Annotated in this window: 48 protein-coding genes (2 of these 48 running past the window's edge); 34 read left to right on the forward strand and 14 right to left on the reverse strand. The window is 37.7% G+C overall.

Annotated features, from left to right (window positions below):
* A protein-coding gene (locus tag HNP38_RS01510) for a choice-of-anchor L domain-containing protein (RefSeq protein WP_228460902.1) crosses the window boundary here: on the forward strand, window positions 1-57 show its final stretch. Its footprint begins 3,516 nt before the window's first position; the window shows 57 of its 3,573 coding nt (coding positions 3,517-3,573); the start codon falls outside the window, past its left edge; the stop codon is at window positions 55-57.
* A gap of 110 nt (window positions 58-167) precedes the next feature.
* Complete coding sequence (locus tag HNP38_RS01515; protein WP_184183377.1) at window positions 168-2,534, forward strand: choice-of-anchor L domain-containing protein; 2,367 nt, start codon at window positions 168-170, stop codon at window positions 2,532-2,534.
* A gap of 68 nt (window positions 2,535-2,602) precedes the next feature.
* Here the strand turns inward: HNP38_RS01515 and rsmA are convergent, their stop codons facing one another.
* Window positions 2,603-3,373 carry a 16S rRNA (adenine(1518)-N(6)/adenine(1519)-N(6))-dimethyltransferase RsmA gene (rsmA, locus tag HNP38_RS01520; protein WP_184183380.1) on the reverse strand — a complete coding sequence of 257 codons (771 nt, stop codon included), beginning with the start codon at window positions 3,371-3,373 and terminating at the stop codon, window positions 2,603-2,605.
* 91 nt (window positions 3,374-3,464) lie between these two features.
* Between rsmA and HNP38_RS01525 the strand changes: the two genes are divergently transcribed.
* The 5 genes from HNP38_RS01525 (at window position 3,465) to rluF (ending at window position 7,140) form a co-directional block, all read left to right on the forward strand.
* A complete protein-coding gene (locus HNP38_RS01525; protein ID WP_184183383.1) occupies window positions 3,465-4,364 on the forward strand; it encodes a cell division protein FtsX in 900 nt (299 codons plus the stop codon).
* A gap of 2 nt (window positions 4,365-4,366) precedes the next feature.
* Window positions 4,367-4,663, forward strand: a complete 297-nt coding sequence (locus tag HNP38_RS01530) for a DUF3098 domain-containing protein (protein ID WP_184183386.1) — start codon at window positions 4,367-4,369, stop codon at window positions 4,661-4,663.
* Between the two features lie 177 nt (window positions 4,664-4,840).
* Entirely contained in the window at window positions 4,841-5,659 is an 819-nt protein-coding gene (locus HNP38_RS01535; protein ID WP_184183391.1) for an undecaprenyl-diphosphate phosphatase, read from the forward strand.
* A gap of 52 nt (window positions 5,660-5,711) precedes the next feature.
* Window positions 5,712-6,437 (forward strand): tRNA pseudouridine(55) synthase TruB, encoded by a 726-nt coding sequence (gene truB, locus HNP38_RS01540; protein ID WP_184183394.1) that lies wholly within the window; start codon window positions 5,712-5,714, stop codon window positions 6,435-6,437.
* Window positions 6,415-7,140, forward strand: a complete 726-nt coding sequence (gene rluF, locus HNP38_RS01545) for a 23S rRNA pseudouridine(2604) synthase RluF (protein WP_184183397.1) — start codon at window positions 6,415-6,417, stop codon at window positions 7,138-7,140. The genes truB and rluF overlap by 23 nt, the downstream gene beginning before the upstream one ends.
* A gap of 245 nt (window positions 7,141-7,385) precedes the next feature.
* Here the strand turns inward: rluF and HNP38_RS01550 are convergent, their stop codons facing one another.
* Entirely contained in the window at window positions 7,386-8,648 is a 1,263-nt protein-coding gene (locus HNP38_RS01550; RefSeq protein WP_184187494.1) for a helix-hairpin-helix domain-containing protein, read from the reverse strand.
* A gap of 136 nt (window positions 8,649-8,784) precedes the next feature.
* Window positions 8,785-9,138: a MerR family transcriptional regulator gene (locus tag HNP38_RS01555; RefSeq protein ID WP_184183400.1), complete on the reverse strand. Its 354-nt coding sequence runs from the start codon at window positions 9,136-9,138 to the stop codon at window positions 8,785-8,787.
* 487 nt (window positions 9,139-9,625) lie between these two features.
* Here HNP38_RS01555 and HNP38_RS01560 point away from each other — a divergent pair, with 487 nt between their 5' ends.
* Complete coding sequence (locus tag HNP38_RS01560) at window positions 9,626-12,295, forward strand: reprolysin-like metallopeptidase (RefSeq protein ID WP_184183403.1); 2,670 nt, start codon at window positions 9,626-9,628, stop codon at window positions 12,293-12,295.
* Window positions 12,296-12,385: 90 nt separating this feature from the next.
* Here HNP38_RS01560 and HNP38_RS01565 read toward each other — a convergent pair whose 3' ends face one another.
* Window positions 12,386-13,693 (reverse strand): DEAD/DEAH box helicase, encoded by a 1,308-nt coding sequence (locus tag HNP38_RS01565; RefSeq protein WP_184183404.1) that lies wholly within the window; start codon window positions 13,691-13,693, stop codon window positions 12,386-12,388.
* 285 nt (window positions 13,694-13,978) lie between these two features.
* Here HNP38_RS01565 and rpsA point away from each other — a divergent pair, with 285 nt between their 5' ends.
* A complete protein-coding gene (gene rpsA, locus HNP38_RS01570) occupies window positions 13,979-15,763 on the forward strand; it encodes a 30S ribosomal protein S1 (RefSeq protein ID WP_184183407.1) in 1,785 nt (594 codons plus the stop codon).
* Between the two features lie 148 nt (window positions 15,764-15,911).
* Window positions 15,912-16,892: an EamA family transporter gene (locus tag HNP38_RS01575; RefSeq protein WP_184183410.1), complete on the forward strand. Its 981-nt coding sequence runs from the start codon at window positions 15,912-15,914 to the stop codon at window positions 16,890-16,892.
* A gap of 202 nt (window positions 16,893-17,094) precedes the next feature.
* On the opposite strand, the gene rplS is transcribed toward HNP38_RS01575, so the two are convergent.
* Complete coding sequence (gene rplS, locus HNP38_RS01580; protein WP_089792393.1) at window positions 17,095-17,448, reverse strand: 50S ribosomal protein L19; 354 nt, start codon at window positions 17,446-17,448, stop codon at window positions 17,095-17,097.
* Between the two features lie 276 nt (window positions 17,449-17,724).
* On the opposite strand from rplS, the gene HNP38_RS01585 reads away from it, so the two are divergent.
* Window positions 17,725-20,472, forward strand: a complete 2,748-nt coding sequence (locus HNP38_RS01585) for a fibronectin type III domain-containing protein (protein ID WP_184183413.1) — start codon at window positions 17,725-17,727, stop codon at window positions 20,470-20,472.
* 141 nt (window positions 20,473-20,613) lie between these two features.
* Window positions 20,614-21,315 carry a CoA transferase subunit A gene (locus tag HNP38_RS01590; RefSeq protein ID WP_184183416.1) on the forward strand — a complete coding sequence of 234 codons (702 nt, stop codon included), beginning with the start codon at window positions 20,614-20,616 and terminating at the stop codon, window positions 21,313-21,315.
* A 70-nt stretch (window positions 21,316-21,385) separates the two neighbouring features.
* On the opposite strand, the gene HNP38_RS01595 is transcribed toward HNP38_RS01590, so the two are convergent.
* Window positions 21,386-23,191, reverse strand: a complete 1,806-nt coding sequence (locus HNP38_RS01595) for an ABC transporter ATP-binding protein (protein WP_184183418.1) — start codon at window positions 23,189-23,191, stop codon at window positions 21,386-21,388.
* 121 nt (window positions 23,192-23,312) lie between these two features.
* Here HNP38_RS01595 and HNP38_RS01600 point away from each other — a divergent pair, with 121 nt between their 5' ends.
* Window positions 23,313-23,966: a CoA transferase subunit B gene (locus HNP38_RS01600; RefSeq protein WP_184183420.1), complete on the forward strand. Its 654-nt coding sequence runs from the start codon at window positions 23,313-23,315 to the stop codon at window positions 23,964-23,966.
* A 143-nt stretch (window positions 23,967-24,109) separates the two neighbouring features.
* Here the strand turns inward: HNP38_RS01600 and HNP38_RS01605 are convergent, their stop codons facing one another.
* A complete protein-coding gene (locus HNP38_RS01605) occupies window positions 24,110-24,904 on the reverse strand; it encodes a DUF4197 domain-containing protein (RefSeq protein WP_184183422.1) in 795 nt (264 codons plus the stop codon).
* Window positions 24,905-25,008: 104 nt separating this feature from the next.
* Here HNP38_RS01605 and HNP38_RS01610 point away from each other — a divergent pair, with 104 nt between their 5' ends.
* From HNP38_RS01610 to gldG, 14 genes are all read left to right on the forward strand, one after another.
* The gene (locus HNP38_RS01610) at window positions 25,009-27,270 is read left to right on the forward strand and encodes a family 20 glycosylhydrolase (protein ID WP_184183424.1); all 2,262 of its coding nucleotides are present in this window, start codon (window positions 25,009-25,011) and stop codon (window positions 27,268-27,270) included.
* 21 nt (window positions 27,271-27,291) lie between these two features.
* Window positions 27,292-28,284, forward strand: a complete 993-nt coding sequence (locus tag HNP38_RS01615) for an isoaspartyl peptidase/L-asparaginase family protein (protein ID WP_184183427.1) — start codon at window positions 27,292-27,294, stop codon at window positions 28,282-28,284.
* Between the two features lie 43 nt (window positions 28,285-28,327).
* Entirely contained in the window at window positions 28,328-28,990 is a 663-nt protein-coding gene (locus HNP38_RS01620) for a copper homeostasis protein CutC (protein WP_184183429.1), read from the forward strand.
* Between the two features lie 165 nt (window positions 28,991-29,155).
* The gene (locus HNP38_RS01625; protein WP_184183432.1) at window positions 29,156-31,627 is read left to right on the forward strand and encodes a beta-mannosidase; all 2,472 of its coding nucleotides are present in this window, start codon (window positions 29,156-29,158) and stop codon (window positions 31,625-31,627) included.
* A 423-nt stretch (window positions 31,628-32,050) separates the two neighbouring features.
* Window positions 32,051-32,959 (forward strand): AEC family transporter, encoded by a 909-nt coding sequence (locus HNP38_RS01630; RefSeq protein WP_184183435.1) that lies wholly within the window; start codon window positions 32,051-32,053, stop codon window positions 32,957-32,959.
* Window positions 32,960-33,164: 205 nt separating this feature from the next.
* Window positions 33,165-35,612 carry a primosomal protein N' gene (gene priA / locus HNP38_RS01635; protein WP_184183438.1) on the forward strand — a complete coding sequence of 816 codons (2,448 nt, stop codon included), beginning with the start codon at window positions 33,165-33,167 and terminating at the stop codon, window positions 35,610-35,612.
* A gap of 163 nt (window positions 35,613-35,775) precedes the next feature.
* On the forward strand, window positions 35,776-37,248 hold the full coding sequence (gene dacB / locus HNP38_RS01640; RefSeq protein WP_184183442.1) for a D-alanyl-D-alanine carboxypeptidase/D-alanyl-D-alanine-endopeptidase: 1,473 nt from the start codon (window positions 35,776-35,778) through the stop codon (window positions 37,246-37,248).
* A gap of 83 nt (window positions 37,249-37,331) precedes the next feature.
* Window positions 37,332-39,260: a M1 family metallopeptidase gene (locus HNP38_RS01645; RefSeq protein WP_184183445.1), complete on the forward strand. Its 1,929-nt coding sequence runs from the start codon at window positions 37,332-37,334 to the stop codon at window positions 39,258-39,260.
* A 236-nt stretch (window positions 39,261-39,496) separates the two neighbouring features.
* On the forward strand, window positions 39,497-40,069 hold the full coding sequence (locus tag HNP38_RS01650; RefSeq protein ID WP_184183448.1) for a TlpA family protein disulfide reductase: 573 nt from the start codon (window positions 39,497-39,499) through the stop codon (window positions 40,067-40,069).
* A gap of 90 nt (window positions 40,070-40,159) precedes the next feature.
* The gene (gene kbl / locus HNP38_RS01655) at window positions 40,160-41,356 is read left to right on the forward strand and encodes a glycine C-acetyltransferase (RefSeq protein WP_184183451.1); all 1,197 of its coding nucleotides are present in this window, start codon (window positions 40,160-40,162) and stop codon (window positions 41,354-41,356) included.
* Window positions 41,356-41,793 carry a hypothetical protein gene (locus HNP38_RS01660; RefSeq protein ID WP_184183454.1) on the forward strand — a complete coding sequence of 146 codons (438 nt, stop codon included), beginning with the start codon at window positions 41,356-41,358 and terminating at the stop codon, window positions 41,791-41,793. Before kbl ends, HNP38_RS01660 begins: the two co-directional genes overlap by 1 nt.
* 237 nt (window positions 41,794-42,030) lie before the next feature.
* Window positions 42,031-42,579: a CopD family protein gene (locus tag HNP38_RS01665; protein ID WP_184183459.1), complete on the forward strand. Its 549-nt coding sequence runs from the start codon at window positions 42,031-42,033 to the stop codon at window positions 42,577-42,579.
* Window positions 42,580-42,681: 102 nt separating this feature from the next.
* Window positions 42,682-43,410, forward strand: coding sequence for an ABC transporter permease subunit (locus HNP38_RS01670; protein WP_184183462.1), 729 nt, complete (start codon window positions 42,682-42,684; stop codon window positions 43,408-43,410).
* A gap of 4 nt (window positions 43,411-43,414) precedes the next feature.
* Window positions 43,415-45,085 carry a gliding motility-associated ABC transporter substrate-binding protein GldG gene (gene gldG / locus HNP38_RS01675; protein ID WP_184183465.1) on the forward strand — a complete coding sequence of 557 codons (1,671 nt, stop codon included), beginning with the start codon at window positions 43,415-43,417 and terminating at the stop codon, window positions 45,083-45,085.
* 50 nt (window positions 45,086-45,135) lie between these two features.
* Here gldG and HNP38_RS01680 read toward each other — a convergent pair whose 3' ends face one another.
* From HNP38_RS01680 to HNP38_RS01705, 6 genes are all read right to left on the reverse strand, one after another.
* On the reverse strand, window positions 45,136-45,681 hold the full coding sequence (locus HNP38_RS01680; RefSeq protein ID WP_184183468.1) for a hypothetical protein: 546 nt from the start codon (window positions 45,679-45,681) through the stop codon (window positions 45,136-45,138).
* Window positions 45,682-45,691: 10 nt separating this feature from the next.
* Window positions 45,692-46,873 carry an ImmA/IrrE family metallo-endopeptidase gene (locus HNP38_RS01685; protein WP_184183471.1) on the reverse strand — a complete coding sequence of 394 codons (1,182 nt, stop codon included), beginning with the start codon at window positions 46,871-46,873 and terminating at the stop codon, window positions 45,692-45,694.
* A gap of 685 nt (window positions 46,874-47,558) precedes the next feature.
* The gene (locus HNP38_RS01690) at window positions 47,559-47,915 is read right to left on the reverse strand and encodes a helix-turn-helix domain-containing protein (protein WP_184183474.1); all 357 of its coding nucleotides are present in this window, start codon (window positions 47,913-47,915) and stop codon (window positions 47,559-47,561) included.
* Between the two features lie 488 nt (window positions 47,916-48,403).
* The gene (locus HNP38_RS01695; RefSeq protein WP_184183477.1) at window positions 48,404-48,829 is read right to left on the reverse strand and encodes a DUF1801 domain-containing protein; all 426 of its coding nucleotides are present in this window, start codon (window positions 48,827-48,829) and stop codon (window positions 48,404-48,406) included.
* 240 nt (window positions 48,830-49,069) lie between these two features.
* Window positions 49,070-49,717, reverse strand: coding sequence for a hypothetical protein (locus HNP38_RS01700; protein ID WP_184183480.1), 648 nt, complete (start codon window positions 49,715-49,717; stop codon window positions 49,070-49,072).
* A 38-nt stretch (window positions 49,718-49,755) separates the two neighbouring features.
* Window positions 49,756-50,184: a DUF4268 domain-containing protein gene (locus HNP38_RS01705; RefSeq protein WP_184183483.1), complete on the reverse strand. Its 429-nt coding sequence runs from the start codon at window positions 50,182-50,184 to the stop codon at window positions 49,756-49,758.
* Between the two features lie 546 nt (window positions 50,185-50,730).
* Between HNP38_RS01705 and HNP38_RS01710 the strand changes: the two genes are divergently transcribed.
* From HNP38_RS01710 to HNP38_RS01735, 6 genes are all read left to right on the forward strand, one after another.
* Window positions 50,731-51,138, forward strand: coding sequence for an RrF2 family transcriptional regulator (locus HNP38_RS01710; protein ID WP_184183486.1), 408 nt, complete (start codon window positions 50,731-50,733; stop codon window positions 51,136-51,138).
* Window positions 51,139-51,226: 88 nt separating this feature from the next.
* Complete coding sequence (locus HNP38_RS01715; protein ID WP_184183489.1) at window positions 51,227-51,916, forward strand: phosphoadenylyl-sulfate reductase; 690 nt, start codon at window positions 51,227-51,229, stop codon at window positions 51,914-51,916.
* Window positions 51,917-51,946: 30 nt separating this feature from the next.
* Window positions 51,947-52,855 carry a sulfate adenylyltransferase subunit CysD gene (gene cysD / locus HNP38_RS01720; RefSeq protein ID WP_184183492.1) on the forward strand — a complete coding sequence of 303 codons (909 nt, stop codon included), beginning with the start codon at window positions 51,947-51,949 and terminating at the stop codon, window positions 52,853-52,855.
* Window positions 52,856-52,965: 110 nt separating this feature from the next.
* Window positions 52,966-54,207 (forward strand): sulfate adenylyltransferase subunit 1, encoded by a 1,242-nt coding sequence (locus HNP38_RS01725; RefSeq protein ID WP_184183495.1) that lies wholly within the window; start codon window positions 52,966-52,968, stop codon window positions 54,205-54,207.
* 1 nt (window position 54,208) lies between these two features.
* Window positions 54,209-55,096, forward strand: coding sequence for a sulfite exporter TauE/SafE family protein (locus HNP38_RS01730; protein ID WP_184183498.1), 888 nt, complete (start codon window positions 54,209-54,211; stop codon window positions 55,094-55,096).
* 87 nt (window positions 55,097-55,183) lie between these two features.
* A complete protein-coding gene (locus HNP38_RS01735; RefSeq protein ID WP_184183501.1) occupies window positions 55,184-55,474 on the forward strand; it encodes a putative quinol monooxygenase in 291 nt (96 codons plus the stop codon).
* A 149-nt stretch (window positions 55,475-55,623) separates the two neighbouring features.
* Here HNP38_RS01735 and HNP38_RS01740 read toward each other — a convergent pair whose 3' ends face one another.
* Window positions 55,624-56,418, reverse strand: coding sequence for a T9SS type A sorting domain-containing protein (locus HNP38_RS01740; RefSeq protein WP_184183504.1), 795 nt, complete (start codon window positions 56,416-56,418; stop codon window positions 55,624-55,626).
* 97 nt (window positions 56,419-56,515) lie between these two features.
* On the opposite strand from HNP38_RS01740, the gene HNP38_RS01745 reads away from it, so the two are divergent.
* A protein-coding gene (locus tag HNP38_RS01745; RefSeq protein WP_184183506.1) for a TonB-dependent receptor plug domain-containing protein crosses the window boundary here: on the forward strand, window positions 56,516-57,671 show its 5' portion. The gene runs 974 nt beyond the window's last position; the window shows 1,156 of its 2,130 coding nt (coding positions 1-1,156); its start codon is at window positions 56,516-56,518; the stop codon falls past the right edge of the window.

Consider the following 57,671-nt stretch of genomic DNA (forward strand, 5'->3'; position numbering starts at 1 on the left):
GCCAGTAAGAAGCTTGAGCTCCGGTCAGGATGGATATTATTGAAAAACAGAAATTAAATATGAAAGCGCCTGTATATAGGCGCTTTTTGTTTGTTGTGCATTAAAAAAACTTAAATATATGTGTGATATATTCAAAAAAAAATTAAATTTGTTAAAACAAAAAGATTATGAATAGATATCTACTCCTTTTTCTCTTTTTACTTATTACACCCACCTTTTTACTTTCACAGAATGTCCAGTCAAGGAAGCCCCAGAAAGAAAATGCTTCTTCATTATCAATGAAGGCAGGGGCATTTATTGATGTAAATGCAGCCGGGTACAATGAAACCGGTTATACGATTACGCAACTTGTAAAAGATGTTTTAATCTCTTCAGGAACAAATTCTTGTGTTACCCCAAATGTTTCCAATGTTCAGGTAAATCCAAACCTGCCTGCAACAGATGTTAACAGATCGTGGGGATATTTTCATAAAGGGACCACCAACTTCCCTTTTAAAGATGGTATAGTCTTATCCACCGGTTTTGCTGTTAAAGCTGGAAACAGTTTTAATGGAACAACACTAAGTGATAATTTGCCAACAGGAAGTGATCCTGATTTGGTTGCTGCTACAAACCCGAGCGGAAGCTTAAACGATGCGGTAATACTGGAATTTGACTTTGTTCCTACGTCCAGTCAGGTAAAATTTAATTATCTGTTTGCTTCAGAAGAATACACAGGAGGTTTTCCGTGCAGCTTCTCAGATGCATTTGCATTATTATTAAGACCGGTTGCAGGAGGACCTTATATTAACATGGCTGTACTGCCAAGTGGTGCAGGGCCTGTAAGTGTGACCAATATACATCCTGCCAATCAGGACAATGGCTTGCCGCTTTCTTGTGGAGCTTCTAATCCGGCTTTTTTTGCAGGATATAATAATGCCAATATAGAAACTAATTTCAACGGGAGAACAATTCCTCTTACGGCTACTGCTACTGTAGTTCCGGGGCAGGCATATCATTTTAAAATGGTATTGGCTGATGCAATTGACAGCAGCTGGGATTCTGCCGTTTTCCTAGAAGGAGGGTCTTTTAATATTGGTGTGGAATTATTAGACAACAATGGAGCTACGCTTCCTTCAGATATTAATGTTTGTGATAGTGTTCCTCAGATATTAACTGCTTCTGTGAGTGACCCTATTATGACTTTCCAATGGTTCTTTAATGGAACAGCTATAACGGGTGCTACATCCAACACAATTACGGCGGTTCAGCCGGGAACTTACACCATTGAGGTAAGTGTTCCAGGAAATCCTTGTCCGGGGACGGCTTCAATCCAGATTCATGGAGGTACAACGCCTTTGGCACAAGATGCCACGTTGTTGCTCTGTACCACACCGGATATTACAACCTTTGACCTGAACCATGCCAAACCATTGATCAGCCCGACCACGGGAGCCGTATTCCGTTTTTATGAGAATCTGGCGGATGCACAAGCCCAGAATAACAATTTTATAGCCAATATATTAAGCTATAACGGTGCTGATGGCCAGATCTTATATGTAGTGGTTTCCAATGGAGGTTTCTGCAGCAAATTGATTGAATTGACACTACAGAAAGAAGTTACACCTACAGCACATCTTACTTCTTCCAGAATAAAGATATGTCCGGGAGAGACTGTGAATTTTACAGCATCCGGAGGAGCAACTTATTTATGGAGCAATTTCCCGGGGACGGGCAGTACCCAATCCGTTACGCTGCATAATACAACAACATTTACAGTGTACGCCATAGGGCCGAAAGGATGTAAATCTTTACAGCCGGCAACCGTAACGGTAGAAGTAACTCCTGAAATAACATCCCCATTAGCGGATGTTGAGATTTGTATTGGTGACAGAGTTACGCTGGATGCAGGTGCAGGGCCTAACTATAAATATCTATGGAGTACCGGAGCTACTACTCAGACTATTAATGTGGATCAATTAGGAGTCTATACGGTAGCTATTGATAACGGATACTGTATCAAAACTTTCACAGCTAAAGTAATGGCAGCAGCCACACCGTATGTTACCAATCTTCAGTATGCCAACAATACACTGACCATTACGGCGCAAAATACTTCAATCAATAATATTCAGGGAACTTTGGAGTATTCCATCGATGGAGGTTTGACTTGGCAGGATTCAAATGTGTTCACAGGCTTGCAGAATAATACAACCTATCAGATACTGGTAAGAATAAAAGGAACTCATTGTACAGGAGGAATTGAATTCTATACCTTACATATCAGCAATCTTATCACTCCTAATCAGGATGGTGTCAATGATGTGTTAGATCTTGCCACTTTTGGCCAATTTAAAAACTTCACCGGGTCAATTTATGACCGATATGGAGTGGAAATGTTCAGATTCTCAAAAGAAACTCCGATCTGGGACGGTACGGTAGGAGGTAAGAGATTGCCTACAGCTACGTATTGGTACAAGTTCAATTTTGAATATCCAAAATCAAAAACACAAATGAACTGGTCAGGATGGATAATGCTGAAAAACAGAGAATAACAAATAATACAATAATCAATAAAAAGCCTGTCAAAATTTTGACAGGCTTTTTATTTGTTTAAATTCTTCTATAGGTTTTCTTTCCAGAGTCTTGTAAATGCTATAAAATCAGATACGCTTAGTTCTTCGGCTCTTTTATCCATAAACTCATGTGTTTTTAAAGCTTCAGGGATATTAAGAGGTTTTAAGGCATTCGAAAGTTTTTTTCTTCTCTGGTTAAATCCGGTTTTTACGATTTGCTTAAAAAGAACTTCATTGCCGGCCAGACCTTCCTTCGGGTTTCTTGTAAGCTTGATCACCCCCGATTTTACCTTCGGTGGAGGATTAAAAACATTCTCATGTACCGTAAATAAGTAGGAAACATCATAATAAGCCTGGATCAGAACCGAGAGTATGCCATAATCCTTTGTTCTGGGAATCGCAGCTGTTCTTTCCGCGACCTCTTTCTGGAACATTCCTACCATTTCGGGGATCAGTTCATAATGATCAACGATCTGGAACAGGATCTGAGAAGAAATATTATACGGAAAATTGCCTATGATGGCGATCTGTTCACCATTAACAAAAGCAAAATCCTGTTTCAGGAAGTCTCCCACAAAAGCCTTTTCGGTAATGGTGGAGTAGTTTTTCTTCAGGTATTCTATGGATTCCATATCGATCTCGGCAAGATAAACGGTCTGATCCTTTTCAAGAAGATATTTGGTAAGCACTCCCATTCCGGGACCCACTTCCATTACATTAGGATAGCCGGTAAAGCTCAGTCCTTCCACAATTTTTCTTGCGATATTTTCATCCGTCAGAAAGTGCTGCCCGAGATGTTTTTTTGCTTTTACACTCAAAGTTTTTTATGATTTTGTTAACAATGATTTTCTGAATTTCGTCCCAAATTTCGGAAGTTTTTTTCTATTTTAGCCAAAAATTTTAATATTAATGGCTAAATCTGTAGATGAATTTAATAAGAAAAGGCTTCGGTCCAGCAATATTACTGTAGTAGTAAGTATCGCCTTAGTGTTATTTTTGTTGGGATTAATGGGGTTGATTCTGATAAATGCTCAAAAGTATTCCGATTATATTAAAGAACAACTGGTAGTGAATGCTTATTTTGATGAGAATTATGACGCTAAGGATTCCCTGAAAATTGCAAAACTTGAAGAAGAAACTTTTAAAAAAGTACAGACTCTGGCACCCGTTAAAAAAGCTACCTATATTTCCAGAGAAAGGGCATCCCAGGAAGCCAGGAAAAGTATGGGAATAGACAGCGATGCACTTTTCGAAGAAAATATATTCCCCTCGTCTATTGAAGTAGCTTTGAAGCCTGAATTTGTAGATCCTGCAAAAATTGATGAAGCTATCAAGACTATCAAATCCGTTCCGGGAATTGTGGATGTTAAAAATGACAGTACCCTGATGGTTGAGGTCTACAATAACCTGAGCAGGATCCTGAAATGGATCTTGGGATTCTCTATTTTATTTCTGATTCTGGCGATTGTTTTGATCAATAACTCAATCCGTCTGAAAATATTCTCAAAGAGGTTTATCATCAAAACTATGCAGCTGGTAGGAGCTAAGAGAAGATTTATCCTGAAACCTTTTATTGTGGAAGCAGTGGTTTTAGGAGCTATAGGTGCTGTTATAGGCCTTATTGCCCTGTTTGGGGTGTGGTATTATTTTACAAATCAGATCGGTTCGGCTTTCGTACAGGATGATCAGCAATATTTCTGGCTGATCTTGCTGGTGCTTGGAGTAGGTATTCTGATCACGGTTTTAAGTACGATTATTGCTACCTGGAGATTCTTAAAATCAAACGTTGACGATCTATATTATTCTTAATAATGAGCAAGAAAACAAATAAATTTTCGGCCGCAGACTTTGGCAAAGGTGCTGAAGCTCCACAAGAAAACACTTTTTACTTCGGACAGCAGAACTTTAAATGGATGCTGATAGGACTGGCATTTATTGTAGTAGGATTCCTTTTAATGATGGGTGCTGATGCTAATACTGTTGACGGGAAATTTGATCCTAACCAATGGAATGATGATATTTTCTCCATCCGCAGGATCAGAATTGCACCATTGTTTGTCGTTATAGGCTTTGCGATAGAAGTATATGCGATCTTAAAAAGAAAATAATAAATTTTTGATTTAAGGATTAAAAGATTAAAAAATTAAAGGTTAGGTCAGTTAAGAAATTGGATAGAGTGTAAGAGGAATGATATACTTCCTTGCTTCTTTCGAATATTAACATTTTTAGACATAAATCAAAGACCTTAATTTTTTAATCTTTTGATCCTTTTAATTTTAAAAAATATGGATTTAATAAAAGCAATTATTATTGCCATTATAGAAGGACTCACCGAATATCTGCCGATCTCTTCTACGGCACACATGGGATTTACAGCAAATCTGCTGGGATTGCAGGATGACGAATTTTTGAAAATGTTTCAGGTTTCCATTCAGTTTGGTGCCATACTTTCTGTGGTAGTGGCCTACTGGAAGAAGTTTTTTGATTTTAAGAACATCCAGTTTTATTTTAAACTTGCTTTTGCGGTAGTACCGGCACTGGTTTTAGGATATTTATTTGATGATAAAATAGAAGCCGTACTTGGAAATCAGATTGCTATTTCGTCAGTATTGGTTTTAGGGGGAGTGGTTTTATTGTTTGCTGATAAATGGTTTAAAAATGCCACTATTAATGATGAAAAGGGGATCACTACAAGAAATGCAATTACCATAGGGGTCTGGCAATGTCTGGCGATGATGCCGGGAACCAGCAGAAGTGCAGCTTCTATTATTGGAGGGATGGCCCAGGGACTGACTAGAAAAGCGGCGGCCGAATTTTCTTTCTTCCTAGCGGTTCCTACCATGCTGGCTGTTACGGTATATTCGGTTTTTCTTAAAACATGGGGTAAGGGAACGGGCAATCCGCAGAAAGGATATGAAATGATCCTTGCTTCACAAGACCATATCACTATTTTTATTGTAGGGAATATTGTTGCATTTATTGTGGCTCTTATTGCGATAAAAGCTTTTATAGGAGTACTGAACAAATATGGTTTCAGGCCGTGGGGCTGGTACCGCATTTTTGTGGGAGTGGCTTTACTGATCTATTTTTATTATTTCAAATAAAAAGAAAAGCAGTATTGCTTATTACTGATTACCCATTACTTATAATACAATCATGACAGCTGAAGAATTACAGTCGGGACAGATATTTTTATTGGACAAGCCTTTGGATTGGACTTCTTTTCAGGCGGTCAATAAGATGAAATACAAACTCAAAAGAGAATTTAAACTTCCAAAAAAGTTTAAAATAGGTCATGCCGGAACATTGGATCCAAGGGCAACGGGGCTTCTTATCGTTTGCTGTGGGAAATTCACAAAAAAGATCCCTGAAATACAGGATGCACCGAAGGAATATTGGACAGAAATAAAAATAGGAGTTCAGACAGAAAGTTACGACACTGAAAAACCCGAAATACTACACCAGGATATTTCCCATATTTCAGAAGAGTTTATTAAAGAAACCATAATCAGTAAGTTTGTCGGAGAAATAGAGCAGAAGCCGCCTGTTTTTTCAGCGATCAAGATCGATGGTGAAAGGGCTTATAATTTAGCCAGAGAAGGGCAGGAAGTAGAAATGAAATCCAGGAAAACGACCATTTTTTACATTGAAGATATTAAAATAAATCTTCCTTATGTAAGTTTTATGGTAGGATGCTCAAAAGGAACTTATATCCGGAGCCTTGCCCATGACATCGGGCAGGAATTAGGGATTGGAGCGTATTTAACCCAATTGAGAAGGACTAGGATAGGAGAATATGCCATAACAGATGCTACCGATCAGTTTTTGAATAATGATTTTAGATTTGAAACTTTGAGCAATGCAGGAGAAAACACGTATTAATAAATATCTTTCAGAAGTGGGTTACTGCTCAAGAAGGGCGGCAGATAAACTGTTGGAAGAAGGCAGGATAACCATTAACGGAAAGATCCCTGAGCTGGGTACTAAAGTTTCCGATGAGGACGTGGTGGAGGTCGACGGGAAACCTATCCGGGAACCCCAGGAACAACCTGTTTACATAGCATTCAATAAACCCGTAGGAATTGTCTGCACTACAGATACGAAACGGGAAAAAAACAATATTGTCGATTATATCAACCACCCGAAAAGAATTTTCCCCATCGGCAGATTGGATAAGCCCAGTGAAGGCCTGATTCTCCTTACAAGTGACGGGGATATCGTTAATAAAATTCTCAGAGCCCGAAACAACCACGATAAAGAATATCTGGTAAGGGTAGATAAGCCCATTACTCCTAAGTTTCTGGAAAAAATGCGAAACGGAGTTCCAATTTTAGATACGGTCACAAGAAAATGTGAAGTGGAGAAAATTGATGAAATGAACTTCAGGATTATCCTTACTCAGGGGCTTAACAGGCAGATCCGTAGAATGTGTGAGTACCTGGGATATGATGTGAAAAAACTTAAAAGGATCCGTATCATGAATATCAAACTGGATCTTCCGGTCGGGAAATGGAGGGATTTAACAAATGATGAACTTTCTTTGCTCAATAAACTTTTAGAGGATTCCAGTAAAACGGTAGATTAGTTATAAAAGTTAGGAGTTATGAGTTTTGAATTATAAGTTATAAACTAAGAAGAGTTATAAAGATAAATAATCTACCTATACTCGTAAATCTATCACTTAGATGCTTTGTAAACTTTCAATGTATGCTCAGCAGGATAATTCCCAAAATCATAAATTCTCAAAATTTAATTCGTCACATAATCATCAAAAAATCTGCATAATCTGCCCGATCAGCGGGAGTAAACCATACTTATAACTCTACTCAATCATTTTAAATACAATTTCATTCGCGTTTCATATTCCGGTTTTACTTTCAGAAGCTTCCATATCTTCTTATCATCAGGATTGCTTATGCGATAAAAAATGATCCTGTCCGCAGAATATTTAAAATAAGGATGATTTTTCAGCCATTCCTCAGGAGCATCTGTTAAAGTATATTTTTGAACCTGAGAAGAATTTAGCTGACAGATGGAGATTAATTTCTGTGCCAGTTCTTTGTCTATATTATAGGTATCCAAAACCTGCTGTTTGTCTGCAAAACCACCTAATTTTTTCCTGAATCCCAACAAAGATCCTGCGCTTTTCTCATCCAGACCAAACTCTAAAAGCTGTTTGAAGGTAATGGCATTCAGATCAACTTTGGAAAAATCTGTTCTTTCCTGCTTCACTTCAATGACTGAGGGGGCTATTCTTATATAGGGCTTTAACTCTTCAAATTTATCCGGTGAGATCACAAAGCATTTTTTTATATCTTCCGGGCTTTTAAACTTTCCCTTAAGATTTCTGTCACGATAATTTACGATGACTTTGGCCTGATTGTATGAAAATCCTAATGACTGCCACCCTTCGATATCAAGACTGTTGGGATCAAAATAATGCTGTGTTTTAGAAGGTATAGTAGTTGATTTTGCAGTTGATACATAATTTTGTGGCGTTTTTTCGGGCAATAACAGATAAGGGGCTAATTGCTGATAATTTTCGGGACTGATGATGAAACACTCTTTGAATTTTTCTTTGCTGATAAAGCTTCCGCCCAGATAATCTTTATATTTTAGAATAGCTTTTGCCTGCCTGTCACTGAATCCCATTTTCATCCAGCCGTCCACTTGAAGATGATCGGGATTAAATTTTTTCAAAACATTGACGGGTTTCTTTGAGAAACTTTTAAAATGATCAGATGGGATTTCCTGATTATTTTCAGGAAGTAACAGGTAAGGTTCTATTGCTGCAAATTTTTGTGAAGAAATGGCATAACATTTTTTTAGCTGCTCTTTTGAGGTGAATTTCCCGCCCACAATTTCCTTGTAATTGAGGATGGTTGAGATCTGTTTTTCAGAAAAGCCTAAACTTTGCCATTGCTTTACATCCAGATTGTTCGGGTCAAACTCAGATAAAGGAACGGTATTTTCTGAAATGAACTGTATGTCGGAAAAATCCTCTTTTCCCCTGCTGGTATATTTTTGATAGGCAGACAGAACTATCAGCAATATTCCTAAGAATACGGCCTTTTGGTAATAACTTTTTTTCATCATACCGTAAACTTAATAATAAAATTAAATTTTTCACAATCGGATGATAAAAAATTGATTAACAGCTGGTTTTGTTGTAAAATTGAGTGGTTTTGATTGTTAAAATCAACCTTAACAATAGTTTGGCAAAATTATTTTAAGAAGATATTTCGGTATCCCTTTCCGTCAGCGATTCTTTAAGTTTTAAAAGTTCGGCTTTCACAAATTCCAGCCTGTCGATGAGGGTAATAGTTTCAGAAACCTTGCTGTTGGTCGTCAGGGCAATACGGGCTCCATCTAAGGTATAACCTTTTTCTTTTACCAGGTGGTAGATGATCTGAAGGTTCTTGATGTCTTCCGGAGTAAAATAGCGATTCCCCTTTTTATTCTTTTTAGGCTTAATGATAGGGAATTCCTGTTCCCAATAACGTATTAATGAGGTATTCACGTCAAATGCCTTGGCTACTTCGCCTATTGAATAATACAGCTTATCAGGTAAGTTTATCTTCATTATATAAATCCTAAAGCCCAAAGATAAAAATTTTTTAAAGTTTATTACACATCTTATGATTTTAAGTATAGAATCTGTCTCAACTAAATTGGAGAGTGAAAAAAATTATAGTTTCAGTATTGAGATCAATAAAAATATCAAAAATTAAACACTATATAAAGCTTTGAGTATCTCTAATTTCCTTCTTATGTGAATTTTTTTACTTTTTTCGGAAACTGATTTTTGAAATTAAGACTACTAAAATGTTTCTTTAATAAGAGGTTTTTGTAGTAAAATACAATATTAAATATAGGCGGTGATTTAAAAATTTAATTACAGTTAATTATAATAGAAAAATGTTTTGATATATGCCTGAACAGAATTATTGATTAATCAATTTAACATAAAAAATATAGAGAAAAATTTAAAAAAGTATCATTTCTTTTTACTAACTTGTAAGAATATTTTTAAACCAAATCTTCCTTAATTAAATTGTAAAGCATAATATATGAAACGGTTTTTATTTATTTCTGCACTATTGGCTCCCATTTTAGGATTTGCACAGTGGTCAAAAACAGAGTTACGCTCTCAGGCTGTCAAAAAATCACAGGAGAAACTGGAGTTTTCTGCCTTGTATAATTTGGATGTTGAGAAGCTGAAAAACTCATTAAAAGATGCTCCTTCACGTTCTTCGAGCCAGAAGGGGATTATTATTTCTATTCCGGGTGTCAATGGAAAAGTTGAGAGATTCCGGGTATGGGAGTTTTCGAATATGGCTCCCGAATTACAGGCAAAATATCCTGATATCAGATCCTATGTGGGAACAGGAGTAGATAACCCTTCTGCTTATCTGAGATTTAGTTTATCACCCGTAGGCTTTTCCTCTATGATTTCCCGTGGCGGGATCTCTGAATATATAGAACCTTATACTGACGACAGGGCGGTATATGCTGTTTTTGATTCAAATGCCAGAAAAAATCAGCCAAAAGAACCTTTTGAATGTACCACACCAGATGAACTTGGAGTTTCTTCGGAGAAAGGCAACAGTGCTGCCGCTACCAATAAAGCAGCAGGTTTTAATGTTTTCAGATTGGCGATCTCCTGTACCAATGAGTACGCACAGTACCATATAACAGCAGCAGGCCTTCCCGGAACAGCTACTGAAGCACAGAAAAAAGCGGCTGTGCTGGCTGCCATGAATGCTACTGTAACACGTTTAAACAGTGTTTTCGAGAGAGATTTATCATTGCATTTCAATCTGGTTGCCAATAATGACCTTATTATTTTTACAAGTGCAGGTACGGACCCTTATACAGATGGGGATGAGATCACAGATGTACAAAGCGTTATAGATACCAATATAGGCTCTGCTAATTATGATATGGGGCATATATTTGATAAAGAAGGAGGTAACGGATATGCTCCGGGAGATATATGTGACAGTTCTTCAAAAGCAGAAGGATGGACAGCCAGTAATTTTCCGGACGGGGACAGGTTTGACATCGATTATGTAGCCCATGAGATGGGACACCAGCTGGGCGCTAACCACTCATTCAGCTATAGTACAGCAAGTGGTAACTTGGCCTCATTAGTAGAGCCGGGAAGTGGTTCCACCATCATGGCTTATACGGGGATAACGGATGCCTATGATGTTCAGTTTAACTCTGATGATTATTACCATACTTTCAGTGTTACAGAAATAAAAAACAGGATCAACAGCCTTGCATGTGGGGTAAACACTCCTTTTGCAGGAGCAGCACCTAATATTAATGCAGGAGCGGATTATGTAATCCCTAAATCTACTCCTTTTGTACTGAGAGGTACTACAACCGATGCGAGCACTGCTGCCTATACCTATACATGGGAACAGATGGATTCCGGATCTTCTCAGACAGGAAACAACTCCATTCCATATGCTACAAAAGCTTCCGGCCCTACTTTCAGGTCTGTGAAACCAACAAGCAGTCCGGTAAGATACTTTCCTGATTTTAACAAAGTACTGGCAGGAGTTTTAACAACCAAGTGGGAAACGGTATCCAGTGTAGGAAGAAACCTGAATTTTGCCGTTACGGTAAGAAGTAATCATCCGACAAGTCCACAGACAAGCAGAGATGCTATGATCGTAACCGTTAATGCAGCGTCAGGTCCGTTCAGAGTTACTGCTCCTACATTCGGGCAGGCACTTCTCTCTGGAACTCCAACTACAGTAACATGGGATGTTGCGAATACAACCGCAGCTCCGGTAAGTACGGCAAATGTGAATATTAAACTTTCTACAGACGGCGGACAGACATTCACTACCTTATTGGCCAATACAGCTAATGACGGAACTGAATCAGTAATGATCCCTGCAGGCTCCGTATCACCTAATGCATTTATTATGGTGGAAGCTGTGAATAACATTTATTATGCACTAAGCCCAAGTTTTGTAGTTGATTATACCGTATCCGGAGAAACATGTAATAACTATACTTATAGTGGTCCGGCAGTAACTATTACTGATGGGCCTGGAGGTGACGCCATATCCGCACCAAAAGTAAGTGCTCCTCTGATGGTTAACAATACAGGAGTGATTACCAGTATAAAAGTTACCCCATCCATCGCACATACTTATGTACAGGATCTTTCGGTTGGAATAGAAAGCCCTGTAGGTACTTCTGCCCTTATCTGGAACAGATCATGTACCAATCAGGATAACATTATTGGTTCCTTCAGTGATACCGGAACTACTGCTACATGTACTACTCCGATCCAGGGAGAAATAAGATCCAGTGAATCTTTAGCGGTGTTCAAAGGTCATTCGGCTCAGGGACAGTGGAAACTGTTTGCTTCCGATAACTATACAGGAGATCAGGGAACGATCAACTCATGGACTTTACAGGTATGTACCCGTAATGCGCAGGCTGTTTTAGGTGTTAATGATGCCAATGCACAGTCAGACGATATAAAAATCTATCCTAATCCTAGCAACGGTAACTTCTTTATCAAATCCAGAAATATATCCGGAGAAATTAAAGTTACCCTGTTCGATTCAAGCGGCAGGCTGATCCATTCTTCTGCTTATAAAGGTAATGGAGATACAACTGAAGAATTTAACTTAAACATTTCGAAAGGAGTATATATGATCAATGTAAACTCTTCTAAAGGAGTCTATAATCAAAAATTACTGATCAAATAATTTACTTTTTAGTAAATATTTTGGGGTACCACATGGTACCCCTTTTTATTTTATAAAAGCATTTGTCTTTACGTTTCTTTCATAGTTCAATTAATAAGCAATCTCCATTTTTACTTTTTTATTCTTGAGCCTTTCAGAAGATAATTTTTTCAGAAGAGCCTTTACCTTACTCCTTGAAACGGCAACATAAGAAGTAGTGTCTTTTACTTCGATCAGGCCGATATCTTCTTTTTGCAGTTCTCCTTTTTTAATCAAAAAGCCTACAATATCCACCTTATTGACCTTATCTTTCTTTCCGGCACTGATGTAGACCGTCTGAAACGGTGTAGGCCCGGGAATCTTATGGTAGCCTGTGACATCTTCTTCGGGGATTGTATTTTTAATGAAGGGGAAATTTTCATCCTCGGCCATGATCAGATAGGCAAAACCTTTGGCGCTCATTCTGGCAGTACGTCCGTTTCTGTGGATGAAAGCGTCTTCTTTTGGAGGCAGCTGATAATGGACGATTGATTCCACTTCAGGAACATCTAATCCACGGGAAGCAAGATCAGTGGTAATTAGGATTCTGGCAGAATCATTCCTGAATTTTAACAGGGCACGCTCCCTTTCATCTTGTTCCATTCCACCGTGGAAAGTTTCACAATCGATTCCTTTTCCACGCAGAAGTTCAGAGATACGGTCCGTTGCCTCACGGTGGTTGCAGAATATCAATGTCCTTTTGTTTCCGATTTTGCAGATGAGGTTAAAGAGAGTATCCAGCTTCTCTTCCGGAATGGTCATCACTTTTTTGAACTGGATATCAGGCCTTACTTCACTAAGCTTTAGAAAATCAATCCTTTTTTCATCTTTCAAGCTGGTGAATGACGGGATCTCATCCATTGCAGTGGCGGAAGTCAGGATACGTTGTGAAAGATTGCTTAATGAACTGATGATAAACTCCATATCATCATGAAAACCCAGTTCCAGGGCTTTATCAAATTCATCCAGAACCAGTGTTTCAATAGCTTTGGGATCAAAATTCTTATTCCTAAGATGGTAAGCCACTCTTCCAGGTGTTCCAATCAGTACTGCAGGAGCTTCTATTAAGTTATTGATCTCGATCTTCTTATCATGGCCGCCATAGCAGACAGAAATCTTAAAATCAGTACCCATCGTTTTGAATACCTGTTCGATCTGTAATGCCAGCTCCCTTGCAGGAACTAATATTAGAGCCTGTATTCCCAAGGTTTTCTTTTTAAGATTCCTGAGTACAGGAAATAAAAATGCAAGGGTTTTTCCTGAACCTGTAGGAGAGAGCAGGAGTACATCATTTTTATTTTCAGAGGCTTTGTATGTAGATTTTTGCATCTGATTCATCTCCTGAATCTGCAGTTTTTTGTAAATAGTTTCCAGTTCCATTTTGCAAAGGTAGTGATTGAGTTATGAATTATGAGTTATGAGTTAGAAGCAGAGCTAATCTTTTAATCTTTCAATTTTTTAAATCTTATCTCATTATCAATTGTTTAAAGAAAAATTCCGATGTCGGTATAATATTGCTTATCTCAAATAAATTTCATATCTTTGCACCCACTTTTGGGGTAAAGGTTTGAAGAAGTAAAACTTTAATTATTAATAACTTCCGTATTTTTTAATCCGCATTTATTCAAACCGTTAAAAAAGAAGGAATACAAATTTTATTAGAAAATGTCAAAAGAGACAAATTCAGCAGAGGTTTTATTAAACCAAAACGTAGCACCAGAACAATTTGATTGGGATTCTTTCGAATCAGGTCTTGATGCAGATGCGAGAAAAGAAAAAAGCGATTTAGAAGAAATCTATAACGGATCTCTTAACAACCTGGACGATAATGACGTTCTTGTTGGAAAAGTTGTAAGATTAACTGACAAAGAAGCTATCGTAGACATCAACTTCAAATCTGAAGGTGTTATTTCTCTTAACGAATTCCGTTACAACCAGGGCCTTAAAGTAGGTGATGAAGTAGAAGTAATGGTAGACAGAAGAGAAGACAAAACAGGCCAGTTACAATTATCTCACAAAAAAGCTAGAACTCTTAAAGCTTGGGATAAAGTAAATGAGCTTCACGAAACAGGAGAAATCGTTAACGGTTTTGTGAAATCAAGAACTAAAGGAGGTATGATCGTTGACGTTCACGGAATTGAAGCATTCTTACCAGGTTCTCAAATTGACGTTAAGCCAATTAAAGATTACGATCAGTTCGTAGGTAAAACTATGGAGTTCAAAGTTGTGAAAATCAACCCTGAGTTCAAAAACGTAGTAGTATCTCACAAAGCATTGATCGAAGCAGATATCGAAGGTCAGAAAAAAGAAATCATCGCTCAGCTTGAAAAAGGTCAGGTTCTTGAAGGTACTGTTAAGAATATCACTTCTTACGGTGTGTTCATCGACTTAGGTGGTGTAGACGGATTGATCCACATTACAGACCTTTCATGGTCAAGAGTGAACCACCCGTCTGAGATCCTTGAGGACGGACAAACTGTGAAAGTGGTTATCCTTGATTTCGATGATGAGAAAACAAGAATCCAGTTAGGTATGAAGCAATTAGAAGCTCATCCTTGGGATGCTCTTTCTGCTGACATGAAGGTTGGAGATAGAGTAAAAGGAAAAGTAGTAGTTCTTGCTGACTATGGTGCATTTGTAGAAATTGCTCCGGGTGTAGAAGGATTGATCCACGTTTCTGAAATGTCTTGGTCTACTCATTTAAGATCTGCCGGAGATTTCGTAAAAGTAGGTGATGAAGTGGAAGCTGAAGTATTGACTTTGGATAGAGAAGAAAGAAAAATTTCTCTTGGTATCAAGCAATTATCTAAAGATCCATGGGAAAATATTGAAGTTAAGTACCCTGTGGGATCCAAGCATGTAGGAACGGTAAGAAACTTCACTAACTTTGGTGTATTCGTAGAGTTAGAAGAAGGGATTGACGGATTAATCTACATCTCTGATCTTTCTTGGACTAAGAAAATCAAGCATCCATCTGAATTCTGTGCAGTAGGTGACAAATTAGATGTTATCGTATTAGAATTAGATATTCAGGCTAGAAGATTATCTTTAGGTCACAAGCAATTGACTGAGAACCCTTGGGATACATTCGAAACTAAATATGCTGAAGGAACAATCCATGCCGGTAAAGCTACAGAAGTTCACGATAAAGGAGCTTCAGTGCAGTTCGAAGATGTTGAGGTTGAGGCATTCTGCCCTTCAAGATTATTAGAGAAAGAAGATGGATCTAAAATCAAGAAAGGTGAAGAAGCTGATTTCAAAGTGATCGAATTCAACAAAGAATTCAAGAGAGTAGTAGTATCTCACACAGGTATCTTCAGAGATGAGGAGAAGAAGCATGCTAAAGAAGCTATTAATAAAGCTGCAGCATCTTCAGGTGAAGAGAAAACAACTCTTGGTGACATCGATGCATTGGCAGAGTTGAAAAAGAAAATGGAAGAAGGTAAATAATTCCTGATCCATTATGAATATAAGAGCCACTCGGAAGAGTGGCTTTTTTATCTAGATAAAGTAAGTTGATCGTCTTTGTCTATCAGGATAATGGAACGGGTTGTTTTTTAATTAGGATATCGTACCTTTGCAGCCGTTAAAGAAAACTATGAAGAAGAGAAATATACTGAGAGGAGTTTTATTTGTAGGTGTAGGTGCCAGTATATATGGTATGTTGGCTACATTCGTGAAAATGGCCTATGAGGAAGGCTATACTACTTCTGAAGTTACCACGTCGCAGTTTGTACTTGGGCTTATAGGCCTGTTACTCCTCAATTTTATTCAAACCATAACCTCAAGACAAAAATTATCATCTCCAACTGGTAAAGAGTTCAGAATGCTTATGCTGGCGGGCACTTCCATGGGATGTACAAGTCTGTTTTATTACCTTGCCGTCCAGTACATCAATGTTTCTATTGCCATTGTGCTTTTGATGCAGTCGGTCTGGTTCAGTGTGGTGGTGGAAAGCTTTTTGATCAAAAAACTGCCTAACGCCAGAAAAATCTTTGCAACAATGGTTGTCCTGCTGGGAACAGTATTGGCTACCAATCTTATCAATGCCGATGTAGAGCTGGACTGGAAAGGTATTTTCTGGGGGCTGATGGCTGCGGCATCTTATACATTGACGATGTTTACCTCCAACACTCTTGCGACCCATTTGCCGGTCTTCAGGAAAAGTATCATTATGCTTTCCGGAGGTGCGGTTGTTGTATTTGCCTTCCTGTTCTTTGCCCAGATAGGGCCTCTTTATTCCGATAGCCTGAAATCGGTTTACCTTAATTTTACGGAGAATACACAGCATATTCGTTCTTTTGATTATTCCATACTCTGGAAATATGGTTTTGTTCTGGCTTTATTTGGGACTATTATCCCTCCTGTTTTATTTAATATTGGATTTCCTGATGCAGGTTTGGGGTTGGGAAGTATAGTCTCTTCATTGGAACTTCCTGTTTCTGTAACGATGGCTTTTGTGCTATTAGGGGAAAAAGTATTATTGATCCAATGGGCGGGGATTGTACTGATCCTTTTTGCCATAGTTCTTATGAACCTGCCATCCAAAAAAGAAATTGCAGTCGCTGAATTATCTTAGAAATTAGAATTAAATTTAAATAAAGAACCATCTTGTAATATAGATGGTTTTATTTTTTTATAGATTGAGATTTTGCAGTTTTTCACAATAGTATACACAAACATCAACGTGGTCTGCTAATCTGCGAGATATTTTTAAAGTAAAATAAAAAGAGACCATTCGAAATGAACAGTCTCTTTTTGTATGTATTGTTGTCTGAATTTTATTTCTTGAAAGCAGCGTCTTTGATTCTTGCTTTTTTACCTCTAAGGTCTCTGAAATAGTAGATTCTTGATCTTCTAACTTTACCTCTTCTGTCAACTTCAATTTTCTGAAGAGCCGGCATGTTGATAGGGAATACTCTTTCTACACCTACATCACCGCTCATTTTTCTGATAGTGAAAGTTTTGGTAGAACCTGTACCTCTTAATTGAATCACTGTTCCTTTGAAGAACTGGGTTCTTGTCTTTTGTCCTTCTTTAATTTCGTAATACACCGTAATGGTATCACCTGCTTTGAATTCGGGGAATTCTTTTTTCGCAATGTACTTATCCTGTACGTACTTTAATAAATCCATTATTAATTAAAATAAAATGTTAAAGCTAAGCAACTTACACGTTGATCGTCAGAGGTTGAATAACAGGTTGCAAATATACAAATTAGTTTTTGAATTCGCCAAATATTTAATGTGTAAAAAACTATAATTTTTCAGGTGAACTGAGGCTGAAAATTAACACATCTTTTAAGTTCCCATTAAACTGGGTTTACATGGGAACTCTACTTTTGCCCGGAGTAAAATGGCTTCATTATCAAATCATTGCATACTTACAACATCACTTAAATTAAATCCATTATGAGACTTTCCTTATTCCTTCTTTGTTTTGTCGTCCAGATCACTTTTGGGCAGGCATTATTTCCTTATTTACAGACCCCGACTTCCAATTCTATCATTGTGAACTGGAAAACAGCTTCCAATAATGAAACTACTATCATTTATGGAGATTCGCCGGCCAATCTGAATGTTACCGTTACAGGAACTACCAATATATTTTCAGATACGGGATATAATAACAACTATTATTATCATACGGCCAAAATCAACAACTTACAGCCCAATACAAAATACTACTATAAAATAAAGACCGGAACCACTGAGTCTGCAATTTATAACTTCAGAACACTGCCTTTACCGGGACAGCCTGCAACAGCAGATGGCAAAATACGTTTCCTGATCATGGGAGACAACCAGATCAAGGCGGAACCGAGATATGATACTCTTACGCTAAATGCATTTAAGAAACTGAAACAAAAATTCGGCGCCAATTCCGATCCTTCAGACCATATTTCGCTTACATTCATGGTAGGAGATCAGGTGGATGTGGGAACGCTGGATCATTATGAAAATGTTCACTTTAAAAAGAATACCAAACTATCCCCTTATTTGCCTATTCAGACAACCGTAGGAAATCATGAAACGTACGGAAGTTTGGGAATGAATTCTTACTATGCTCACTTTTACATCGATGAAATTAAATATAAAAACATTTCATCAGGAAATGAGAATTATTATGCCCAGCAGGCCGGAAATGTATTGTTTATAAGCCTTAGTTCAGAACATACAGGTTCTGCACAGCAAACGTGGCTGCAACAGATCTTAAGCGAAGCCAACAATGATCCTACGGTAGACTGGATCATTTCACTAAGCCACAGGCCTTACCAGGCGGAGCAATATGTAGGAGACATTTCGTCTTGGATAAGGAATAATGCAGTTCCGCTTTTAACTGCTTCTAACAAATATTTAATGCATGTAGGGGCGCATCACCATTTATACCACAGAGGACAATTGAAGAATACCCCGAATTACCAGATCATTTCAGGAGGAACTGCTTGGGATCAATATTGGGGAATGTCGAACGAACAGGATTTTGATGATGTTCAGAAAACCTTGACAGACTGGACCTATCAAATTGTAGAAGTAGACGTCAACAATGGAAAAGTAGATGTGGAATGCTATTCTATCGGAGGAATTTATACTAAAAAATATAATGAGTTAGTAGATACTTTCCACCGATATAAAAACCAGCCAAAACCTGAAAAACCATCTATTACAAACACTTTCACAGCACCAATAACATTGCCATTAACTCTGAATGGAAGCCCATTTTCATCCTCAAACGGAGAGCTGTTAAACACCACTCAATTCCTGATCAGTAAAGCAGCTGATTTCTCAGTTATTGAAAAAGAATTTTACCGGGATTATGAAAACTGGTTTGGGAAAGACGGAAACGGAAATCCGGATCTTACCAAAAACCTGAATGCAGGTGTAGATATCACAAAAGCAACATTTGCTGCCAATTCTATATCAAACGGAATATATTATGTGAAAATCCGTTACAGGGACAGAAACCTGGAATGGAGCGACTGGAGCGATGTAAAACAGTTTGAAGTAATAGGAAGCGTAGTTTCTAACCCGACTTTTTCATTAAATAAAACAGAGTACTTACAGAATGAGCCTATAACCGCTACTTTTACCGGCGGTCCGGGAAATCAGCAGGATTGGGTCGGGATCTATAAAAAAGGACAGACTCCTGCAGCCATAATATCCCAGGCATATTCTTACACCAATGGACAAACTGCAGGAACAGTTAATTTCAATAATGGTTTACCCAGTAAAGGACAATATTTTGCTGGTTTTTTTGCCAATAACGGTTATACAGAAATCACTGCAAGAAAAAACTTCTATGTAGGTCCGAATGTGCAGTTACAGGCAACCTCAGACACCTATCCGGTGGGAGGAACAGTTACCATCAATTATAACAACGGTCCGAACTTGGTAAAAGACTGGATCGGGATCTATAAAATGGGGCAGGTTCCGGGAACTAATACTTCCATCCAATGGAGCTATGTGGCAGCTGCTTCGGGAACGCTTAATTTTACAGGGCTTCCAAAAGGATATTATTACGCACAGTATTTTCTTGAAGACGGATATACCGCAATAGGTGAAAAAATATTCTTTAAGGTAGGAGATATCGTTACGGAATTATGGATCAATAAGCCGGTGTATACATTAGGAGAAAATATTACCGCTTCATGGACGGATTCTCCGGGGATCATCAAAGACTGGCTGGGAATTTATCCGCAAAATATACAGACACCCGACGATCAGTTTATCTCTTATACCTACTTCGACGGAGTAACGCAAGGTACCAAAACTATTACAGGAAATGTAAATGGCATACCAACCGCGCCGGGCAACTACTACATGGTCATGTTTACCAATGATTCCTATATGGAAGTTTCCAACAGGGTACAGTTTCAGGTAACTTCACCAACTCTGGGAACAGATGAAGTGAAAAACAGTACGGAGAAAAATGTGATCCTATATCCAAACCCTTCAAAACCGGGAGAACCCACCTTTATCAAAAGTGATTACCCGATCGAAAAAATAGAATTGGTCTCTGCTTCAGGAGAATTGTTATATGAATCTAAAAACATTCACAACCAGCGCTTCTCTTTAGTGAATGAAAACCTTCCGAAAGGAGTGTATTTCGTGAAAGTTCATACCAGAAAGCTGTTTACGCTGAAACTAATCATTCAGTAAATATTCAAAATCATAATAAATCAAAGCGGGAATTTCTCCCGCTTTTTCCATATATGGGAAATTGAAAATTCAAACCTGTGCCAGATATCTCAGATATAAGAAAAATGATTAAATTTAGCCAATAGAAAAATCTAATATTTCATGATAGATAAAAGAGTAAAAAATGCAAAAGAAGCCATCGAAGGAATTAAAGACGGAATGACATTAATGCTGGGCGGGTTTGGTCTTTGCGGTATTCCTGAAAACTCCATTAATGCTTTAGTAGAAAGCGATGTGACAGACTTAACATGTATTTCAAATAATGCAGGTGTCGATGATTTCGGGTTAGGTTTATTGCTTCACAAAAGACAGATCAAAAAAATGATCTCTTCATATGTGGGAGAAAATGCTGAATTTGAAAGACAAATGCTTTCCGGGGAATTGGAAGTCGAGCTTACTCCACAAGGAACTTTGGCAGAAAAATGCAGAGCTGCACAGGCGGGAATTCCGGCATTTTATACCCCAGCCGGCTTTGGAACAGAAGTAGCAGAAGGCAAGGAGGTGAAGGACTTCGATGGAAAGCCTCATATTTTAGAACATGCCTACAAAGCAGATTTTTCTATTGTAAAAGCCTGGAAAGGAGATCATGTAGGAAACCTGATCTTCAAAGGATCGGCAAGAAACTTTAATTTTCCAATGGCTGGTGCAGGAAAAATTACCATTGCTGAAGTAGAAGAATTGGTAGAGCCGGGGCAATTGGATCCGAACGAAGTGCATATTCCGGGAATTATGGTCCAGAGAATTTTCCAGGGTGAGAAATTTGAGAAAAGAATAGAACAAAGAACAGTTAGAGCAAAAGAATAGATTTTTATCTTTTGTGTTTAATATTAATAAAAAAATAAAGCGCTGATATTATTTCAGCGCTTTATTTATGTTATGCTTCCGGTGAAATAAGAATTTTTCTTTCTCCGATCTGTTGTCGCCACATCGCATAGTATAGTCCTTTTTCGGCAATTAAATTATCGTGAGATCCCATTTCTATCACTTGTCCGCGTTCAAGTACATAAATTCGGTCTGCATGCATGATGGTGCTTAAACGATGGGCAATAAGAACCGTAATCTGCTCCTTTTCTTTTGAAATATTTTTTATTGTAGAAGTTATTTCCTCTTCGGTAATACTGTCTAAAGCAGATGTAGCTTCATCAAAAATTAATAAATGAGGCTTCCTTAAAAGTGCCCGTGCAATGGCGATTCTTTGTTTTTCTCCACCACTCAGCTTCAGTCCGCCTTCACCGATAACGGTTTCGATGCCTTTTTCTGCTCTTTCTAATAATGCGGTACAACTTGATTTTTGCAAAGCAATCTCCAGTTCAGATTCTGTAGCGTCAGGATTTACAAAAAGAAGGTTTTCTTTGATGGTACCTGCAAAAAGCTGAGTATCCTGGGTAACAAAACCAATTTGATTTCTCAGTTCATCAAAATCAAATTCTTTTCCATTAATGCTATTGTAAAAAATATTTCCTTCCTGTGGCCTGTAAAGCCCGACCAGCAATTTGACCAATGTACTTTTCCCTGAACCGCTTGGCCCCACAAAAGCGATGGTCTCTCCATTGTTAACATCAAAAGAGATATTATTTAAGGCTTTATACTGGGCTGACTGGTGTTTGAAAGAAACATTCCTGAATTCTAATTCTTCAATAGCACCAATTTGTTTTGGATCAAGAGGTTTTTCTTCCACATCTTTTTTCATTAAACGGTCAAAATTCTGAAGAGATGCTTCCGCCTCACGATAAGAGATAATGATGTTCCCGATTTCCTGCATCGGTCCGAAAATGAAAAAACCATAAAACATAAGAGACAGGTATTGTCCGGGAGTAACAATATTCTTAAAAATTAATAATAACAGAGTCATGGTGATCATCTGTTGAAGAAAATTGACCATAGTTCCCTGAATAAAACTTAAAGAGCGTATGCTTTTTACCTTTCTGAGCTCCAGTCCAAGGATCTTGTAGGTATTATTATTTAAACGGATAACTTCCTGGTTGGTTAATCCTAAACTTTTAACAATCTCGATATTCCTTAAACTTTCTGTAGTACTTCCTGCTAAAGCCGTGGTTTCCGAAACAATATTTTTCTGGATGTTTTTTATTCTTTTGCTCAGTAAGTTGGTAATAAATGCGATCAGGAAAATTCCGCAGATGTATACTGGCATGATCGACCAGTGTAAACGAATTGCATACACGGAAACGAAAATAATGCTTACTAAAATTCCAAAGAAAATATTGATAAAACTGTTAATGAATTTTACAGAATCTTCTCTTACTTTCGTTAAGATCGACAGGGTTTCGCCGCTTCTTTGATCCTCAAATTCTTGATAGGGTAATGCCATTGAATGTTTTAAACCGTCTGTAAAGATTTTCGCACCGAATTTTTGAGTAATAACATTTACTACATAATCCTGGAAAGCCTTGGCAATTCGGCTGACCATTGCTGTACCGATAAGTAGTCCTAAAAAATAGAATACTCCATGATAGATTCCTTCACCATATAAATATTGGTTTAGATTTCTGGGCAAAAGCTTTTCCTTATCAAAAAAATTAGGATGAGTGACCAGCTTATCAAGGATATTACCTGTAATGGCCGGAGCAAATAAAGAAAAAACCTGATTAATGGTTGCCAATAGCAAAGAGAGGATAATCAACCATTGGTAAGGTTTAAGGTATCTTAAAAGTGTTTTCATTCGAGCAAATAATTTTGCAAAATTAGAGATATTATTTTGACTTATGATATTAATAATTTTGAATAACAAAGCCCTTTTGTATTCAAGTGAAAATAATTAAATTGCGGTCTAAGTTTTAAATATGCTTACAAAAGAACAAATTGCTAAAAGAATTTCAAAAGAACTGAAAGACCGTTACTATGTAAACTTAGGAATAGGAATTCCCACTTTGGTCGCTAACTATGTTCCGGAAGGCATTTCCGTAGAATTCCAGAGTGAGAACGGAGTATTGGGTATGGGGCCTTTCCCTTACGAAGGAGAAGAAGATGCAGACATCATCAATGCCGGAAAACAAACCATTACCATATTACCTGGAGGATCATTTTTTGACTCCGCATTCAGTTTCGGCATGATCCGTAGTAAGAAAGTAGATCTAACGATCTTGGGAGCCATGGAAGTTTCGGAAAACGGAGATATCGCCAACTGGAAAATTCCGGGGAAAATGGTAAAAGGAATGGGAGGCGCGATGGATCTGGTTGCTTCTGCCGAAAATATTATCGTAGCTATGATGCACGTAAACAAAGCAGGAGAAAGCAAAATTCTAAAGAAATGTACACTTCCTTTAACAGGAGTTAACTGTGTAAAAAGAGTAGTTACGGAATTAGCGGTTTTAGATATCACTCCGGCTGGTTTTAAACTGGTGGAAAGAGCGCCGGGAATTTCAGTAGAACATATTATACAAGCTACAGAAGCAGATCTGATTATTGAAGGAGAAATTCCTGAAATGCAGTTTTAATGTAATTGGAGATGCTTCGACTCCGCTCAGCATGACATCGCTAAAAATTTACCGTTAAATATGGCAGGTAGTAATTAGATATGTCATGCTGAGCGGAGTCGAAGCATTTTAATTTTTATTTCAATACAAAAGAACTTACTGTCTTATTTCACCCCAAATACCTTCTGCAAAAGAGAAGTCGTTCTCAATGCAGGATTATTACGAATTCCATTCTCTTTTTCCGCGATCATTTTAAAGACCCCATTAATGGTTTCTGTCGTAACATATTCATTAAGATCGGTAGTTACAGACTGTCCAGTCAATAAATTGTATTTTGAAATTAAATTTTTCCAAACTGTGTCAGCACCTACTTTTCCCAATGATGCTTTTACCTTCGGCTGAAAGGCCGTAAATAACTGACTTTGGGTTTTGGTTTGTAAATAATTCGTAGCGGCATTATTAGAACCTAGCAAAATATTTTTTGCATCCGTAATCGTCATTGAAGTAATAGCATTGGCAAAAATGGGAGCAGATCCCGTTACTGCATCTTCAGCAGCCCGGTTCAGTAATTTTACGCCCTGATCCGCAAGGCTTCCCAGGCCGACTGCGCGAAGCTTGGTGTCAATCACCCTTAATTTTTCAGGCATTAAGATCTTCACCATCTCATTTTTATAAAAACCGTCAGCAGTCCCTAATTTTTTTACACCCTCCGTTACTCCAAGATTTAAAGCTTCTTTTAACCCAGATGAAATTTGGGTCGAGGTAAGACTGCCAAGATTTACGGAAGAACTATTTTTTGTTGTTGTGGAACCTGATGCTGTGGAGCTGGTTGCTTTTACAGGAGCGTTAAGATCAATACCCGTTTTATCTTTGATGGTTGATTTTATAGCATCTAAGATCTGTGCCTGAGTAGAAACTGAAAATGACAGGCAAACAGCCAGAACAAAAGTTTTTTTCATTATCGTATTTTTGCAAAGTTAGATATTCGGTTATTGAATAAGTTAAATTAATCAATAAATTTTTTAGAAAATAAGTATATTCGCTTAAATCTTAATCTAATAAAATGCAACGCTTTTTACTGGTCTTTTCCATTCTGATTTCCAATGTATTTTTTTCACAAATTAAGCCTAATTTAATTCCGAAACCTCAGAAAAATGAGATCCTGAAAGGAAACTTTACGCTTCCGGAAATATTAGTATTAAGTGGAGATCTTCCGAAAGAGGAGACAGAGTATTTCAAAAAAAGATTAAGTTCTCAGTTGAAATTTCAGTATGCTCAAAAAGGAGGTGGAATTCATTTGACAAATTCCATAATTACAAGCTTGCCAAAAGATTATGATCAGAAAAAAGAGTATTATTCTTTGGAAATTTTGCCCAAACAAATTCATATAAAATCCTATACCGAACAAGGATATTTCCGTGCACTTCAGACATTGAGCCAGTTATTTGAAGAGCATTGGGACAACAGAAAAATTCCATGCCTTAAAATTGAAGACCATCCGGAATTTTCATGGCGGGGAATGCACCTCGATGTATGCCGCCACTTTTTTACGGTGGATGAAGTAAAACAATACATCGATTATCTTGCGATGTACAAACTGAATACCTTTCACTGGCATTTGACAGACGATCAGGGATGGAGAATCGAGATCAAAAAATATCCGAAACTTACCCAAATAGGTTCAAAAAGAAAGGAATCCATGATAGGGGCTTATGTTGATGATACCTTTGACGGAAAACCTTACGGGCCCTTCTTTTACACTCAGGAACAGATCAGGGATGTTGTTCAGTATGCCCAAAAAAGACACATTACCATTGTCCCTGAAATAGAAATGCCGGGACACGCTTTGGCGGCATTATCGGCCTATCCGGAGTTAGCCTGCACAAAAGGGCCTTTTGAACCGGCAACGAAATGGGGCGTTTTTGATGATGTTTTCTGTCCGAAAGATGAAACATTTACTTTCTTGGAAAATGTTTTGGATGAGGTCATTCAGCTTTTCCCATCGCAATACATTCATATCGGAGGCGATGAATGCCCGAAAACAAGATGGAAAGTATGTACCCATTGCCAGGAACTGATCAGGAAAAATAATTTAAAAGATGAACATGGCCTGCAGAGCTATTTCATTCAGAGAATTGAAAAATATGTCAACAAGAAAGGCAGAAAAATTATCGGCTGGGATGAAATTTTAGAAGGCGGACTGGCTCCCAATGCAGCAGTGATGAGCTGGACAGGTATTAAAGGCGGAATTGAAGCTGCCAAAACCGGCCATTTTGCCGTAATGACCCCGGGAGCTTACTGTTACTTTGATCATTATCAGGGAGATCCGCAATCCGAACCCAATGCTTTCGGAGGGTTCACTCCTTTAGATAAAGTCTATTCCTATAATCCTATTCCATTAGAACTCAATGCAGAGCAGGCAAAATATATTTTAGGCGTTCAGGCTAACTTATGGACAGAGTATATCCAGGATTTCAAACAGGTTCAGTATATGATCTTCCCGAGGATAATGGCACTTTCGGAAGTGGCTTGGGGAACAGCAGATTCAAAAAACTATAGGGAATTTGAAAACAGGGTAATACAACAATTTAAAGTACTGGATAAGATGAACATCAATTATGCAAAAAGTATCTACAATATTTCAGTAAAAGTTATTCCAAATAATAGTGGAGTAGCTTATGAGCTTTCAACTTCGCAGGATCCAAAAGGAATAAGATATACTTTGGATGGTACAGAACCTACAGCAAGCTCTCAGGTTTATCAAAATGCTGTTCCCGTTTCAGAATCTTTAATTATTAAATCGGCTTATTTTGAGAACGGGCAATTAAAAAGTGCAGTTTCCTCCCAACAATTTTCGGTTTCGAAGACAACAGGAAAAAGTATTACTTTAGAACAGCAGCCCAATGAAAATTACTCCTTCGGTGGAGCTTTCACCCTAGTAGATGGGATTATTGGAAACCCGGGACAGCTCGGAAAAACATGGCTGGGCTTTCAGGGAAAAGACGTGGTAGCGACCATTGATTTGGGCCAGAAAACTGATTTTTCAGAAGTGTATTTCAATACCTTGGACAATAAAGGAAGCTGGATTCATCTGGCAAAAGCTGCACAGGTTTTTATCTCGGATGACAATAAAAATTTCAAAAAGATCAAAGAAATAGGAAGAGAAGAAATCTTAAAGGGCAAAGGAAAAATTAAACTGAATATAGGAAACCAAACCTCAAAATACATTAAGGTTAAAATAGAAAACGCAGGAATTATCCCTGCCGGAAATCCAGGCGCAGATTCAAAAGCCTGGCTTTTCGTAGACGAAATCGGAGTATTATAACTTTAAACCCTAAACCTAACTATGAATTCAAGAAGAAAATTTATAAAAAGCACAGCCTTATTATCTTCAGCCTTATTAATTGATCCTCTCGATCTGATTGCCAAAGATTTGCAGGAAAATAATAAAACGGTTAACAAGCCGATCGTACTTTCCACATGGAATTTCGGGTTAAAAGCCAATGAAGAAGCATGGACGGTTTTAGGAAAAAACGGGCGGGCATTGGATGCTGTTGAAAAAGGAGTTCGTTTAGTGGAACTAGATCCCAGTGAAAGAAGTGTAGGCTATGGAGGCCGCCCGGACAGAGACGGAAGAGTGACTTTAGATGCCTGCATTATGGATGAAAACTATAATATTGGTTCCGTTGCCTGCTTAGAAAATATTAAAAACCCGATTTCAGTAGCAAGAGCGGTGATGGAAAAAACACCACACGTAATGTTGGTAGGAGACGGAGCGTTTCAATTTGCCATTTCTCAAGGTTTTAAAAAAGAGAACCTTCTCACTCCTGAATCGGAAAAAGAATGGAAAGAATGGCTAAAAACCAGCCAGTATAAACCCATTGTGAATGTTGAGAATCACGATACTATAGGAATGATCGCACTGGATGCACAGGGAAACCTTTCAGGAGCGTGTACAACCAGCGGAATGGCGTTCAAAATGCATGGCAGAGTAGGAGATTCCCCGATTATCGGAGCCGGATTATTTGTTGATAATGAAGTAGGTGCCGCCACAGCCACCGGTCATGGTGAGGAGGTGATCAGAACTGTTGGAACCCACCTTGTAGTGGAACTGATGAGGCAGGGAAGAACCCCACAGCAGGCCTGTAAAGAAGCCGTAGAGAGAATCGTAAAAATTGCTCAAAGAAGAAATAAGAACTTAAAAGACATCCAGGTTGGGTTTATTGCCCTGAATAAAAAGGGAGAATATGGTTCTTACTGTATTCAGGACGGATTTAACTTTGCAGTTTATGATCAGAAAGGAAACAGGCTGGAAAAACCGGATTTTGCTTTGAAATAAGAGTAAGTAATTAGAAATTAATTTTCCTAAACCTTAAACCTAAATGTCAAAAATAGAAATAGCCTGCTTTAATCCTGAATCAGCGATCATTGCCTTTGAAAATGGAGCAGACAGAATAGAATTATGCGACGGATTAAATGAAGGTGGAACAACACCTGATTTTGAAATAACAAAACAGTTGCGGGAGAAAATAAACATCCCGATTTTCGTCATGATCCGTCCCCGGGGCGGAGATTTCACTTATACTGAAGTAGAATTTGAACAAATGAAAGAAGATTTGATCCGATTAAAATCCTTAAACATAGACGGTTTTGTTTTTGGAATTTTGGATGAAAATGAAGAAATAAATATAGAACAGAATAAGGCTTTAGTTGAGTTGGCAAAACCCTTTCCATGTACTTTTCACCGTGCTTTCGACAGGGCAAAAGATATGGAAGACTCTTTGGAAAAAGTAATTGAATGCGGATTTAAAACCATCCTTACTTCAGGACAAAAGTTAAACGTTTCCGAAGGGAAAGAGAACCTGAAAAAACTGGTAGAATTTTCCAATGGCAGAATAGAGATCCTTATTGGAGGCGGACTCCGCTCGACCAATATTCGGGAAATAAGAGACTTTACGAATGCAGGCTATTTCCATTCTTCTGCTATTACAGACGGCGGAGCAATTGCAAATCCTGATGAAGTTATTGCATTGAGAAACGGATAAAATGTCACAGCATTTTTGTCATTCTGAATGAAGCGCAGCGGAACGAAGAATCTCAACTTAATACTCTTAACAGCTTAATTTAAAGCTTAGTGGTTAAAATTATTAAGATTCATCGTTCCTCGGAATGACAAACTATATGCTTTAAAACCATAATAAATATAATTGATGAATAGAACTATCCTTTTTGCTTTCTTTTTCATTCAGAATTTAATTTCTGCCCAATTTTCAGAGAGAAATTTATCCTCTGAGAAATGGCAGTTCAAAAATTCAAAAGAAAACGGGTGGTTTCCTGCCAAAGTGCCGGGAACTGTTCATCTGGATCTTATGAACAATAAAGTTATACCCGATCCTTTTAAGGATGAGAATGAAAAAAAAGTACAATGGATAGAAAACGAAGACTGGGAGTACCAGACCCGTTTTACAGTATCATCAAAAGAACTGAAAAATCAAAATATCGATCTGGCTTTTAACGGATTAGATACGTTTTCTGAAATATATCTTAACGGTAGGCTTTTAAAGAAAACTGATAATATGTTCAGAAAATGGGAGATCCCTGTAAAATCACATCTGAAAACAGGGGAAAACTTATTACAGGTCAAATTTAAATCAACAATAATTGCAGGAAAGCAACTAGCCCAAAAAGTACCTTTTACAATGCCTGAGTCTCCAAGAAGTTTCGTGAGAAAGGCACAATATCAGTTTGGTTGGGACTGGGGTCCTAGATTAGTAACTGTGGGAATCTGGAAAGATGTAAAATTAAGCTTTTGGAACAACGCCAGATTCGGAAATGTAAAGGTTGAGCAAAAAAAACTGACAAAGGAAAAAGCAGATTTAAATATTCATGCTGAAATTATTGCTGAAAAAGAAGAGGAATATATAGTTTTAATCAATAGTAGACCCTTCAATTTTCAACTGAAAAAAGGAAATAATACAATTCAGATCCCCCTCGCAATTTTAAATCCAAAACTTTGGCAGCCAAACGAATGGGGAAATCCTGATATGTATGATATTAAAATTTCCTTACAAAAAGATTCAAAAATTCTGTACGATAAAAATTTGAGAATCGGGTTGCGGACCGTAGAACTGGTTCAGGAAAAAGATTCCAAAGGAAAATCCTTCTATTTTAAAGTGAACGGATATCCGTTATATATCAAAGGAACGAATTGGATCCCGGCAGACAGCTTTTCGCCAAGAATGACCGGGGAAAAATACCAATATCTCATTAAACAGGCGAAAGAAGCCCATATGAATATGATCCGCGTCTGGGGCGGTGGAATTTATGAAAATGATGAATTTTACAAAGCCTGTGACGAGAACGGCATTCTGGTATGGCAGGATTTTATGTTTGCCGGAAGCTTTTATCCTGGAGATGAAGAATTTTTACAAAATGTAAAAGAAGAAATTAAAGAACAGGTCAACCGTTTGCAAAATCACCCGTCTATTGCTTTATGGTGCGGAAATAACGAAATAGATGAGGCGATTGTGAACTGGGGCTATCAGAAGCAGTTCAACTATTCAAAAGATGACTCTTTGCAAATATGGAAAGATTACCGGAAGGTTTTTCATGAATTAATTCCGAATACTTTAAAAGAAAACCTAACAGCGGATAAAAATATATACTGGCCAAGCTCACCTTCAATCGGATGGGGACATAAGGAAAGCCTGACGGAAGGAGATTCCCATTATTGGGGAGTCTGGTGGGGAGAACAGCCGTTTGAGATGTACAATGAAAAAACAGGGCGTTTTATGTCAGAGTATGGCTTTCAGGGAATGCCGACTTTGGAAACGACCAAAGCCATGTTTTCCGGAAACCCTGATCTGAATTTGCAGGATCCTGTCATTAAGGCCCATCAAAAACATCCGAGAGGATGGCAGATTATTGATGAATATATGAAAAGGGACTATAAAATTCCGGCAGACTTTGTGAAATATAACTACGTTTCCCAATTATTGCAGGCACGGGGAATGAAAATAGCCATAGAAGCCCACCGCCGGGCAATGCCTTACAATATGGGAACCCTATACTGGCAGTTGAATGATTGCTGGCCGGTAGTTTCCTGGTCATCATTGGACTATCTGGGTAACTGGAAAGCCCTGCATTATGAAGCAAAAAGGAGTTTTGAGCCTACTATAATTTCAGTTGCAGAAACAGATAAAACATACGATATCTACTTCGTAAGTGATTTACAAAGTGATTTAGGAATAGGCTCAGGTGCGGAACTTAGTGATATTAATGGCAAAATACTTTGGAGCATGGAAGCCGCCGATCATTTGAAAGCCAACGCAAGCGAAAAACATTTTGAAATTAAAAAATCAGAATTTGCAGGATTTGATCTTTCAAAGGCATTTTTAAGGGTCTATTTTGATAATGATTCTATGAAACAGGAAAAACTGTTTTTCTTTGTTAAACCCAAAGACCTGAAACTCATAAAACCCAATATTCTGGTAAGGAAGATCTCTTCCACGGAAATTGAAATTTCCACGGATGTTCTGGCAAAAGATGTCTATCTGCTGGGTGATACGCATTTCAGTGACAATTTTTTTGACCTCCTTCCTAGAACTTCCAAAAGAATTAAACTTTCAAAACCTTTGGAAAAAGTTGAGCTAATGAGCCTTTGGAATACAATGATGGACTAGGTTTAGATAAGGAAAAAACCTCAGATTTTACTTCGTGCAATAATAGCCTGATTTAATATGTTTTATATATTATCCTAACTGGCCTTCATCACAGCAGATGTATTGGAGATTAGGATTGGGATGAATGTCAAAAAGGAGTTAAATATCCTTGTATGTTTCTTGATAATGAAACTTAAATGTTAAAAAATCTTCGGTACAGTTGTGATTTAAATTCTCGATAAGTTTAAGCAGGTATTTGATAACAAATTTAATTATTCAGCCATAAAAAATAGAATACCAATGATAAATCGAAGCCTTTGAACCAGAATTCGCTGGATCAAAAAAGACCTTATGGCAATTAAGCGGAAAATCCAGGGTAAAAAGTCACCAATTTCAATTGATAATTAAAAATCAACTGTAAATTTGCATCATATTTTCAGGATTATGGTAAATTTTGTTTTGATTGGAGTATGCATTATAGCAGGAATGATATTCAGAGCGACAAAAACCATCCATCCTGATGCCCATAAAGGTATCAATACCTGGATACTTTATCTTGCCCTGCCTGCAGTTTCCTTCAAATACCTTCCTAAAGTTCAGTGGACAGTGGAAATGCTTTTCCCCATTATGGCTACTTTCCTTATTTCTGTTTTCTGTTTCTTTTTTATGAAACTTTACAGTAAAAGTAAAGGCTATTCCGGGAGGTCAAGAAGTACGCTGGAACTCACAAGCGGCTATAGCAATACCTCTTTTATCGGATTTCCGCTGATCAGTGCGTTTTATGGAGAAAGTTTCCTGAGTATTGCCATTATATGTGATCAGACCATGTTCCTGGCGCTTTCAACCCTTGGGATTATTGCCGCCGTAAGAGGAGGAAGCAGATCAGGAAAAGTAAGTATAGCATTTATCCTCACAAGGCTGGTCACTTTTCCTCCGTTGATAGGATGTATTTGTGCATTGGTATTATCTCCCTTTATTGATTTAACATTCGCGGAGCCCTTTTTTGATAAGTTGGCAGCAACGGTAAGTCCCTTAGCTCTATTTTCCGTAGGATTGCAGCTAAAATTCAATGGCTGGAAGAAACTGATCCCCCAAATGTCAGTTTCGATGTTATATAAGATGATACTGTCTCCGGCAATCGTTTTGGGAATGGCTTTATTGTTCGGGATAAAAGGGGATGTGGCTAAGATCACTGTTTTTGAAGCGGCAATGCCCACCGTGGTAACCTCAAGCATTATTGCCGAACAGTTCCGGTTAAATACCAAACTGACGAATCTGACTATCGGATTTAGTATTATCATTGGCTTTTTTACTTCTGCCGTCTGGTATAGAATTATCGATATGTTTTTTTGAAACTTTAAATATTTATAGCATAAGCTAATCGCCCAGTTTATCGGGGTCTCAGCAGTCTTTTTAAAAATATAGTTTAGATTCTTCATTCCTTTACACTTCATTCAGACTCATAAAGAGAACGCTAGACCTTAATCTCTGCTTTATCCTCAATAAAAAATTGCACTTCTCTGAAGAAAAATATAATTTTACACTTTAAATACTTCCTTTGCGTTACGCCCAGATTATCTTGCCATTAAATTTAAAAGGTTCTTTTACATACAGGATCCCGGAAGAATTAATGCCTTCCATACAGCCGGGAATGCGTGTTCTGGTTCCTTTTCGCGGGAAGAAGATCTATACGGGACTCGTTTTTGAGATCCATGATCATGAGCCGGAAAACTTTATTCCAAGGGAGATCATAAGCATTTTGGATGAATTCCCGATCCTGCCCAAAGAGCAGATCAGTTTCTGGAACTGGCTTTCGGAATATTACCTGTGCAGCCCGGGTGAAATTTACCGTTTTGCCTTCCCGTCTTCTTTAAAGCTGGAAAGTGAGACCTATTTAAAATTAAGACCTAATGTTGCTGTAGATTTTGAAAATCTGGATGTGAACGAAATGTACCTCATTCAGGCACTGGAAGTGAGACAGCTGATCAATCTTACGGATATAGAAGCATTTATTCCTAAAAAAGAGATCATTAAAACCATCAATTCCTTGATTGATCTGCAATACATAGAAATTGATGAGAAAATTGCCGAAAAATATAAAGCCCGGGAAGTCGCTTATGTGAAGATCAATGAGAAATTCCTGAACAATCATGACCTTACGGAGATCCTTTCAAAACTCAATAAAGCTCCACGGCAAAAAGACCTTTTTTTACTGATTCTGGATAAGCAGACGGAAACTCCTTCGGCTTACATCAAAAAATCCGAATTATTTGAAGCCGGAAATTTCGGAAGCTTGCATTTCAAAGCTCTGGTCGACAAAAATTTTGTGGAGGAATATTATCTGCAAAAAGACAGGCTTGAAAGCTATGAAGGGGAAATTGAAGAAATAGAAGAACTTTCAGAATCGCAGAAGCTAGCCAAAAAAGAAGTGGATAAAGCCTTTGAAGACAATAAAAAAGTTCTGCTTCATGGTGTTACATCCTCAGGGAAAACTCATATTTATCTGGAAAAGATAGAAGAATGCATCAATGAAGGGAAAAATGCGCTGTTCCTGCTTCCTGAAATTTCACTGACCAAGCAGATCACCCTGAGATTAGAAAAAAAATACGGGAGACAGCTGGGCTTTTATCATCAGAAACTGACCGATTTTGAACGTGTGGAAGTCTGGAGGAAAATTAAGAATAATGATATCCAGATCCTTATAGGAACAAGGAATGCTTTGTTTTTGCCCTTTCAGAATTTGGGATTGGTGATTGTGGATGAAGAGCACGATTCTGCTTATAAGCCAAGAGAAGTTTCTCCTTATTTCAATGCGAAAGATGCGGCTTTGGTACTGGCTGGTTTTTACAAGGCTGGAGTGATCTTAGGTTCCGCAACGCCTTCTGTAGAAAGCTGTTATCTGGCCCGAAAAGATAAATTAAAATACGTTTTCCTCGGAGAAAGATTCGGAGATGTGAAACTGCCGGAGTATGAGCTGATCAATTTTAAAGAAGCCCAGGAATCTAAAAAAGTTTCAGGAAATTTTTCCTTGCATCTGATCGATGAGATCAGAAAAACTCTCGATGAAAAAAATCAGGCAATCATTCTCCACAACCGCCGCGGCTATGCCAATGTAGTAGAATGTGAAACCTGCGGTTATGTCAATTACTGCTCAAACTGTGATGTGGTCATGACCTATCATAAATCGGCCAATGAAATGAAATGCCATTATTGCGGCCAAAGGGCATCAAAACCAAAAACTTGCCCCAAATGCTATTCCGAAAACCTGAATGAGAGAGGAGTGGGCGTAGAGCAGATTCATGAAGAGGTCTCCAAAATATTTCCGGACAGTGAGGTAGACAGGATGGATGTGGATTCCATGCGGAAAAAATTTGCTTATGAAAAACTCTATGAAAAAATTGAAGACAGGGAAACAGATATTGTGGTAGGAACTCAAATGATCTCCAAAGGCCTGGATTTTGACCATATTGAACTGGTGGCTATTCCGAAAGCGGATTCCCTGCTGTATGTTCAGGATTTCAGGGCAGAAGAAAGAGCTTATCAGCTGATCACCCAGGTTTCAGGAAGAGCGGGAAGGGTTTCCGGGAAAGGTAAAATATTAATTCAGACCTATAATCCTGATCATTCCGTATTTCAGTTGATCCGGATCAATAATGTGACCAAGATTTATGATTATTTCCTGAAAGAACGGCAGAAATTCCATTATCCGCCATTCACAAAGCTGATCATGATTGAATTGAAGCACAGGAAAGAAGAAAAAGTCAACCGTGCTTCCCAATTTTTGGGCTCTGTTTTGCGGAAATATCTCCCGGAAGAATGTGTTTTGGGTCCGGAGCGGGCACAGATCGCCCGGCTGAATAATCTGTACCAGTTTCAGATATTGCTCAAGCTTCCTAGAGGAAAAAACTATGAAAAGTTTAAGGAAATGGTTTTGATAAGTTTGAATGAGTTTGAAGAGATCACTGCTTATCAGAGCATCAGAAAAGCTGTTTTAGTGGATTTTTAACAATATTTAACATAATTTACAGTCTTTTATAAGGGGGTAATGTTCTGATTTCTAACAATAATTTCTACTTTTGAACGTTGATTAACTGTTTGGCTCTTTTCTTGAATGATTTTTAACCAAATCGTTTTTATGATATCCAAACATGGAAACAAAAAGAAGATAGATGGTAAATTTCAGAAAATATATTTCAGGCATAACGGTATTGGCTTCTGGTTTTTTCCTTGCCCAATCTACCGTTTCTACCGTTCTTTACACTCCGGCTTACGAAAATCAGAAAAGTACTTTAAACCTGCCTTCTCCCATAACTTCGATGGTGGAGAAAGCGATTTTGTCGCCGAAAGAACTTGTAGATATTAATGTAAACACAATGATGTCGGACCCCGTGCTGAAAAATGCAACCTGGGGATTCGTAGTGTATGACCCGAAAACGAAGAAAGTGATTTCCTCGTATAATGAAAATACTCCTTTAGTTCCGGCTTCTACCACAAAATTATTGACTACGGAAACGGCTTTAAGCCTTCTGGGTGAGAACTACCGCTGGATGACCCAGCTGGAATATTCAGGAAGTATAGATGAAAATGGAGTTTTAAATGGCAATCTTTATATCGTAGGAAGCGGTGACCCGTCTTTGGGTACCAATAAAGCCGGGGCCTGGTCGTATAAAGAAATTGTTTCAGACTTCGTAAGCGGAATTTCACGCGAAGGGATCAAAAAGGTAAACGGGGATATTATTATCCAGACAGCGCTTTTCAAAGGTAATATTTCAAGACTTCCGGAAAATGTTGTTTGGCTAGAAAACAATAACTACTATTTGCCTGCAGGAACCACGCAAGAGATCAATCCTGCTAACGAAAAACTGATCGTAAAGAAAGGAAATAGTTTTTCTGCTGAGAAAAAGTATTTCTATGTTTCCCCTTATATGAATCAGATGGTATATGCCGATAAATATGATGGAGACGGGATCTTAACAACAAAATTGCCTGATGCGCCTGCTTATCTGGCTAATTCATTCAAAACTACTCTGGTAAAGAGCGGAGTAAGCGTTACAGGAAAAGTAACTCCAAGAATGACAGATGGAACGCCTGAAAGCAGAAAAATGATTTCAGCGTACAAATCTCCGACCTTGGCAGATATCGTGTATTATACCAATCAGCACAGTGATAACTCATTGGCAGAAGCCCTGCTAAAAACAGTAGGATTTCAGAAACTGGGAGATCAGACCTCAGAATCAGGAAGAAGTGTAGTGACGGAACATTTAAAAGATATTTCCTTTGATCTGAACGGGCTTAGCTATGTGGATGGAAGCGGGCTTTCTAGAAGCAATCTGGTGACGCCTATTTCTCAGGTGAAATATCTGACCTCTTTGATGAATGAAAAATATTACAAGACCTATTTAACGTCTTTACCGATCGGAGGACAGTCCGGAACCCTGAAAAGAATGTTTCTGGGAACGGGTAACGGGCAGATCTTTGCTAAAACAGGAACTTTGAGCAGGGTAAAAACACTGGCAGGATATATGAAGACCAACTCAGGGAAAACCTTGGTATTCTCATTACTGGTGAATAACTATTCAGGGTCTGTGGATATGGTGAAAAAAAGAATGGAAAAAATCCTTGAACCGGCTCTGGATCTTTAAAAAATATAATTTACTAATATTAAAAACCTTTTAATCCATGATTAGAAGGTTTTTTTTATCTTTGAGTATATAAAAGTCTGACTATGAGAAAACTTTATCTTTTGGTGATCAGCATTTTTGCCATTCATCCTTTACTATATGCTCAGGACGAGAATATAGAAATGAAAGGACTCATCGCAAAGGAGATGAAGTCTTTTGCTCACAAGATGATTACTTATAATATTAATCCTAACACGCTGAATTATGATCTTCAGTATCAGAGGATGGATGTTACCTTAAACCCTTTCGTGAATACTATTTCAGGCTCTGTCACTTCACATTTTAAGCCTAATCAGGGGATAAGCAGTATCTATTTTGACCTTACGAATACTTTAACGGTTTCTCAGGTAAAACATCACGGTGCTGACCTTGCTTTCCAGCAGCTCGCAACAAGAGAGATAAAGATAGATTTTCCGGCTTCTCTTCCAGCTAATGTTTTGGACTCTCTTACCATACACTATTCAGGAACACCACCTTCAAACAACAATGCTTTTGCTGTAAGTACTCAAGGCGGTACGCCTGTGCTTGCCACTCTTAATGAACCTTACGGAGCCCAGGACTGGTTTCCCACCAAGCAAAGCCTTAATGATAAGATAGAACGGTTTGATTTCAAAATCACAACGCCATCTCAATATAATGTGGCATCGAACGGAAAGCTGATGTCGGAAACCATACTCCCAAGCGGTGAGAAGCTGACCTTCTGGAGGACCATGTATCCCATGACGGCTTACCTGGCTGCTCTTTCCATTACGAATTTTGTGAAACTGAACGATACCATAGGAAATCCTCCTTTTCCATTCGTGAATTACCTGTATCCTTCTACGGCAGCCAATGCTACGAGTATGTCCAATATTGACTGGACGAAACAGGTCATGAACACTTTTGAAACCTATTTCGGGCCATATCCTTTCCGGAACGAAAAATATGGGCATATGGAATTCATGTACGGCGGAGGGATGGAGCATCAGACCATGTCTTCGATGGGGGCATGGAGCAGGGGACTTATAGCCCACGAGCTTGCCCATCAGTGGTTTGGAGATAAGGTGACCTGTGGCGCGTGGAATGATATATGGCTGAATGAAGGTTTTGCTACCTTTGGGGAGCACGTAGCCTATGAAAAACTACTGATGAGCAATGCCGATTTTATGACCTATCTGTCCGGTCAGAAAGATTTTATCACCAGTGCGCCCGGTGGAAGCACTTATGTCGCAGATGCTAATCTGTCGAGTGTGGGAACAATTTTTAACGGGAGATTATCCTATTCGAAAGGGGGCTATATTGTAAGAATGATCAAATGGATCCTGGGAGAAACTGCATTTTATCAGGCTCTTAAAGACTATCATTCCAGGCCGGCTTTAGCCTATAATTATGTAAGAACCTCAGATCTGAATGCTTCGTTATTGCAATCTACAGGAAAAGATTTTACAGGCTTTTTCAATGACTGGGTCTATGGCGAAGGGTATCCAACCTATGACATCCGGTGGAAACAGGCACCCAATCAGGATATCGTCTTCAAGGTTTCCCAAACCCAAAGCCATGCTTCGGTGGGCTTTTTCGAGATGCCTTTGCCGATAAAAGTAAACGGAACGGGTGGTGAAGTTGCTTATTTTGCTCTGAACAATACTTCCAATAACGAGTATTTTGTACAGTCTGTATCCTTCCCGGTGGCAAGTGTTCAGTTTAATTATGAATACCAGATCCTGGAAAGAAACTCTACAGTAGCCCAGGACAATGCTTTAAGTACAGAATCTGTGGAGCGCGAAAGCTTTGCTTTATATCCTAATCCGGCCAATAATGAGATATACGTGAAAGGAGTGGATAAACCTGTGGAATTCACCATTCATTTTACTGACGGAAAACTGGTAAGAAAGGCGGTTTATCATCCGGGTAAAGCGGTAAACATTGCAGAATTGGTTCCCGGAACTTATATTTTCACAATAAAAGGGAAGAATATTAAATTTGTTAAATATTAAATACATATCAAAGCGGACTTTAGTCCGTTTTTTTTATTTTTGATCATAACTTAAGAACCCGTTTAAATTTTATTTCTACCTTTAATCTTTTTAGTGTTCAATTAAACATGCAGTTTGTCATGCTGGAAGCATCTTTACACAGTATAGAAATCGGAATGCCAAGCTTGACTCCATTGCAAAAAATAAGAGTAATAAATTTAAAAAGGCTCTAAATCTTTAAACAGAGAATGAAAAGCATGAAATTTTTTTTAATGGCCTGCTCGTTCAGCAGTGCCTTTCTTTTTTCCCAACAAACGGAATGCGGATTACAGAAGTCTGAATTTATAGATTTCCCGACAGTAGATAAAGAGAGCATATCATGTATTGCTAAGAATTCTGAAAAGAAAGCTACCGTATTTTATACGCTGGCGAGTTGGTGTGTACCTTGTGTCAAGCATCTTCCGGATGCGTTACAGCTTGAAAAAGATTTCAATACCGATGTGTATGTGGTTTTGGTAGAAGCTGAAGATGATGAAAGGATAAAAAGGGCAATTAATATTGTTAAGAGAGCGTCACAGGATGCTAAGATTTTAGTGTTAAAGAACTCAGTCTACAAAGGGGGAGTGAAGAAACGCAATTCAGCTTTTGTTAAGCAGATCACGCCAAAGCAATTTGAAACCATACCCGATTTCTCAAAATTTATTGTCCTCAATAATCAGGGTGAGGTAGTGATGGTAACCAACTGGAAAGACTATAAGGAAATTGACCGGAAAAATAGAGAAAATGTGCAGCAAATGCTCTCGCATACCGTCATTCCTTTATTAAAGTAAAGATCTTATGAAAATATAAATTACAATGCTGTTTCCTAAAGTTGAAACGGCTTTTTTTATTAAATTAGCGCATCTAAAAAATTACTGAAAATGATCTCTAAAAAGTATCTTGAAAACCTCCGAAACGAACTTAAAAATATTGAGAACGACGGACTTTATAAAAGAGAAAGAATTATCACTTCCCAGCAAAGTGCCGAAATAGAAGCCAACGGTAAAAAGCTGTTGAACTTCTGTGCCAACAATTATCTGGGATTATCCAACAACCCTGAAGTGATGAAAGCTTCCCAGGATATGATAGGATCTCATGGTTACGGAATGTCTTCAGTACGTTTTATCTGTGGAACCCAGGATATTCATAAGCAGCTGGAGCAAAAGATCGCTGACTTTTTAGGTCTTGAAGACACGATCCTTTATGCAGCATGTTTTGATGCCAATGGAGGCGTTTTTGAGCCCTTATTTACGGAAGAGGATGCTATTATTTCTGATGAACTGAACCATGCTTCTATTATCGATGGAGTTCGCCTTTGTAAAGCAGCGAGATACCGTTATAAAAATAATAATATGGAAGATCTGGAAGCTCAGCTGATTGCCGCTTCCGAAAAAAATCATCGCTTTAAGATCATTGTAACGGACGGAGTTTTCTCGATGGATGGCATTGTAGCCAACCTGAAAGGAGTCTGTGATCTGGCCGATAAATATGACGCTTTGGTGATGGTAGATGATTCACATGCCACAGGGTTCATTGGTAAAACAGGACGCGGAACCCATGAAGCCAATGATGTGATGGGTAGAGTGGACATCATTACTTCTACTTTAGGAAAAGCACTTGGTGGAGCTTTGGGAGGATTTACCTCAGGAAAAAAAGAAATTATTGATATGCTTAGACAGCGCTCCAGGCCTTATTTATTTTCCAATTCTTTAGCGCCGGGAATCGTTGGGGCTGCCTCCAAAGTACTGGATATGATCTCGGAAGATACCTCTCTTCGCGATAAAGTAATGGAAAATGCCGGGTATTTCAGAACGCAGATGAAAGCCAAAGGGTTTGATATCCCTGATGGTGATGCTGCTATTGTTCCGGTAATGCTTTATGACGCACCGCTTTCTCAAAAAATGGCAGAAAGATTAATGGATGAAGGTATTTATGTGATAGGGTTCTTCTATCCGGTAGTACCGAAAGGGAAAGCCAGGATCAGGGTTCAGTTATCCGCAGCCCATACAAGGGAACATCTGGATAAAGCTATCGCTGCTTTTGAAAAAGTAGGAAAGGAGCTTGGAGTGATCAAATAATGAGAAAACTGGCATTGATTTTGGCAATGAGCGTTATTTTGGTTTCATGTAAAGCCAAAATGAATCAGTACATCAAAAACGAAAATAATGTAAAAAAAAGATCCGGAAAGTGGAAGGAAGAGTATTCTTCAAACGAAGGTACTTATATTGCCGTGGGAAAATATAAGAATGGGGAGAAAGTGGGGGTATGGAAGACTTTTTTTGATAATAAGCTGTATCAGAAGGATAAGATCAGAAAAAATATCACCAAAACAAAACGGTATTTTTCTGATGGGACACTGATGGAAAGCGGCCAGTCGAAAATGGATATTTCTACTAATGAGCGCCACTGGTATTATTTTGATGACTGGAAGTACTACAATGATCAAGGGAAGCTTTTATATATCAAAAAGTATCATTTGGGTAATAAAACTGATAGTATTTCCTTGGTAAAATAGTATAGAATATTATATTTTAAGGTGTATTGGTTTACATATTTTACTTCGATTTCGCTCAGCATGACATAGCAGACAACTATGTTAAGGTAAAGCGTACGGTATTAACGATGTCATGCTGAGCGAAATCGAAGCATCTTTCTTACATAAAAACTTTTAAAATATTCAGTTTTTCCAGATCAGAAGAATTTTATTTTCAAAAATTATATAAAAACTTATCTTTGTAGCTAATTTTTCCGAATGCTTTACACCATAATAAAAGCTTTACATATCATTTTCATGGTAAGCTATTTTGCGGGAATTTTCTATCTCGTAAGAATTTTCGTTTACTATAAAGATACTGATGAATTTCCGGAGGAAAAAAAGAATATTCTGAGAGAGCAGTATATCTTCATGGCCGGAAGGCTGTGGAATATCATTACGGTTCCGGCGGGTGTCATCATGACGGTATGCGGTCTCATCCTGATCTTTCTGAATACAGGCCTGATGAAAACCCCGTGGTTCCACTTGAAGCTTACTTTCCTGATCGGTCTGGCAATATACCATTACTGGTGCTGGAAAAAAGTAGGGCAGCTGAAAAAACTGAACGGAAATACTCTTGAAGTAGCCAATATAAAACTGAGGCAGGCTAATGAGATAGCCACTTTCATCTTATTCTTGGTCGTATTCACGGTGATCTTAAAATCTGCGGTGATTGAGTACTGGTGGCAATTAATCGCAGGATTTTTCGTTCTAGTATTTTTGATCATGATAACGGTAAAACTGGTAAATAAAAAAAGAAATAAATAAAAAGTTATAAGTTATGGGTTAAAAGTTATAAGTTGGTTGTACAACAATCAACGGGTAACAGAAAACTCATAATTCATCACTTAAAACTCATAACTAAAAAACATGTTTGCAATTTTTAAAAAAGAACTTTGGAGCTACTTCGGAAACTGGAGCGCATGGATCATTATGGCGGCCTTCAGTCTGATTGCGGCTCTCTTTTTGTTTTTTTTCGAGAACGATTCCAATATTTTTGAGATCGGGATGGCTTCCTTACAGAGCTATTTTGTTTTGGTTCCGTGGCTGCTGATGTTCATTATTCCGGCACTTTCCATGAAGACTTTTGCGGAGGAGCAACAGACAGGAACATTGAACTGGCTGTTTTCCCAACCTTTAAAGATCTCCGATCTGGTAGTGGGAAAATTCCTTTCTGTGTGGACGGTGGGCATTCTGTGTCTTATTCCGTCTCTGGTGTATTTGTACACCGTGTATGTATTGGGAGTTCCTGCCGGGAATGTTGACCTGGGAATGACGTTCGGAAGCTATATCGGTTTAATTATTCTTATTGCAGCCTTTGCCGGAGTCGGGATTCTGGCTTCTTCGCTTTCCCAAAACCAGATCATGGCTTATTTACTTGGAGTTTTCATGTGTTTCATCATGTACTTCGGAATCGAGCAGCTGGCGAGCTATAAATTATTAGGCGGGGCAGATTTTATTTTGCAGAATATCGGTTTTTACCAGCATTTCTTAGCTTTCACACGGGGACTTGTTGATTTTAAGGATGTGGCCTACTTTGTTTTGATTATAGGTGTTTCGTTAGTATTGTCCAATCATTTTATCCAAAAAAAGAAGTAAGATCATGAAGAAGATACCATTCAGATCACCGTTGGGAATTTTACTGTTTGTGGTACTGCCTTTGGCGGTTATCCTGTATATTTCGGGAATACGGCTGGATCTTACGAAAGAAAAAAGATATACGCTTTCAGACAATACCGTTAAAGTATTGAAATCCGTTAAAAAGCCTTTGACTGTTGAGGTTTTCCTGGAAGGTGACTTTCCGGCAAGCTTCAAGCAGCTTCAGGGTGAAACCAGATTTATGCTGGAAGAATTCAGGAAGATCAATCCTAAGATAGATTTTAAGTTCATTGATCCCATCAAGACCAAGATGTCTCAGGACACCCTGATGGCAATGGGAATGCAGCCTTCCGTGCTTCCTGATGTAAAAGACGGGAAGGTTTCGCAGATTGTGCTGTTTCCTTATGCAGTGATCAAGTATGACAAAAAAGGGGTTTCCATTCCTTTGGTGGTGCAGCAGACCGGGATAGATGCAGACCAGCAGCTTACCAGATCTATTGAAAATTTAGAGTACAACCTGGTTTCCAATATAAAAAACGTAGCGACGGATAAAAGGAAAAAGATTGGCGTTCTGGTGAATCAGGATGAGCTAAGCCCGGGTGAGTTCCAGGGATTTATGCAGCTGGCACTGGAAAATTATGATGCAGGGCCTGTTATTCCTAAAAACCAGACGGAGCTTACCGTAGCTGATGTTCCTATGCTGAAGCAGATGAGTGCTCTGGTGATCGCAAAACCAAGAAAGGCCTTTACAGATGGCGAAAAAGTGATCCTTGACCAGTATATTATGAACGGCGGAAGGACCCTATGGATGATTGATGCCGTAAATGCCGAAATGGATACCCTGATGAGGTCCCAGAAAGTAATGCCTTTTCCTGTAGATCTTAATATGACGGATTTCTTTTTCAATTACGGGATCAGGATCAATCCTGCACTGGTAAAGGATGTAAAGAAATTTGCTCTGCTGAGGCTGGTAACGGGTGAAGTAAGCGGAAATCCACAATATACAAGCCTCCCGTGGCCTTATTTCCCGCTTGGAATTGCTGAAAAAGACCATCCGGTCACCAAAAACATCAATCCTGTAAAATTTGAATTCCCTACGTCTATTGATACCTTAGGCGGAAGAAAAAATATCAAGACCCATGTCCTTTTTGAATCCAGCGAAAGAACCTTATTAAAACAGGTTCCTAATTATGTTGATCTAAAGGAGATCTCAAGTGTAGACAGCCTCGGGCAAATGGAAAAGCCAAGCACTCCGAAGATCTATGCGGTGGCTTTGGAAGGTAAATTCAATTCTGCCTATGCTTCAAGGATCGAGAGAAAATCTTATCCGGGCTTTAAGGCTTCAAGCCCTGAAAATAAAATGATCGTGATCGCGGACGGGGATGTAGGAAGAAATAAAGTATTGAAAGGGGAACCGCTTCCTTTAGGCGTTGATCTTCTCACCAATGAGCAGTTCGGAAACGAGCAGTTTTTAAGAAATGCATTGGATTATCTGCTGGACGACAGCAACCTGATGAAACTGAGAAACCGGAATATTGAAGAACGGCTTCTGGACCGCCAGAGAATTACCGAAGAAAAGAGCAACTGGCAATGGTTCAATTTGCTGCTTCCTTTAGCGGTGATATGTATTTTGGGAGGATTGTTCTTCTGGCTGAGGAAGAGAAAGTTTGGATAAATAAAAAGAGAAACCGGAAGGTTTCTCTTTTTTAATATTAATCTATATTATTATTTTGCACTAAGTGCTAACATTGCATTTGCAACACTCAAAGTACTTTTATCATATTGTTCATGGCCATAATTATGTTTTTCATTTAAGTCATAAAATGCCTTATATAAATCGAAAGGATTTTGAGATTCTCCTACCCATTTAATTATAATCTCTAAAATCTCATTCATAACGGGTTGATAAGTCATTCTTCCATCAGATTTTCTTATCCCATTATTATCGGATTTCTTTTTTCCTAGATTGAGAAATACATTTTTTTCATCATAAATAATATCTCGAAGTTGTTTGAATTCTTTACCTTTAGGCAAAAAGTCTATTAATAATCTTTGAATACCATTATAATATAATTGATATTTTTCTTCTGGATTTTCAAATTCTTTACTTATAAGTTGTTTTAGTTCATCAAATTCTTCTAAATTTCCTGTTTCTGAATTTAGAGTTAATTGTCTACCTATTTTTTCATTAGCTTTTTGTAAAAGTTCTAATCTTTCCATATCTACTTCAGAAAGATCTTCTTGTTTCTTTATACGTTTTTGATTTGCCATAATATTTTGGTTAATTTAATTCTAATACTAATTTAATTTTTTCACTTGCTTCTTTAATACTTGCCTCATTCCATGTTATAGGGTTTAATTTTGAAATTGCACTATTATAGTCGGGGTAAAACTCCTTAAATGCAGCGTAGTAATTTTTCGAATATAATTCTTTCTGATACCATATGAAGAATGAATAAACTATTGATGGATGTATTTCTATCTCATTTGCAAACTTTGAAACCAAATAAGGGTTATTTATATATTTTTTTATATAATGAAATTTTTCTTCCGACATAAAAAAACTTCTGGCAAATTCGTTTGCTTTATCTTCTATTAAAAAAAGGTCATTGTCATCTGATAAGTGGTAACTACTTTTTTGTATTGTTTCAAAATCGAAAAGAACATGATTTAATTCATGTAATAGCGTAAACCATAGAGTAGGATAATTTTTATTAAAATCTGTAATAACTATACAAGGCTTGTCATTAATTATAAATGTAGCACCTCTGACCTGTGTTGTAGTTAAATAATTTTGAAAAATTACTGTTATGCCAATATTATATAATGCTCTACAAACAGTAAGCAAACCATTATTTACATCTTGACTATAAGGTTTTATTTTCACAATTAAATCTTTTAAATGTTCTCGATTATAATTGTTAGGATTATTTATTATGCGAAAAGTCTGATATGCAGATTTTATCCAAAAATCCTTCATTTTATCAGAATGATTTTTCTTAACTCTACTATATAATGGTTCGTCTAATTGTTGTTCGAATTCACCTATAGATGCATAACCAAAATAATTTAAAACCTTATCAACAAGATTTTCTGTATTAAAATTAGAGGCAAAGAAACCCAATTTCGTCAGCGACTTTACATCAAAATTCTTAACTATAAAAGTTGCTTTTCTAGCATTATCTATTGAAGTAATATTTTCTAAACTTTGATTTTTTAAAACAACATTAATAAAGCTATTAACTTCAATATCTAAAAATTCAGCAATTTTAACAATATGTATTAAGTTAGGTTGTTTTGCCGTCCCATTAAGTATTTCCTCAAAAACATCTTTATCAATGTTAAGAAGTTTAAGTGCATTCGTCTTTTTTAAATTATATTCTAACAATTTTTGCTCAAAAACCTCTCTTATATTAATTTCAGGATCTGTGAAAATTGAATTTAATAAGCGCTCTATACTCATAATTTTAAAAATAAAGGGTGAATTCCCTTACAAAAATAGTTAAAATATATAATAAAAACAATTTTGAGGGTAATTACCCTCAAAATTGTTTCTGTATATTATGCTTTAATGTCAATAAAAAAAGAAACCGTAAGGTTTCTCTTATTTTTAGTTGACAGCTAATCTATTTGGTATCCATGACTGTCTTTTTATTGCGCCACCTATTTATTAGGTAGAAGATCGTCATAAAAATCAGGCAAGCTAATATATGAAAAATCACCTGTGTTTTGCAGTTATCATTAGAGATACCCGTCATTATGAGGTATGATATGATACTCGAAAAAGCACCAACTATAAATCCGGTAATACTCAAAAACACTCCGGTTATAATCAACATGATTTTGCTTTTAATTCTACTATAATCGGACATTATTATCCAGAAAATTGAGCTTAGTATACAAATGGATTCAACTCTTATAAAATATCCGTTGTCTTTACCATAATAAAATCTTAAATCATGAGAACAAATACGGTTACTTAGATACCAAATAATAATCCCGGCTACAACTAAAAAAAGTGAAAGAATTATTCGCCTGACCATTTGGTGTGAGTCTATTGTTTATAAAATTACTACTGACGTGCGGATTGATGCATAGCCGCCAATCCAGCCTGCGTTTTTTAATGTTGTAAAGATTTTATTAAATATTTATTTAACTTTCAACCTCACATTCTCCTCTTTCAAAGCCTCAATCTTCTCCTCCAAAATTTTAATATAGTTTTGCAGGTTTGCTACAATAGAATCAGGAATACTGTGATATTGATTAAAGTTGCCGGAATTGTCATGGAAAATAGGATTATTATTGATAACATTTGTCGGTCTTTCCTCCTTTATCTCTTCCACCGGAACATCCAAAGCAGCAGCCAGTTTCTCCCATTCATCGTCATATATCCTTACTTCATCGTTTTCTTTTCGGGAATAGTTGGAGACATCTGTTGAGATGATCTTAGACATATATTCCTGGGTGTATCCTCTTTGTTTTCTTAGATTTCTTAACTTTTCCATATACGATTTTATCTGTGCTTTGTACAAATATAGACAAAAATGGGGCAAAATTTTTAAATCCGCATTATAATAAAAGGAAAAAGCTTTCGTAACGCAAAGAAAAATAGTCTTGTGGTCATTTAAGATGAGCAAAGATCTTTAATCAATTTTATTGATTTTCCGAAGCTAGCTTTATAAGCGACTTCGTCGCCATTCTTTGCCTTCTTAAATACAGCGTTAGAATTATAAAAACTTTGCGGTTTAAAAACAAAGATTTTTAATTCCGATCCCTAAAAGAGTCAACAAAGATACTTTTAGTAATAAATTATACATAAAAAGTATCTCGCGATATATAAAAAGAATCAAAGAATAAGCTTTTAGTATCAATTAAGATATAAAAAGTATCACACGATATATAAAAAGAGTCAAAGAAGATATCTTTAGGATCAACTTAGATATAAAATGTATCTCAGGAAATATAAAAAGAGTCAATAGAAATACTTTTGGAATTATAGTTCTTGCTCAGCACCATATCGTATGACCTCTCCAAGTACTTCAATATTAATATCTTTAAGCGCTTTGAACTTAATGCAATACCCGGTCACACTTGCTTTTCCTATTCTTTCCCCATACGTTTGGGACAGGTACTTTTTATCTTTGATACCCATGATATAGACGGAAATTCCGGTGGTGTTGGCACTCATCCCGATCCGGTAAAGGTCTCTGGTTTTTCCATCAGCATACTGCATAGTATAGGAGCCATAACCTATATTGGGATTAGAAACAGTTTTATTTTCACTGTCTTTACCATCGAGGAACCATAATTCGCATTCCGGCATGAGCTGCAGGATGATGTCGTGAAGTTCCTGCATATCATTTCGTTTTGGCTCCGGCTGACTGGCAATATATTCCTTGATCTGTTCCTGTGTGTTCATATAAAGTTTGGTTTTTATAATGGATGAAAAAAATTTTAGCGCAAAGAAAAATATTTGATACTGTTTAAAGTTCGCAAAGGTTTCTCATCAATAAATTGATTTTCTGAAGCCAGCTTCATCAGTGCATTAGCTTTGTCATTCCGTAGGAATCTAAATCATTACTCAAGATTCTTCATGAACTATATTCGAAGACCTTCAAAGATGGCATTGCAATAAACTACAAGAGAAATGACCTTTTTATTATTGTTCATTCACTATATTAAATATTGCTCTATAGGAACCAATGTTTTTCAAATATATCATATCTTCTTCTGTCAGCTCATTTGTTACCAATGCTATATCTTCCCATGCTTTTCCGTCCTGTTGTTTAAATGCAAGTTCAATGGATTCAATTTTTGGCTTTTTATTTAATCCCAACATTGTCAGATCCATATACTGGCCTTGTTTAATTTCTCCTTCTGTTATTTCACCCAAAATAAAAAACTTTCTTCCAGTTAATTGAAAACAGCTGTTAAGTTTAAATTGGGCAACCACTATGCTGTGCCAATTATATGTACAATATATACATTGTCTTGCATAGTGTGTCCTTGCCAGTTTATTACATTTTGGACAGGTATTGAAGAATATTTTGTCATGATCTTGGCTTAAAATTCTATTAGCCACAAGCAGTTCAAAATTTTCATAGCCACCTTTAAGTAATTCCAAAACTGTTTGGTCAGAATTTAGCCAGCCTCTTTTTTTGTAGATTTTTTCAAGATTTTTTGTGTTGATGTTTGGTGAGTATTCAAGCTTGTAGAGTGATGATGAGTATTTAATAGCCATTTTCTCATCACTCGTTAATAGGTGGGAGAAATAGTTGATGATATATCGGACTGTTTCTTTATCCATGAAGCTGATTATTTTTTAAATTATTGGTTAATGAACCATTATACATCCTTTATAAAATCCTCATACTCATAATAAAACCTCTCAAAGCCATCCATTTTCTCCACAAAAATCTCAAAAATCTCCTGCCATGTATTCTTATTGAAAATAGAAACTCCATGCTTTTCTATCCAGATCCTGCTAATGACTTTGCCGTTTTCCAGCTCAAAATATTCCTCTTTCTGGAAATCCCCGATAAAGTCTTTCAGGATATCCTCCAGAGACCATATCTTTTCATAATAAGCATTCCGAAAGATCTCATCCTTCATTTCTATATCCAGGGAAACTTCCGCCTTTTTGTTATCTGCATAAAACTTAAAAGAAAAATCCCTTACCTTCGTATCATACAAGATCCATTTTCTCGGAAAAGACTTCCCGAAAGCCGTCCAAAACTCTTTTTTTAACTGCTGTGCTTCCTGTTTGCTGAACATAAAACAAACTTAATGATTTAAAGGTGAAATAGCAAAACTGTAAAATTGCGAAATCGTTAAAGAGTAAAATCGCTAATTTGTCTTTTCTCTACTGCCTTTTAATATTTTTACCAGTTCTATATAGAGATTCTTTATTCCACTTCTGACCTACATTCGCTTATATTCAGAAAGACAAATTTGAAAACTATAAAACTTGAAAAAATGCGTAATCTGCACAATCAGCGGGAGCAAGAAAATGAATTATGATCAAGGCTCTTACAAAACAGTTTTTAAAATATTTTAATAAGAGTAAATAATTAACCTCTAATTTCATGTTTTTCACATAAATTTTGTCATTCCGTAGGAATCTCGACTATCCTTCAAGATCTTTCGCCCTGCTCAAGATGGCAATTTCGAAAATTGTAAAGTCTTAGAATTATTCATCTGGCACATTCCTCAAAAATCTGCATAATCTGTACAATCCACGGGAGCTAAATAATCATTAATCCTTTTGCGATTAATTTTTCAGTATCTCAGATTTCAAACAATTTTAGTATTTTTGCTGTAATGCTGTCGAAAAAATCTCAATATGCCTTTAAAGCACTTTCATACCTTGTAGAAAAAAGGAATGAAGGTCCTATCCTTATTTCCGAAATTGCAGAATACAAAAAAATTCCTTTAAAATTTTTAGAAAATATTCTGCTTGAGCTTAAAAAAGCAGATATCCTCGACAGTAAAAAAGGAAAGGGTGGCGGATACTTCTTTAAAGAAAACCCCGAAAATGTGAAACTGGCAAAAATCATCCGGCTTGTGAACGGGCCAATCGCGCTTCTCCCATGTGTAAGCCTGAATTTCTATGAAAAATGTCAAGATTGCAACGAAGATCATTGTGGTCTTCATGATGTATTGATCGAGGTTCGGGATGCTTCCTTAAATATTCTGGAGAAAAAAACTTTGCTGGATTTGATCGACTGATCGAAATCCTTTTTTTTGAATTATTAGTCTACTTGTTTGGTAGGATAATATTTTTATTAGATATTTGCAGTACTTCAAACGGATAATTATGATCTCAAAAGAAGATGCAGATATATTGAAACAACTTTCAGCAGAGGATGGGCTGAAACTGATCTCTTCAAAATTCCCTGAAGGAATTGTTTTTTCCACATCACTTGGCCAGGAAGACCAGGTGATCACGGATATGATCTTTACTAAACGGTTGCCGGTAAAAGTTTTCACATTGGATACAGGAAGGCTTTTTTATGAACATTATGAACTGCTTTCCAGGAACAATTCAAGATATAAGATCAAAACCGAAGTATATTTCCCGGAAGTTGCTGACGTAGAGAAATATGTGAATGAAAAAGGGATCAATGCCTTTTACCATTCCGTAGAGAACAGGAAAGAATGCTGCCGTATCCGGAAAGTAAAACCATTGAATCGTGCATTGGAACACGCAAAAGTATGGATCACGGGTCTTCGTGCAGAACAGTCTGAAAACCGTGAAAATATGCCTGTAATAGAGTGGGACGAAAGCAGGCAGCTATATAAATACAATCCTTTGATTCACTGGACCTATCAGGATGTCCTGGATTATCTTGAACACAATAAAGTTCAGGAATTGTCCCTGCATAAAAGAGGATTCATCAGTGTAGGCTGCCAACCCTGTACAAGGGCAACCGAAAAAGGCGAAAATCCAAGAGCAGGACGCTGGTGGTGGGAAAACTCACATAAAGAATGCGGTCTGCATACTTAAACTAATCAATAAACCTTTCAAGTAATTATAATGAGTACCTATAAATTAGACTATCTGGAACAGTTAGAGGCGGAAAGCATTTACATTATGCGTGAAGTGGCTGCCCAGTTTGAAAAACCTGCATTGCTTTTCAGCGGCGGGAAGGATTCCATTACATTGGTTCATCTGGCTAAAAAAGCATTTGCGCCGATGAAGATCCCTTTTCCTTTGGTACATATTGATACCGGGCACAATTTCCCGGAAGCATTGCAATTCAGGGATGATCTTGCAGAAAGCATAGGTGCAGAACTGGTCGTAAGAAAAGTAGAAGACACGATCAGGGAAAAGAATTTAACGGAGCCTAAAGGTAAGTTCGCTTCCCGGAACTGGCTCCAAACCCATACTTTATTGGATACTATTGAGGAATTCAAGTTTGATGCTTGTATTGGTGGGGCCAGAAGGGATGAGGAAAAAGCAAGGGCGAAGGAACGTTTTTTCTCCGTGCGTGACGAGTTCGGGCAATGGGATCCCAAGTTACAGCGTCCCGAATTATGGAATATTTATAACGGAAAAATCAGCAAAGGGGAAAATGTGAGAGTTTTTCCCATATCCAACTGGACGGAACTGGATGTCTGGAATTACATCCGGAAAGAGAATATTCAGCTTCCTTCCATTTATTTTGCTCATGACAGGGATGTTATTGAGTATGACGGGCAGCTGATCGCCGTATCGGATTTTATTCAGATCGATGAAAATGATAGGATCATCAACAAAAAAGTGCGCTACAGAACTGTCGGGGATATGACCTGTACCGCAGCAGTTGAGAGCCCGGCAGAAACACTGGACGAAGTAGTGAATGAAATTACTGCTTCCAGGATCTCCGAACGCGGAGAAACCCGGATTGATGATAAAGTTACCGAAGCCGCAATGGAAGACAGAAAAAAAGGAGGCTACTTTTAATAAGTAATAAGCAATGAGTAATGATTAATAAGGAATCATTTGAAAGTATAATATATTACTCATTACCTATCACTCATTACTCATAATTTATAATTCATAACTAAAATAAGGTGGACATATTAAGATTCATAACAGCAGGAAGCGTAGACGACGGTAAAAGCACCCTCATTGGGAGGCTTTTATATGACAGTAAAAATATACTGATCGATCAGCTTGAAGCATTGGAGAAACAATCCAAAAATAAAAATGAGGACGGGATAGACCTTGCCATTTTAACCGACGGACTAAGGGCTGAAAGAGAACAGGGAATTACCATTGATGTAGCCTACAGGTATTTTTCAACACCGAAAAGAAAATTCATTATCGCTGATGCTCCGGGACATATCCAATACACCCGGAATATGATCACGGGAGCGTCCAATTCCCAACTGATCATTATCCTTATCGATGCACGGCAGGGCGTTATTGAACAGACGAGAAGGCATTCTATCATAGCCTCACTGCTGAAAATGAAAAATGTGGTGGTGGCAGTCAACAAAATGGATCTGGTAAATCATTCCGAAGAGATCTTTAACGATATCAGAGCACAATATCAGTTGGTTGCTCAGAAATTGGGACTGGAAAATGTAAATTATTTCCCGATCTCTGCTTTTCATGGTGACAATATTGTAGAGGTATCCGGGAATATGCCGTGGTACGAAGGTCCGGCACTTTTGGACTTTTTGGAAAATGTTAAGATCAATGATGCTGAAAATGTTAATAGTTCCAGATTTCAGGTCCAGTATGTTATACGTCCACAGACCGATGAGCTGCACGATTACAGGGGATATGCGGGCGAAGTGATTTCAGGGGTTTATAAAACAGGAGATGACGTTACCGTACTTCCACAGAACATTCGGACGAAAATTTCAAAAATAGAGACCGGCGGAAAAGAAGTTGATCTTGTTTTTGCCAATCAGCCTGCCGTACTGCATGTTGAAGATGATGTAGATATTAGCCGCGGAGATTTTTTAGTACAGACCGATCAGCTCCCGAAGGTAGAAAATGAAATAGAAGCCATAGTCTGCTGGCTGGATAAAAAAGAACTGAATGAAGGTAATAAATATTTCATTCAGCATAAAAGTAAGGTCTTAAAAGCTATTGTGAAAGAAATTGATTATAAAATTGACGTTAATACCTTAGAAAAAGCTCCGGTTTCCGAAAGCATAAAGCTTAATGAAGTAGTAAAGCTTAGACTGAAAACTTCCTCACCTTTGGTTTTTGACAGTTTTGATGAAAGCAGTGTTATGGGAAATGCCGTTTTAATTGATGAGACGAGCAATTCTACTGTGGGAGCTATAATGATTATATAGTATGGTGATCTCCAGAAAAATCCAGATAAGGCTCAATGTATTCTTTATAACTGTTGCCATCTTATTGACGGTAGTCCTGTCAATGTATGAGCTTGGCTATCTGGATGAGCTTTTGACCATTTTAGCGAAAGACGATCATATTTTCTACTGGATGCTTCTGGTAGGTTTTTTAGCTGAGATTGTAGCCGGATCCATGGGAATGGGATATGGGGTGATCTGTACCACCACACTTTTGTTCCTGAATATCCCGCCGCATATTGTAAGTGCAAGCATTCATTCTGCGGAAAGCTTTACTACGGCAGCAGGCAGTATAAGTCATATCAGGCTTAAAAATGTAAGCAAAAGCCTGGTGAAAAAACTGGCTATTCCGGCTATTATTGGTGCGATTATTGGAGCTTTATGTCTTACCTATGTGGGAGAATATTACGCAAAAGCCACAAAAGCCATTATTGCTGTTTATACTTTATATTTGGGAATCCAGATCTTGTCCAATGCATTTAAGAAAAAACAGGACAGGTCACTCAAACGAAAAACAAATTTAACGAGGTTAGGAGTGATTGGAGGATTTATAGATTCATTTGCCGGAGGAGGATGGGGCCCGCTGGTGACCGGGACTCTGATCAAAAATTCTTTTACTCCTAGATTTGCCGTGGGAAGCTCCACTGTTGCTAAATTTATTCTTACCATTACTGCGGCTATTACTTTTATTTTCACTCTGGGGATTCAGCACTGGAATATCATTCTCGGCCTTTTGATAGGGGGAATCATTACCGCTCCGTTTTCTGCCATGCTTACGGCGAAGCTGCCCGTAAAAAATATGTTCCTGATCATTGGGATCCTGGTGATTGCCATGAGCTGCATAACCATTTATAAATCAGTTTTCAATTAAAAATCTTCATGTATTGTGGAAAACTTAAGAACGTAAAAAGAATTTCGGCAGTGAAAATATTTTACTTTTACACCCTAAAAACGAAACATGAATTTACATATCATTGCGCTTTTTAAGTTTAATGAAAACTATCTGATGGAAGCGGTTGAACTTTTTCAGAATCTGGTAAAGGAAACAAGAAAAGAAGAAGGATGCCTTCAGTATGATCTCATAGAAGATAAAGACAATAAAGGAACATTTTTCCTGATCGAATTATGGGAAAGTGTAGACCATCATAACAGACATATCGGGCAGGACCACCTTTTAAATTTCCGTAGGGATGCCTCCAGAATGATGGAAAACACTACCGAGGTTTATAAAGGATTTAAAATATATTAATATAGAGCCCCCGGACGGGCGATTTATTAAAGAATAGGGTAAAAGCCTATTAGACAATTTACCATGCAAAAGGCAGTTTCACTATTCCGAAACTGCCTTTTTATTAGAAAAAATAGAAAGTATTACAATATTAATGCAAGATTTGGATCTTACCTCTTAATGAATTTGGTTTTGGTTACAGAACCGTCAAGGGTTTCAACGATCATATAATACACTCCTGTCTGTAACTGGCTGATATCAAATCTCTGATTATTTAATTTTCCTTCCGCAGCTTTTTGTCCGTTAGCGGCATACACCTGGATATTTTTCACCTCTTTTTTAGTGACAAACAGAAGTTCTGTATTTTCTGTATTTACAGCAAATTTGATATCACGGTCTGAAGATTTTACATTGTCTGAAACCGCTAAAGATGAAGCTGCATATGTTACGTCATCTATCTGAATAGCAGTGTGCTGAATGCTTCCTATAATCCTGAAAGCAATATATTGCTGAGAAGATGATGGTATAGTGATTGAATATGTGGTTTCTGCAGAAGTTAAATTATTAATACTTCCAACAGGTGTAAATGAAGCCATATCACCGGCAGTCACACCATTTACCAGGCCAACCTGCACAGTACCCGTTGAGCCCGCAGCAGATCCTGCAGTCAGAGAAGATTTATAGGTTAATGTTTTAGTACCATCAGGAGCCACTATTTGTGGAGAAATAAGATAAGCGGCTGTATTACTGGACATAAAACTATAATACTGTACATGTTTATCTGTCGTCCCGTCAGCATATACCCACGGTCCCGCTCCGCTTTGTACCTTTGACCAGTTATTTTGAGGCCAGGCAGTGGCCGTTCCCGTAGTAAATGAATCGAAATTTTCATTGATTGTAGCCAGCTGTGCTTGGGCTGTAGCAGCAGAAAACAATAAAGTTCCCAAAAGTAGTTTCAACTTCATAACGTTATTTTTATTTAGAATTATTCTACAAAACTAATAATTTATTTTTAACTATTCTAAATAAAGTTTTATATTTGTCAAAAATTTTTTTACGGCTATGAAGAAGAAAGTGCTTTCCGTTCTCTTATTATCCACTATTATTTGGATAAATGCACAGGAAAAAGATTCTCTGGATCAGAAAAAAATAGAAGAAGTTGTCATCACGGGACAATTTACACAGCAATCCATCAATAAATCCATTTACAGGGTAGAGGTTATTGATGCGCAACAGATCAAAAATATGGCTGTTACGAACGTAGCAGAAGTTCTTAATCAGAATCTTAATATCTTAATAGAACCGAATAAAGGCTCCGGGGATTCCAATGCAAGTATTATGGGTCTTAGCGGGGAATATACCAAGATTCTTATCGACAATATTCCGGTGGTGAGTGATCAGGGAATGGGAAACCTGGTAGACCTTACCAAGATCAATGTTAATAATATTGAACGCATCGAGGTGGTAAAAGGAGCAATGGGCGTAGAATACGGGAATAATGCTCTTGCAGGAGTTATCAATATTATTACCAAAAAGAATTACCGCAAAAAATTCACGGCACAGGCTTCCGTACAGGAGGAAACGGTGAATAAGGACTATGACTGGTTCAAAAAAGGAAACGGCCGCCATATACAGTTCCTGAATTTAGGATATAGGATCAATGATCACTGGTCTGTTTCAGCAGATATTAATCATAATGATTTCCAGGGGTATAAAGGCAGATTACAGGGCTACAAGCACTTCAGTGAAAATAATGACGGCTTACGAGGCTACGACTGGCAGCCGAAAGACCAATTGACGACGAACGGCATTATCCGTTACAGCAAAAACAACACGAGCTTTTTCTATAAGGCAAACTTCCTTACAGAGAAAGTGAATTATTATAATCCGCTGGTTGAAGAGCTCTATCTGGGTGGCGGGAACAGGACTTATATTGCCAACGACAGGGATTACAGTACCAAAAGATGGATCCACCAGTTCAATATTCAGACAAAATTAGGGCAAAGGATCAATTATAGCGGGGATTTTTCTTACCAGACCCAGGAAAGAAAATATGAAGATTATCAGTATGATGTTCCGAACAGGCAGGAAGTATCACGAGCTGCCGAACAATTGTACTACAAATCCGATGTATTATACTCCAGAGGAATGTTCAGCAACTTTTTAAACAGTGATAAGATCAACTTCCAGATCGGTTACGAGCTGGACAGGACCAAGG

The organism is Chryseobacterium defluvii (genome assembly GCF_014204415.1).
Taxonomy (GTDB): Bacteria; Bacteroidota; Bacteroidia; order Flavobacteriales; family Weeksellaceae; genus Chryseobacterium; species Chryseobacterium defluvii_A.

Bases quoted from the DNA above. Each gene is read 5' to 3' on its own strand.
- gldG (WP_184183465.1), top strand. From the start codon at position 43,415: ATGAAGAAGATACCATTCAGATCACCGTTGGGAATTTTACTGTTTGTG.
- HNP38_RS01595 (WP_184183418.1), bottom strand. From the start codon at position 23,191: ATGAAAACACTTTTAAGATACCTTAAACCTTACCAATGGTTGATTATC.
- HNP38_RS01610 (WP_184183424.1), top strand. From the start codon at position 25,009: ATGCAACGCTTTTTACTGGTCTTTTCCATTCTGATTTCCAATGTATTT.
- HNP38_RS01740 (WP_184183504.1), bottom strand. From the start codon at position 56,418: ATGAAGTTGAAACTACTTTTGGGAACTTTATTGTTTTCTGCTGCTACA.
- HNP38_RS01590 (WP_184183416.1), top strand. From the start codon at position 20,614: ATGATAGATAAAAGAGTAAAAAATGCAAAAGAAGCCATCGAAGGAATT.
- HNP38_RS01715 (WP_184183489.1), top strand. From the start codon at position 51,227: ATGATCTCAAAAGAAGATGCAGATATATTGAAACAACTTTCAGCAGAG.
- HNP38_RS01680 (WP_184183468.1), bottom strand. From the start codon at position 45,681: ATGGCAAATCAAAAACGTATAAAGAAACAAGAAGATCTTTCTGAAGTA.
- HNP38_RS01650 (WP_184183448.1), top strand. From the start codon at position 39,497: ATGAAATTTTTTTTAATGGCCTGCTCGTTCAGCAGTGCCTTTCTTTTT.
- HNP38_RS01735 (WP_184183501.1), top strand. From the start codon at position 55,184: ATGAATTTACATATCATTGCGCTTTTTAAGTTTAATGAAAACTATCTG.
- kbl (WP_184183451.1), top strand. From the start codon at position 40,160: ATGATCTCTAAAAAGTATCTTGAAAACCTCCGAAACGAACTTAAAAAT.
- HNP38_RS01600 (WP_184183420.1), top strand. From the start codon at position 23,313: ATGCTTACAAAAGAACAAATTGCTAAAAGAATTTCAAAAGAACTGAAA.
- HNP38_RS01695 (WP_184183477.1), bottom strand. From the start codon at position 48,829: ATGAACACACAGGAACAGATCAAGGAATATATTGCCAGTCAGCCGGAG.
- HNP38_RS01605 (WP_184183422.1), bottom strand. From the start codon at position 24,904: ATGAAAAAAACTTTTGTTCTGGCTGTTTGCCTGTCATTTTCAGTTTCT.
- HNP38_RS01710 (WP_184183486.1), top strand. From the start codon at position 50,731: ATGCTGTCGAAAAAATCTCAATATGCCTTTAAAGCACTTTCATACCTT.
- HNP38_RS01515 (WP_184183377.1), top strand. From the start codon at position 168: ATGAATAGATATCTACTCCTTTTTCTCTTTTTACTTATTACACCCACC.
- rplS (WP_089792393.1), bottom strand. From the start codon at position 17,448: ATGGATTTATTAAAGTACGTACAGGATAAGTACATTGCGAAAAAAGAA.
- dacB (WP_184183442.1), top strand. From the start codon at position 35,776: ATGGTAAATTTCAGAAAATATATTTCAGGCATAACGGTATTGGCTTCT.
- HNP38_RS01685 (WP_184183471.1), bottom strand. From the start codon at position 46,873: ATGAGTATAGAGCGCTTATTAAATTCAATTTTCACAGATCCTGAAATT.
- HNP38_RS01535 (WP_184183391.1), top strand. From the start codon at position 4,841: ATGGATTTAATAAAAGCAATTATTATTGCCATTATAGAAGGACTCACC.
- HNP38_RS01660 (WP_184183454.1), top strand. From the start codon at position 41,356: ATGAGAAAACTGGCATTGATTTTGGCAATGAGCGTTATTTTGGTTTCA.
- HNP38_RS01690 (WP_184183474.1), bottom strand. From the start codon at position 47,915: ATGGAAAAGTTAAGAAATCTAAGAAAACAAAGAGGATACACCCAGGAA.
- HNP38_RS01625 (WP_184183432.1), top strand. From the start codon at position 29,156: ATGAATAGAACTATCCTTTTTGCTTTCTTTTTCATTCAGAATTTAATT.
- HNP38_RS01555 (WP_184183400.1), bottom strand. From the start codon at position 9,138: ATGAAGATAAACTTACCTGATAAGCTGTATTATTCAATAGGCGAAGTA.
- HNP38_RS01705 (WP_184183483.1), bottom strand. From the start codon at position 50,184: ATGTTCAGCAAACAGGAAGCACAGCAGTTAAAAAAAGAGTTTTGGACG.
- HNP38_RS01700 (WP_184183480.1), bottom strand. From the start codon at position 49,717: ATGGATAAAGAAACAGTCCGATATATCATCAACTATTTCTCCCACCTA.
- HNP38_RS01530 (WP_184183386.1), top strand. From the start codon at position 4,367: ATGAGCAAGAAAACAAATAAATTTTCGGCCGCAGACTTTGGCAAAGGT.
- HNP38_RS01550 (WP_184187494.1), bottom strand. From the start codon at position 8,648: ATGAAAAAAAGTTATTACCAAAAGGCCGTATTCTTAGGAATATTGCTG.
- HNP38_RS01525 (WP_184183383.1), top strand. From the start codon at position 3,465: ATGGCTAAATCTGTAGATGAATTTAATAAGAAAAGGCTTCGGTCCAGC.
- HNP38_RS01575 (WP_184183410.1), top strand. From the start codon at position 15,912: ATGAAGAAGAGAAATATACTGAGAGGAGTTTTATTTGTAGGTGTAGGT.
- HNP38_RS01585 (WP_184183413.1), top strand. From the start codon at position 17,725: ATGAGACTTTCCTTATTCCTTCTTTGTTTTGTCGTCCAGATCACTTTT.
- cysD (WP_184183492.1), top strand. From the start codon at position 51,947: ATGAGTACCTATAAATTAGACTATCTGGAACAGTTAGAGGCGGAAAGC.
- HNP38_RS01620 (WP_184183429.1), top strand. From the start codon at position 28,328: ATGTCAAAAATAGAAATAGCCTGCTTTAATCCTGAATCAGCGATCATT.
- HNP38_RS01615 (WP_184183427.1), top strand. From the start codon at position 27,292: ATGAATTCAAGAAGAAAATTTATAAAAAGCACAGCCTTATTATCTTCA.
- HNP38_RS01560 (WP_184183403.1), top strand. From the start codon at position 9,626: ATGAAACGGTTTTTATTTATTTCTGCACTATTGGCTCCCATTTTAGGA.
- HNP38_RS01670 (WP_184183462.1), top strand. From the start codon at position 42,682: ATGTTTGCAATTTTTAAAAAAGAACTTTGGAGCTACTTCGGAAACTGG.
- HNP38_RS01645 (WP_184183445.1), top strand. From the start codon at position 37,332: ATGAGAAAACTTTATCTTTTGGTGATCAGCATTTTTGCCATTCATCCT.
- rpsA (WP_184183407.1), top strand. From the start codon at position 13,979: ATGTCAAAAGAGACAAATTCAGCAGAGGTTTTATTAAACCAAAACGTA.
- truB (WP_184183394.1), top strand. From the start codon at position 5,712: ATGACAGCTGAAGAATTACAGTCGGGACAGATATTTTTATTGGACAAG.
- HNP38_RS01665 (WP_184183459.1), top strand. From the start codon at position 42,031: ATGCTTTACACCATAATAAAAGCTTTACATATCATTTTCATGGTAAGC.
- HNP38_RS01730 (WP_184183498.1), top strand. From the start codon at position 54,209: ATGGTGATCTCCAGAAAAATCCAGATAAGGCTCAATGTATTCTTTATA.
- rluF (WP_184183397.1), top strand. From the start codon at position 6,415: ATGCAGGAGAAAACACGTATTAATAAATATCTTTCAGAAGTGGGTTAC.
- HNP38_RS01630 (WP_184183435.1), top strand. From the start codon at position 32,051: ATGGTAAATTTTGTTTTGATTGGAGTATGCATTATAGCAGGAATGATA.
- HNP38_RS01565 (WP_184183404.1), bottom strand. From the start codon at position 13,693: ATGGAACTGGAAACTATTTACAAAAAACTGCAGATTCAGGAGATGAAT.